Annotated in this window: 49 protein-coding genes and 1 pseudogene (1 of these 50 cut by a window edge); 28 read left to right on the top strand and 22 right to left on the bottom strand. The window is 71.9% G+C overall.

Annotated elements, in window-relative coordinates; genetic code table 11:
• Positions 1 to 102 precede the first annotated feature (102 nt).
• The 4 genes from ACFWRV_RS18475 to ACFWRV_RS18460 all read left to right on the top strand — a co-directional run bounded on the left by ACFWRV_RS18475 (position 103) and on the right by ACFWRV_RS18460 (position 3,163).
• Positions 103 to 870 (top strand): enoyl-CoA hydratase/isomerase family protein, encoded by a 768-nt coding sequence (locus tag ACFWRV_RS18475; protein ID WP_384335669.1) that lies wholly within the window; start codon positions 103 to 105, stop codon positions 868 to 870.
• 297 nt (positions 871 to 1,167) lie between these two features.
• Positions 1,168 to 1,683 (top strand): ATP-binding protein, encoded by a 516-nt coding sequence (locus tag ACFWRV_RS18470; RefSeq protein ID WP_384335688.1) that lies wholly within the window; start codon positions 1,168 to 1,170, stop codon positions 1,681 to 1,683.
• Positions 1,684 to 2,068: 385 nt separating this feature from the next.
• Complete coding sequence (locus ACFWRV_RS18465; RefSeq protein ID WP_384335666.1) at positions 2,069 to 2,908, top strand: polysaccharide deacetylase family protein; 840 nt, start codon at positions 2,069 to 2,071, stop codon at positions 2,906 to 2,908.
• A gap of 39 nt (positions 2,909 to 2,947) precedes the next feature.
• Positions 2,948 to 3,163, top strand: a complete 216-nt coding sequence (locus ACFWRV_RS18460) for an EF-hand domain-containing protein (protein ID WP_384335663.1) — start codon at positions 2,948 to 2,950, stop codon at positions 3,161 to 3,163.
• A 222-nt stretch (positions 3,164 to 3,385) separates the two neighbouring features.
• On the opposite strand, the gene ACFWRV_RS18455 is transcribed toward ACFWRV_RS18460, so the two are convergent.
• From ACFWRV_RS18455 to ACFWRV_RS18375, 17 genes and pseudogenes are all read right to left on the bottom strand, one after another.
• Complete coding sequence (locus ACFWRV_RS18455) at positions 3,386 to 4,861, bottom strand: carboxylesterase/lipase family protein (protein ID WP_384335660.1); 1,476 nt, start codon at positions 4,859 to 4,861, stop codon at positions 3,386 to 3,388.
• Positions 4,858 to 5,138, bottom strand: a pseudogene (locus ACFWRV_RS18450) (hypothetical protein); the annotation flags it as partial. The pseudogene ACFWRV_RS18450 and the gene ACFWRV_RS18455, both read right to left, overlap by 4 nt.
• Positions 5,139 to 5,252: 114 nt before the next feature.
• Entirely contained in the window at positions 5,253 to 6,230 is a 978-nt protein-coding gene (locus tag ACFWRV_RS18445) for a terpene synthase family protein (RefSeq protein WP_384335657.1), read from the bottom strand.
• Positions 6,231 to 6,669: 439 nt separating this feature from the next.
• Positions 6,670 to 7,998 carry a zinc ribbon domain-containing protein gene (locus tag ACFWRV_RS18440; protein ID WP_384335685.1) on the bottom strand — a complete coding sequence of 443 codons (1,329 nt, stop codon included), beginning with the start codon at positions 7,996 to 7,998 and terminating at the stop codon, positions 6,670 to 6,672.
• Between the two features lie 4 nt (positions 7,999 to 8,002).
• Positions 8,003 to 8,578, bottom strand: coding sequence for a phage tail protein I (locus ACFWRV_RS18435; RefSeq protein WP_384335654.1), 576 nt, complete (start codon positions 8,576 to 8,578; stop codon positions 8,003 to 8,005).
• Positions 8,575 to 10,536 carry a putative baseplate assembly protein gene (locus ACFWRV_RS18430; protein ID WP_384335651.1) on the bottom strand — a complete coding sequence of 654 codons (1,962 nt, stop codon included), beginning with the start codon at positions 10,534 to 10,536 and terminating at the stop codon, positions 8,575 to 8,577. The genes ACFWRV_RS18435 and ACFWRV_RS18430 overlap by 4 nt, the downstream gene beginning before the upstream one ends.
• The gene (locus ACFWRV_RS18425; RefSeq protein ID WP_384335648.1) at positions 10,536 to 10,976 is read right to left on the bottom strand and encodes a GPW/gp25 family protein; all 441 of its coding nucleotides are present in this window, start codon (positions 10,974 to 10,976) and stop codon (positions 10,536 to 10,538) included. The genes ACFWRV_RS18430 and ACFWRV_RS18425 overlap by 1 nt, the downstream gene beginning before the upstream one ends.
• Positions 10,973 to 11,290 carry a PAAR domain-containing protein gene (locus ACFWRV_RS18420; protein ID WP_384335645.1) on the bottom strand — a complete coding sequence of 106 codons (318 nt, stop codon included), beginning with the start codon at positions 11,288 to 11,290 and terminating at the stop codon, positions 10,973 to 10,975. The genes ACFWRV_RS18425 and ACFWRV_RS18420 overlap by 4 nt, the downstream gene beginning before the upstream one ends.
• Before the next feature lie 59 nt (positions 11,291 to 11,349).
• The gene (locus tag ACFWRV_RS18415; RefSeq protein WP_384335642.1) at positions 11,350 to 13,131 is read right to left on the bottom strand and encodes a VgrG-related protein; all 1,782 of its coding nucleotides are present in this window, start codon (positions 13,129 to 13,131) and stop codon (positions 11,350 to 11,352) included.
• Positions 13,128 to 13,850, bottom strand: coding sequence for a LysM peptidoglycan-binding domain-containing protein (locus ACFWRV_RS18410; protein WP_384335639.1), 723 nt, complete (start codon positions 13,848 to 13,850; stop codon positions 13,128 to 13,130). Before ACFWRV_RS18410 ends, ACFWRV_RS18415 begins: the two co-directional genes overlap by 4 nt.
• Before the next feature lie 64 nt (positions 13,851 to 13,914).
• Complete coding sequence (locus ACFWRV_RS18405) at positions 13,915 to 14,340, bottom strand: phage tail protein (protein WP_030079082.1); 426 nt, start codon at positions 14,338 to 14,340, stop codon at positions 13,915 to 13,917.
• 71 nt (positions 14,341 to 14,411) lie between these two features.
• Complete coding sequence (locus tag ACFWRV_RS18400) at positions 14,412 to 15,911, bottom strand: hypothetical protein (RefSeq protein ID WP_384335636.1); 1,500 nt, start codon at positions 15,909 to 15,911, stop codon at positions 14,412 to 14,414.
• Between the two features lie 1,753 nt (positions 15,912 to 17,664).
• A complete protein-coding gene (locus ACFWRV_RS18395; protein WP_018492281.1) occupies positions 17,665 to 17,823 on the bottom strand; it encodes a DUF6760 family protein in 159 nt (52 codons plus the stop codon).
• Positions 17,820 to 18,320, bottom strand: a complete 501-nt coding sequence (locus ACFWRV_RS18390) for a hypothetical protein (protein ID WP_384335633.1) — start codon at positions 18,318 to 18,320, stop codon at positions 17,820 to 17,822. The genes ACFWRV_RS18395 and ACFWRV_RS18390 overlap by 4 nt, the downstream gene beginning before the upstream one ends.
• Positions 18,317 to 18,757 (bottom strand): phage tail protein, encoded by a 441-nt coding sequence (locus tag ACFWRV_RS18385; protein ID WP_084749514.1) that lies wholly within the window; start codon positions 18,755 to 18,757, stop codon positions 18,317 to 18,319. The genes ACFWRV_RS18390 and ACFWRV_RS18385 overlap by 4 nt, the downstream gene beginning before the upstream one ends.
• A gap of 61 nt (positions 18,758 to 18,818) precedes the next feature.
• A complete protein-coding gene (locus tag ACFWRV_RS18380; protein WP_384335630.1) occupies positions 18,819 to 20,369 on the bottom strand; it encodes a phage tail sheath family protein in 1,551 nt (516 codons plus the stop codon).
• 719 nt (positions 20,370 to 21,088) lie between these two features.
• Complete coding sequence (locus ACFWRV_RS18375) at positions 21,089 to 22,396, bottom strand: hydrolytic protein (protein ID WP_384335682.1); 1,308 nt, start codon at positions 22,394 to 22,396, stop codon at positions 21,089 to 21,091.
• Positions 22,397 to 22,636: 240 nt separating this feature from the next.
• Between ACFWRV_RS18375 and ACFWRV_RS18370 the strand changes: the two genes are divergently transcribed.
• The 4 genes from ACFWRV_RS18370 (at position 22,637) to ACFWRV_RS18355 (ending at position 29,611) form a co-directional block, all read left to right on the top strand.
• The gene (locus ACFWRV_RS18370; protein WP_384335627.1) at positions 22,637 to 23,362 is read left to right on the top strand and encodes a response regulator transcription factor; all 726 of its coding nucleotides are present in this window, start codon (positions 22,637 to 22,639) and stop codon (positions 23,360 to 23,362) included.
• 176 nt (positions 23,363 to 23,538) lie between these two features.
• On the top strand, positions 23,539 to 26,793 hold the full coding sequence (locus tag ACFWRV_RS18365) for a hypothetical protein (protein ID WP_384335624.1): 3,255 nt from the start codon (positions 23,539 to 23,541) through the stop codon (positions 26,791 to 26,793).
• Entirely contained in the window at positions 26,790 to 27,494 is a 705-nt protein-coding gene (locus ACFWRV_RS18360) for a DUF4255 domain-containing protein (RefSeq protein ID WP_384335621.1), read from the top strand. Before ACFWRV_RS18365 ends, ACFWRV_RS18360 begins: the two co-directional genes overlap by 4 nt.
• Positions 27,491 to 29,611 (top strand): ATP-binding protein, encoded by a 2,121-nt coding sequence (locus ACFWRV_RS18355; protein ID WP_384335618.1) that lies wholly within the window; start codon positions 27,491 to 27,493, stop codon positions 29,609 to 29,611. The genes ACFWRV_RS18360 and ACFWRV_RS18355 overlap by 4 nt, the downstream gene beginning before the upstream one ends.
• A 72-nt stretch (positions 29,612 to 29,683) precedes the next feature.
• Here ACFWRV_RS18355 and ACFWRV_RS18350 read toward each other — a convergent pair whose 3' ends face one another.
• Complete coding sequence (locus ACFWRV_RS18350) at positions 29,684 to 30,940, bottom strand: arginine deiminase (RefSeq protein WP_384335615.1); 1,257 nt, start codon at positions 30,938 to 30,940, stop codon at positions 29,684 to 29,686.
• Between the two features lie 49 nt (positions 30,941 to 30,989).
• The gene (locus ACFWRV_RS18345; RefSeq protein ID WP_384335612.1) at positions 30,990 to 32,429 is read right to left on the bottom strand and encodes a basic amino acid/polyamine antiporter; all 1,440 of its coding nucleotides are present in this window, start codon (positions 32,427 to 32,429) and stop codon (positions 30,990 to 30,992) included.
• 406 nt (positions 32,430 to 32,835) lie between these two features.
• Here ACFWRV_RS18345 and ACFWRV_RS18340 point away from each other — a divergent pair, with 406 nt between their 5' ends.
• The 3 genes from ACFWRV_RS18340 to ACFWRV_RS18330 all read left to right on the top strand — a co-directional run bounded on the left by ACFWRV_RS18340 (position 32,836) and on the right by ACFWRV_RS18330 (position 34,927).
• On the top strand, positions 32,836 to 33,165 hold the full coding sequence (locus ACFWRV_RS18340) for a PadR family transcriptional regulator (RefSeq protein WP_384335609.1): 330 nt from the start codon (positions 32,836 to 32,838) through the stop codon (positions 33,163 to 33,165).
• A gap of 2 nt (positions 33,166 to 33,167) precedes the next feature.
• The gene (locus ACFWRV_RS18335) at positions 33,168 to 33,557 is read left to right on the top strand and encodes a DUF1048 domain-containing protein (RefSeq protein ID WP_384335606.1); all 390 of its coding nucleotides are present in this window, start codon (positions 33,168 to 33,170) and stop codon (positions 33,555 to 33,557) included.
• Positions 33,558 to 33,691: 134 nt separating this feature from the next.
• Positions 33,692 to 34,927, top strand: coding sequence for a serine hydrolase domain-containing protein (locus tag ACFWRV_RS18330; RefSeq protein WP_384335678.1), 1,236 nt, complete (start codon positions 33,692 to 33,694; stop codon positions 34,925 to 34,927).
• A 151-nt stretch (positions 34,928 to 35,078) separates the two neighbouring features.
• Here the strand turns inward: ACFWRV_RS18330 and ACFWRV_RS18325 are convergent, their stop codons facing one another.
• On the bottom strand, positions 35,079 to 36,515 hold the full coding sequence (locus ACFWRV_RS18325; protein ID WP_384335603.1) for a tyrosine-type recombinase/integrase: 1,437 nt from the start codon (positions 36,513 to 36,515) through the stop codon (positions 35,079 to 35,081).
• Between the two features lie 120 nt (positions 36,516 to 36,635).
• Positions 36,636 to 36,902 carry a helix-turn-helix transcriptional regulator gene (locus ACFWRV_RS18320; protein WP_384335600.1) on the bottom strand — a complete coding sequence of 89 codons (267 nt, stop codon included), beginning with the start codon at positions 36,900 to 36,902 and terminating at the stop codon, positions 36,636 to 36,638.
• Between the two features lie 275 nt (positions 36,903 to 37,177).
• Here ACFWRV_RS18320 and cutA point away from each other — a divergent pair, with 275 nt between their 5' ends.
• Positions 37,178 to 37,504, top strand: coding sequence for a divalent-cation tolerance protein CutA (gene cutA / locus ACFWRV_RS18315; RefSeq protein WP_384335597.1), 327 nt, complete (start codon positions 37,178 to 37,180; stop codon positions 37,502 to 37,504).
• A 50-nt stretch (positions 37,505 to 37,554) separates the two neighbouring features.
• On the opposite strand, the gene ACFWRV_RS18310 is transcribed toward cutA, so the two are convergent.
• Complete coding sequence (locus ACFWRV_RS18310) at positions 37,555 to 38,802, bottom strand: helix-turn-helix domain-containing protein (protein ID WP_384335594.1); 1,248 nt, start codon at positions 38,800 to 38,802, stop codon at positions 37,555 to 37,557.
• Between ACFWRV_RS18310 and ACFWRV_RS18305 the strand changes: the two genes are divergently transcribed.
• The 16 genes from ACFWRV_RS18305 to ACFWRV_RS18230 all read left to right on the top strand — a co-directional run.
• On the top strand, positions 38,801 to 39,451 hold the full coding sequence (locus tag ACFWRV_RS18305) for an ATP-binding protein (RefSeq protein ID WP_384335591.1): 651 nt from the start codon (positions 38,801 to 38,803) through the stop codon (positions 39,449 to 39,451). The genes ACFWRV_RS18310 and ACFWRV_RS18305 overlap by 2 nt on opposite strands.
• Positions 39,409 to 40,020 carry a hypothetical protein gene (locus ACFWRV_RS18300; protein ID WP_384335588.1) on the top strand — a complete coding sequence of 204 codons (612 nt, stop codon included), beginning with the start codon at positions 39,409 to 39,411 and terminating at the stop codon, positions 40,018 to 40,020. Before ACFWRV_RS18305 ends, ACFWRV_RS18300 begins: the two co-directional genes overlap by 43 nt.
• A 471-nt stretch (positions 40,021 to 40,491) precedes the next feature.
• Positions 40,492 to 41,184 carry an HAD family hydrolase gene (locus tag ACFWRV_RS18295; protein ID WP_384335585.1) on the top strand — a complete coding sequence of 231 codons (693 nt, stop codon included), beginning with the start codon at positions 40,492 to 40,494 and terminating at the stop codon, positions 41,182 to 41,184.
• Positions 41,181 to 43,028 (top strand): hypothetical protein, encoded by a 1,848-nt coding sequence (locus ACFWRV_RS18290; protein WP_384335582.1) that lies wholly within the window; start codon positions 41,181 to 41,183, stop codon positions 43,026 to 43,028. The genes ACFWRV_RS18295 and ACFWRV_RS18290 overlap by 4 nt, the downstream gene beginning before the upstream one ends.
• Positions 43,025 to 43,975, top strand: a complete 951-nt coding sequence (locus tag ACFWRV_RS18285; protein WP_384335579.1) for a thymidylate synthase — start codon at positions 43,025 to 43,027, stop codon at positions 43,973 to 43,975. The genes ACFWRV_RS18290 and ACFWRV_RS18285 overlap by 4 nt, the downstream gene beginning before the upstream one ends.
• 8 nt (positions 43,976 to 43,983) lie before the next feature.
• Positions 43,984 to 45,702, top strand: a complete 1,719-nt coding sequence (locus tag ACFWRV_RS18280) for a carbamoyltransferase (RefSeq protein WP_384335576.1) — start codon at positions 43,984 to 43,986, stop codon at positions 45,700 to 45,702.
• Positions 45,699 to 46,751: a hypothetical protein gene (locus ACFWRV_RS18275; RefSeq protein WP_384335573.1), complete on the top strand. Its 1,053-nt coding sequence runs from the start codon at positions 45,699 to 45,701 to the stop codon at positions 46,749 to 46,751. The genes ACFWRV_RS18280 and ACFWRV_RS18275 overlap by 4 nt, the downstream gene beginning before the upstream one ends.
• 96 nt (positions 46,752 to 46,847) lie before the next feature.
• Complete coding sequence (locus tag ACFWRV_RS18270; RefSeq protein ID WP_384335570.1) at positions 46,848 to 47,357, top strand: topology modulation protein; 510 nt, start codon at positions 46,848 to 46,850, stop codon at positions 47,355 to 47,357.
• 31 nt (positions 47,358 to 47,388) lie between these two features.
• On the top strand, positions 47,389 to 48,240 hold the full coding sequence (locus ACFWRV_RS18265) for a class I SAM-dependent methyltransferase (RefSeq protein WP_384335567.1): 852 nt from the start codon (positions 47,389 to 47,391) through the stop codon (positions 48,238 to 48,240).
• Complete coding sequence (locus ACFWRV_RS18260; RefSeq protein ID WP_384335564.1) at positions 48,237 to 48,995, top strand: phosphotransferase; 759 nt, start codon at positions 48,237 to 48,239, stop codon at positions 48,993 to 48,995. The genes ACFWRV_RS18265 and ACFWRV_RS18260 overlap by 4 nt, the downstream gene beginning before the upstream one ends.
• A complete protein-coding gene (locus ACFWRV_RS18255) occupies positions 48,992 to 49,648 on the top strand; it encodes a histidine phosphatase family protein (protein WP_384335561.1) in 657 nt (218 codons plus the stop codon). The genes ACFWRV_RS18260 and ACFWRV_RS18255 overlap by 4 nt, the downstream gene beginning before the upstream one ends.
• Positions 49,645 to 50,481 (top strand): aminoglycoside phosphotransferase, encoded by an 837-nt coding sequence (locus tag ACFWRV_RS18250; protein WP_384335558.1) that lies wholly within the window; start codon positions 49,645 to 49,647, stop codon positions 50,479 to 50,481. Before ACFWRV_RS18255 ends, ACFWRV_RS18250 begins: the two co-directional genes overlap by 4 nt.
• A gap of 35 nt (positions 50,482 to 50,516) precedes the next feature.
• Positions 50,517 to 51,515 carry an NAD-dependent epimerase/dehydratase family protein gene (locus ACFWRV_RS18245; protein ID WP_384335555.1) on the top strand — a complete coding sequence of 333 codons (999 nt, stop codon included), beginning with the start codon at positions 50,517 to 50,519 and terminating at the stop codon, positions 51,513 to 51,515.
• A gap of 31 nt (positions 51,516 to 51,546) precedes the next feature.
• Positions 51,547 to 52,668: an adenosylhomocysteinase gene (locus ACFWRV_RS18240; protein WP_384335552.1), complete on the top strand. Its 1,122-nt coding sequence runs from the start codon at positions 51,547 to 51,549 to the stop codon at positions 52,666 to 52,668.
• A complete protein-coding gene (locus tag ACFWRV_RS18235; RefSeq protein WP_384335549.1) occupies positions 52,665 to 53,225 on the top strand; it encodes an NUDIX hydrolase in 561 nt (186 codons plus the stop codon). The genes ACFWRV_RS18240 and ACFWRV_RS18235 overlap by 4 nt, the downstream gene beginning before the upstream one ends.
• A 32-nt stretch (positions 53,226 to 53,257) precedes the next feature.
• Positions 53,258 to 53,923: the 5' portion of a 3-deoxy-manno-octulosonate cytidylyltransferase gene (locus ACFWRV_RS18230; protein ID WP_384335546.1), read on the top strand. The gene runs 99 nt beyond the window's last position; 666 of the gene's 765 nt are visible here — the first part of the coding sequence; it begins with the start codon at positions 53,258 to 53,260; its stop codon lies off the right edge, out of view.

The raw sequence follows: 53,923 nt of genomic DNA, 5'->3' as shown, positions 1-53,923 counted from the left end.
GTTTTGTTTTATATTACACGGCTCCTGAACGCCCGGGGGGGGCCGGGTGGTGTCACCACCGGCCCCGGGCCCGCCGTCGTTAGCGGTGGTTAACCTCTAGCCATGACTGTGACTCTCGAAGTACGCGACGGCGTCGGCACCCTCCAGCTCGACCGGCCGCCCATGAACGCCCTGGACGTGGCGATCCAGGACCGGCTGCGGGAGCTGGCCGAGGAGGCGACCCGGCGGGACGACGTGCGGGCCGTGATCCTCTACGGCGGCGAGAAGGTGTTCGCGGCGGGCGCGGACATCAAGGAGATGCAGGCGATGGACCACACCGCGATGGTCCTCCGCTCCAAGGGCCTCCAGGACGCCTTCACCGCCGTTGCCCGCATCCCCAAGCCGGTCGTCGCCGCCGTCACCGGTTACGCGCTCGGCGGCGGCTGCGAGCTGGCGCTCTGCGCCGACTTCCGGATCGCCGCGGACAACGCCAAGCTCGGCCAGCCGGAGATCCTCCTCGGGCTGATCCCGGGCGCCGGCGGCACCCAGCGGCTCGCCCGGCTGATCGGCCCCTCCCGGGCCAAGGACCTCATCTTCACCGGCCGCATGGTCAGGGCGGAGGAGGCCCTGACGCTGGGCCTGGTCGACCGCGTGGTCCCGGCCGCCGAGGTCTACGAGCAGGCGCACGCCTGGGCCGCCCAGCTGGCCAAGGGACCCGCGCTGGCGCTGCGCGCGGCCAAGGAGTCGATCGACGCCGGTCTGGAGACGGACCTCGACACCGGGCTCACCATCGAGCGGAACTGGTTCTCCGGACTCTTCGCCACCGAGGACCGCGAGCGGGGCATGCGCAGCTTCGTCGAGGAGGGGCCGGGCAAGGCCACCTTCCTCTGATCCGTAGGTCGGATGACCCGTGACCCGTAGTCAGGTCGGGGCCGCCCGTAGTCGGGTCGGGCGGTCCGGCGCGGGGAGTTCATCCGTCAGGGCGGATTATCCGGGCCTTAAGGCAACCTTAAGGCCCGACGCCGTCGCCGTCCGGGCAACCCTGGTCGGGCCGGGCGTCGCCGCAGCTCAGGTGGGTCGTCCGGGGTGCTGTGATGCCAAGGGCATATGCCGAAAGCCTCCTGCGAACCCGGCTGTCCGGGGGTGCGGATTCCCGTGGAACCGCCCCGGAGGGCGATCCGTGCGGCCATGATGGTGGGCATGGCGGGCCTGGAGGGTGTGGATCAGCCGCGACCGCGCAGCAGCGCGACGGCGGCACGCAGTTCGTCGATCGTGGATGACGAACAGGCGTTCAAGGCGCTGGAGTTGTTCGGAAATCCGACCGAGGGGGAAGTCCGGCTGCCGTCCCGCCCGGAGTCGGCGGCGACCGCCCGTCGGCTCACCTCCTGCGTCGTGCTCCGCCAGTGGGCTCTCTCGCCGCAGACCGCCGAGTACGCGGTGCTCCTCGTCTCCGAGCTCGTCGGCAACGCCGTACGCCACACCGGGGCCCGGGTCTTCGGATTACGCATGGTGCGCCGCCGGGGCTGGATCCGCGTCGAGGTGCGCGACCCCTCGCGCGGACTGCCGTGCCTGATGCCGGTGCGCGAGATGGACGTCAGCGGCCGGGGGCTCTTCCTCGTCGACAAGCTCTCCGACCGCTGGGGCGTGGACCTGCTGCCGCGCGGCAAGACCACCTGGTTCGAGATGCGGATCTCCGACCGCTGACCGCTGACCACCGAGTGCCGACACGCAGAAGCCCCCGGTCGGCCGGGGTGCGGCGCTGCGGGGGCTTCTGACGGGGGCCGTGAAATGGGGGGTGTGTTCACGGCCGCTCTTGACGACCTGGCCCGGGTCAATGGGGGTCGTGGGTCCGACTATGGCAGACGGGCGACCTCGGTGCCAAAGCGGCTTTCCGGTCTATTACGGTACTAATCGGGCAATCTTTGGCTGAATCGTAGGTGTGCTCGGTCACTCGCCTGGCTTTCCATGCATCTTTATGGAGACGCCTGAATGATTCACAGATCAATCCGGTAATTGGTCAATCGTCACATTCCGCCCCTTCCGCCTCTACTGTGTCCCGGGGAATCCGTGGAACACGAGGTGGTCGGGCATGGACGGACGGGGCGCGGCGGTGCGCCGACGCCAGGCGCTGGGAGCCGGGGCCGGGCTGCTCGGGGCCGCCCTCACGGCGGGTTGCGGGCCGGGCGGCGGCGCGACCGGGGCCGCCGGGGGGCCCGGCACGAGCGAGGCCGCCAAGGGGCCCGCTCCCTCTCCCGGCCACGTGCCCCTGGCCGCCGCCCCGCGCCGCTTCCCCGGGCTGCCCCCTCTGATCGCGCACGGCCCTCGCGACCGGCCCCGCGTCGCCCTCACCTTCGACGGGCGGGGCGACCCGGACCTCGCCCGCACCGCACTCGCCCGGTGCGAACAGGCCGGGGCCCGCGTCACGGTGCTCGCGGTCGGCGCCTGGCTCGCCGAACACCCCGGCCTGGCCCGCAGGATCCTGGACGGGGGCCACGAGATCGGCAACCACACCGAGCACCACCTCGACCTCGCGGCCCTGGACGAGCGCGCGGCGTACGAGGAGATCGCCGCCTGCGCCCGGCGGCTGCGCCGGCTCACCGGGTCCATCGGCGCCTGGTTCCGCCCCTCGCCCACCGCGTACGCCTCCCCGCTCGTCCAGCGCCTCGCCCGGCGGGCCGGCTACCCCCATGTCCTCGGCTGCGACGTCCAGTCGCTCGACCACGCGGCCACCCGCGTCGCCGCCGTCACCCGGAAGGTCGCCGGGGAGCTGCGCAACGGATCGGTGGTGGAGCTGAGCCTCGGCCGCCCGGTCACCGTCGACGCGCTGCCGCTGCTCCTCGCCGAGATCGGCCGGCGTGGACTGCACGCGGTGACGGCCACGGAGCTGATGGACCGACCGGCCGCCGACGTCACCCGGACGGCCCGATAATCTGACCCCTGACATTCGGCATCACGAAGGGGCGGAACAGTGGCGGACATCGAGTCGGCGCGCACGGTATTCGACAGGTTCGACGCGAACGGCGACGGGCTCATCACGGCCAACGAGTACAAGAGCGCGATGGCCCAGCTGGGCGACCCCTTCGTCACCGAGACGGTGGCGCAGGCGATCATCAACGCCCACGACGGCAACGGCGACGGCCTGCTCACCTTCGACGAGTTCTGGGCCGCGCAGAACAAGGCCTGACCCGCCGCGCGGCGTCCGGTCCCGCGCCGTCGGGGGCCGGCCGCCGCCGGGTACGCCCGGAGGCACCCCCTTCCGGGTGCTGACGGCCCTCCCGCCCACCGTGCGCGGCTTGCGTGATGTCCGCCGGACCCCCGCCGACCCGGCCGCGCCGCGAACAGGACGGTGCGGAGCGGTCTCGGCGATCCTCACCGTGGTCCCCGACCCGCACTGGTCGCTCAGGCCCTAGTCCCTGTACGGCTTCCAGCCGCGCAACTCGTCGTCGCGCGGGGCCAGGACCAGTTCCGGTGCCCCCGGGCCGAAGACCGTCACGGGCCGCCGCGCGTCCCAGGACGGCCACCCCGGGTCCCCGCCCGTCGCGAAGTCCACCCACGCCCGGTGCATCGCGTCCGCCAGTTCCTGCGGGGCGTCCGGGCCGGTCAGCGCCTGTGTGTCGGAGTGGGCGAGCGTGTCGAAGACGAAGCCCAGCTCCAGCGCGTGACAGGCTCCGAGCCGCTGTACGGGGGTGGGCCAGCCGAACTCGTACACATACGTGGCACCGGGCGCCTCGCTCCGGGCGTCGGCCAGTCGGTTGAGCGGGACCCGCAGCAGCAGGTCCGTCGCGAGCGCGCCGAGGATCTCGCCCGGCGTGGCGTCCGGGCGGTTGGCGCGGTAGGTGCGGGCGGTGGCCCCGGGCACCCGGAACTTCAGCAGGGCCAGGCGCAGCTTCAGCCGGCTGATCCTCTCGGTCAGGCCGCCGGGCACGAACCAGAGCCGGTACTCCTCGGTGTTCGTCCCCAGCAGCAGGTCGATCCCGGCGGACGCGCCCGCATGCAGCGCCGCCACCGGGTCGTGCGGCAGTAGATCGCCGTCGACGACCAGGTGGAAGGAGTGGCGGCCGGTCAGCGGGTTCCCGCCGCTGGTGACCTCGGTCTGGGCGGTGAGCAGCGCCTCGGGGTCCACGGCGGCCAGCGCGGCGGCCGTGGCCGGGACGCCGAGCCGCTTCGCGATCAGCTCGGTCGTCCCGCGTGCCGCGTCCGGGGGCAGTGCGGCGGGCGCCCCGCTCCGGAGCACCGCCCGCCGGAACAGTCCCGCCGAACGGGGCGCGGCCAGCAGCCCGGCGATGCTGATCGCCCCCGCCGACTCCCCGGCCACCGTCACCCGGTCCGGGTCGCCGCCGAACGCCGCGATGTTGTCGCGCACCCACTCCAGGGCGGCCAGCTGGTCCAGCAGGCCCCGGTTGGCGGGCGCGTCCGGGAAGACGCCGAAGCCCTCGACGCCCAGGCGGTAGTTGACGGAGACCAGGACCACCCCGTCCCGGGCGAACGCGGACCCGTCGTACACCGGCACCGCCGACGATCCGTGCACCAGCGAGCCGCCGTGGATCCATACCAGGACGGGGAGCCCGGCCCGGTCCGGCCTCGGCGAGGGCGTCCACACATTGAGGTTGAGCCAGCCGTCGCCCGGCACGGCCGGATCCGGCAGCAGCCGGTCCAGCGGCGGGGCGTAGGGCCGCTTGGGGGCCGTGGGACCGTACGCCACGGCCTCGCGCACCCCGGTCCACGGCTCCGGCGGCTCGGGTGCGCGGAACCTTCGCGCGCCCACCGGCGCAGCCGCGTACGGGATGCTGCGGAAGACCGCGACGCCCCGCTCCACCGCACCGCGCACGGTGCCGTGGCCGGTCGCCACCTGCGGGGAAGTCCCCGCCACGATGTCGGTCATGGTGCGTGCCAACCTCTCTCGCGGTGCGGTGGTCCGGGAAGCTGTTTCCGACAGACCGGCCCGCCCGTCGTCAGGGCCGGGCGGCCCTTCGTGCCGACGACGACGATCTTGACCGAGTGCTTGGCGGCCGCGGACCACGACGTCGTCCAGATCGCTTCCCGGTACGTGGTGGTGGAGGACTTCGGGTCCACCGTGGCGGCCTTCTTGCCGTCGGCACAGACGTATGCCTGCCCCGAAGGGGCGGTCCGCGACACCCCCGGGCGGCTGACCGGCCGGTGGGGCGACCCGGGACATGCTTGCGGTGCACCGTCTGCCTGCGGCCGGGGACGTCCTGCGTCGCCCCCGCGGGGTCCGGGAGGTGATCCCCGGGCCCCGTCGGGGGCGCGCCGGCTCAGGCGGCGAAGTACTGGGACAACGAGTCCCGTTCGTCCAGCTCCACCAGGTCCGGACGGGTGTAGCGCTCGGCGCGCGCATGGTAGTCGAAGTCGCCCCGTACGAGCCCCCGGTAGTCCTGGACGCAGCGCTCCAGCGCCGTCCGGGTCGGTCCGGTGATGCCCGCCGCCTCGATTTCCTCGATCAGTTCCTTTTCCGCCCGCTGCACCCGCTCGGCTATCCGGGCCAGTTGGATACCGGCCTCGTCGACGGCTTCCTGGAGCGTGGATCCCCGGTCGCGCTGAATCAGCCGTACGGCGTTGTGCTCGTACCCGAGAGCGGCTTCCTTCTCGAAGGAGCAGATGTCGTTGCAGAGCCCCGAATGGTCGGTGACCGCGTTCCGCAGGGCGATATACGCGGGGAGGCTGCGGGCGGATTCCGGGAGATCGATTCCCGCGGTGATCTCGTGCAGGCAGAGAAACGGCTGCATGGCGACCGAATCCCGCCGGTGCTTGGCGAATTCGGCCCGGCTGGGCACCTGGCCGGCGGCCCGCTCGACGGCCTCGGCGTAGTACGTCCACAGCCAGGCGGCGGTGTCCCGCCGGAACTGCCGGTTCCACTGCGGCGACCGCCCGCGGCAGGTCCGGTCCCGCAGCCCGGCGAGCGCCCGCTCCATCGGCCCGTTCGGCGCGGCCCCGTCGAAGACGTCCACCAGGCGGGTGATCGCGTTCTCGCACATCCGCGGATCGCGTCCGGCCGGACCGTCGTCGAACTCGTCGTCCACCAGGAAGGCCCAGAAGAGCCATTGACAGAACAGGTCGAGATGTTCCTGCGTCGCCTTCGGGAAGATGAGGGATATCCACAGTTCCGGGCGGGTCCGGATCATTTTCCGCCGGGCCGGGACGGACAGGTCGAGTCCCTCGGATTCGGCCCATTCCCAGGCCGCCTCCCGGGTTTTCGCCAGGCCTGGATTGCACCCGGCACTCTGGAACGGCATATGAAACGCCGGTAACGTGATCTGGCTCATTGCTGCCCCTCGTCTGATGAATACGGGCGGACGATGTGAACGGCGTATTCCGGCTGATCGAGCAGGGGACGGGCCCGCGCCGGGAAGCGGCGGCCGAGAGCCCGGAGGCCGGGCGGCCGGGCGACCGTACGAGGTGGGAGGGCCATCGCTGTCCTCCTTCCTCCGCCGGGAGCCACGGCGTCAGGGCAGGGTCGGTGAGCCGGTGGGCGAGCGCGTCACCATGTGTAATACCCAGTCAACCCCCTGTGGGGGCACCCAGGGAAGCCATTTGTGACCGGAATTGTTTGATCGACATCAACTCTCTGACCACTACTGGGTAGTTGGTGAACCACTGAGGTTCTCCGTGGCCGCAGTGACGGGGGTGCGGCCACGGGCGTCGAGTGAAGCCGGCCGGGCGACGGCGGCCGGCTCAGGTGCGCTTGAAGAACTCGACCTCGCCGACCGCGATCGACCGCCCGCCGCCCTGCCCGACCGCCTCGCGCAGTACCAGCTCGACGGAGACGACGTCACTGATGCCCAACCGTGTCTCCTGCTTGCCGGGCTTGTCGTTGTAGGTCACGGCCTTCTTGTGGACCTTGCCGTCCTTCGTGGTGACGAGCAGGTCCGCCCGGGTGGGCCGCGCGCCCCGCCGGAACTCCTGCGGCTCCTTCGACACACCGGTGTGCACCACGACGCCGACCAGGCGGAACGGCGTCCCGAAGTCGCACGTCAGCGACGTGCCGAGCGTGGGCGCGCCCCAGTACTTGTTCGTCAGGCCGTCGATCGCCGCGCTCGCCGGATGGCCGGGGGCCGCCGCGCTGGCGGTCGCCCCGGTGGGGCTGATCTCCGCCGTTCCGCCGAGCTTGTCCCGGACGTCCTCGAAGACGTAACGGCCGAACGGGAAGAACAGGAAGCCCGCGAGAACCAGTCCGGCCAGGGCCAGCACCAGCAGCGTCCGGCGCAGCGCCCGGCCCGAACCGCCCCGCACCCGGCGGCGGAACGGCCATACCGTGCGCCACCACGGCAGGGCGGCGGCCTGTTCCCGGTCCCGCAGCGGGGCGGCGCACCGCCGGCAGAACTGCCGCCCGGGCAGGTTCGGCGTGCCGCAGGCCGGGCAGGGCGGACCGTCCGGCGTCTCGTCCGCCGCCACCGGCCGCACGACGGGCCGCCGGGCCACGGGCTTGGCGGGTCGCACCGCCCCGACCGGCTCGTCCGCCCGGTCCGCCTCGGACGCGGTCCCGGAAGCCGGTGCCGGGATGCCGGGGCGTACGGGGGCGGGGGCCGGCCGTACCGGGGGCACGGAAGGGGGCGGTGGCACGGGTGGCCGCGTCGGCGCTACGGGGGTGGGTGCGGGTTCCGCCGGGGGCGCGGGAGTCGACCGGGGCGGCTTCGGCGGCAGTTCGGGACGCGCGGGGGCCTCGGGGCGAGCGGGCGGTTCGGTCCGTTCCGGGGGCGCCGGGACGGGCGCGGGCGTCGTCGGCGGCACCGGCGCGGTCACCGGCGTGGGCGTCGTCGGAGGCGGCCCGGCCGGTTCCGGCGCGGGCTCGTTCCCAGGTCCGGGTACGGGCCCGGCCTCCGCCACCGGAGCCGCTGCCGCCGGCTCGGCCACCGGCTCCGGCTCCGGCTCGGCCTCCGGTTCCGGAGCCGGCGTTCGCGTCGGCCGCACGGGCTGGGAGGACCAGCCCAGGTAGCCGCCGCAGTTGCCGCAGAAGTCGTCGGTCTCGCCGTTGGCCGTACCGCACGCCGGGCACGAACGCATCACGTCAGCCTCCTGTCTGTTCGGGCGCTTCGGGCGGGCCCGGGAGGACCTCCACCCGGCAGGTGAGGTGGACGGGGCAGGCTGCCGTGGCGACCTCCAGGACGCGGCGGGCGTCCACCGCGTCGCCCTCGCGCACCGGCCGGACCCGGACGAGCAGTTCGCCGGTCGGCGGCGGCGGGAGGGCGGCTCCCGGCTCGGCCGACCAGGCGGCGCCCCCGCCGTCCCGGACGTCCGCGTGGACTCCGCAGCACAGCCGCAGCCGCTCGACGAGACCCCGCCGGGTGCCGCGCCACCGGTGCAGCTCGACGGCGTGCGCGACGACGGCGCGGCGCAGCTCCACCGGCCACGCCGGATCGGTCTCCACGCCCACCCAGGACGCCAGCCAGGGCAGGAAGTCGGCCGGGGCCAGTGCCGGGTCGACGTAGGCGGGCAGGTTGTCCAGCGTGGACAGGACCGGGGCCAGCACCGTGTCCAGGCCCGCCGTGAACCGTTGGGCCAGGTCGTCGTCCGCGTACAGGGCGGGCAGCAGGTCGCCGATCGGGTACCGGCTGGGCAGCCCGGGTACCGCCGCCCGCGTCATACCACCTCACCGGCCCCGCTCGCGGTGACCACCACCTGGTGCTGGTGCGAGAAGACCAGGGCCCCCGGCGCCACGTCGACCCGGTCCACCGCCGCCCCGCGCCGGCCCGTGATGGGGTCCGCCGGGAACAGCCGGACGTCCTCCACCAGACCGGCCCCCTCCACGTTCTGGAGTACGGCGAAGACCTCCCCGTACTGCACGGGCCTGCCGAACGGCCACCCCTGGCCGTCCGCCCCGCCCCGCAACGGGTCGATATGGCGGAACAGCGCCTCCAGCGCCTCGGCCCGTACCCGGTCCACGTCACCGGGCGCGGCGACCAGCCGGGCGACGACCGTCACACCCTGGTAGGCGGGCGGCTCCACCACCAACCGGGTGCCGACCAGGCGCCGTTCGTCGAGCCGCTCGGTGACGGCCGCGAGCACCGCGTCCGAGGGGATCAGCTGCTCGAACCGCACCTGCCCGTCCTCGTCGGCGACCGCGTCGGGCACCACCAGCACCCGTACCGCCCCGGCCTCGCCCGGCACCGCCGGCAGGCACCGCACCCGGCGCAGGGACGGCGCGGCCTCCCGGGCGATCAGTTCGTAGTCCTCGGCCGTGACCGCCCGCTCCTGCACCCGCAGGATGTTGGGCGCGCGCACCTTCGCGTTCTCCACGGTCTCCCCGTCGACGCCGCCCGCCGCCGCCTCGCGGTTGTTCACGCTCGCGACGTACGGCACGGAACTGCGCAGCACGGAGATCGCGCCCCGGGCCACGTTCCCGGCCGACCCGCCCCCCGTGCGGTAGCGCGGGACGCGGAGCTGGGCGCCCTTCTCGGGCACCGCCCCGTACGCGCGCATCGTGCCGTCCGGCTCCCGCACCTCCGGCGGGAACGCGAACTCCCCGGCGACGGCGTCGATCCGGACATGGCGGTCACCGGGCCGGGACGCGCCGAAGTGCTCGACCGGGGTCCAGACCTGCCAGCCCTCGTCGGTCGACACCTGCACGACCGGCGGGTCCCCGTCCAGCAGCAGCGGCGCCCGGCCCACCGAGAACCGCTGCCCGGCGACGCCCTCGGACACCCCGAGGGGCACGTCGAGGACGGTCTCCGCGTGCTCCGCCGCCGCCGTGCCGCCGACCGTGAACACCTCGGCCTCCCGGATCGTCGGCGACTCCGAGTAGAACGGCTGGCCCGGCTCCGGCGCGGTCACCCGGCAGCGAAGCCACCCCGCCCGGGTCCCCGCCACGACGGACGCGGTGTGCCCGCCCGGGACGAACACGACGACCTCGCCGGGCCTGTTGAGCCCGCCGGTGCTGTCGGTCCCGGTCGCACACGTCACCCAGCGGGCCCCGTCCCACGCCTCCCACACCAGCGGCGGCTGACGCGGGTCGACGCCCACCCCCTCCACCCGGCTGTCGAGCCGGACGGCGACGATGCACCGGGGCACGGCCGTCGGCAGCCCGAACAGCAGGGCGTCGCCGGGCTCCGGCCGGGCCTGGAAGCACGGGATGTCCTTGCCCGCGCCGAGCGGTCCGGTCCGGTCCGTCAGGTCGCCCGCCACCGGCGCGGTGACCAGACGCACCAGCGAACTCGGCACGATCGGCAGGTCCTCGGAGGTGGAGAACACCACCGGCTCCTCGGCCTCACCGCGTGCCGTGGCCACCTCCGTACCGGCGGGCAGGTGCACGGTCTCCGGCTGCGGCGCGGAGAGCCAGAAGTCGATCTCGGCCCGCGCGACCGTCGGCGGGAACAGCGTCACGCCCAGTAGGTCGAGGAAGGCCGCGTAGTTCTTGTCGGGCACCCGGTTCAGCCGGTACAGCAACTGGTCGACCATGTACGCGAACGTCTCGATCAGCGTCACCCCGGGGTCCGACACATTGTGGTCGGTCCACTCGGGGGAGCGCTGCTGGACGAACCGCTTGGCCTCGTCGACGAGTTGCTGGAAGCGGCGGTCGTCCAGGTTGGGGGAGGGCAGGGCCATCAGCGCACTCCCGCTTCCGGAGAGGTCTCCGGGGACGAACCCTCGGACGACGGGATCGTGTAGAAGGGAAAGACCAGGTTGCGCAGGTCGTTGGTGGCCCGCACGGTGTAGTGCACGTCGATGTAGAGCGTCCCCTCCTCGATCGCGTCGAACGCGATCACCACTTCCGTCACCTCGATGCGCGGCTCCCAACGCTCCAGCGAGCTGCGGACCTCCTGCGCGATCCGCCCGGCCGTCGCCCCGTCACCGGGCGCGAAGACGTACTCGTGGATGCCGCAGCCGAACTCCGGGCGCATCGGCCGCTCGCCCGGCGCGGTCCCGAGGATCAGCCCGATCGCCTCCTCGATCTCCTTGTCCCGCTCGACCAGGGCGATCCCGCCCGTCGGCCCGACCCGCAGCGGGAATCCCCAGCCGCGCCCGATGAATCCGCCGCCGCTCACATCGGGCCACCGATCAGGACGTTGAACGCACCGCTGATGACGGGCGCTCCACAGGTCGTCTTGTCGCCCATCCGGGCCGCGGGCAGCCCGCCGATCAGCACCGCGCCGCCGATCGCCGCGGCCGGGTTGGGCATGATCACGTTGCCGGGCCCGAGTGCCGCGTGCGGGGGCACGACGCACCCGTGCAGGCTCCCGGTGACGGCCGCGGGCCGGCCGCCGATGAGCACGGTGGCCACGGCCACCGCGCCGGGGGGCGGGGTGCCGATGAGACCGCCGTGGGCGGTGCTGTCGCCCGTGCGGGCTGCGGGGGGCATGGCCGGGGTTCTCCTTGCTGTGGAAAGGGACTTCAGGGCTGGGGCTGTGCGTCGGGCGGTCAGTTGATCCTGATGAGCTTGGCCTTGAGGACCGCGAGCAGGCCGCCGTCGACCGTGACCCCCGTCTTGCCGTTGACGGTCACCGAGCGGCCCTTGATGGTCACGTCGCCCGTGGCGCCGGCGTCGAGCGTGATACCCGAGCCGGACAGCGTCACCGAGCTCAACTCCCGGATGCCGCCCCGGGCTTTGACCGTCAGAGTGATCTCGCCCTTCTTCTCGTCGAGTATCACGTCGAGCCGTTTGTCGCCGCTGGCGATGCGCACCCCGGACGGGCCGCGCGGGGCGTCGAGCAGCTCCAGCCGGTTCCCCGAACGGGACACCAGGGAACGGCGGTTGACCTTGCCGCTGGTGGGATCGACCAGCGGGACGTCGTGCGGTGAGGGCTTGTCGACCCCGTTGTAGAGCCCGCCGAGCACGTACGGGCTGTCCAGCAGCCCCTGCTCGAACCCGACCAGCACCTCGTCGTTGACCTCGGGGCTGAACACCCCGCCGCCGCCCTGGCCGCCCCACTGCACGGTGCGTACCCAGTCGGTGACGTACGTGTCGTCGAGCCAGGGGAACTTCAGCCGCACCCAGCCGCGTTGCCCCCGGCCCTCCTCGCGGATGTCGGTGACCACCCCGATCGCCAGGCCCGGCATGCGCGGGCCGCGCGAGGGCGCGTTCCCGCCCGCGGTCAGCCCCGACAGCGACCGGTCCGGCGACGCGCTGACGATCACCGTCGTGCGGTAGCCGATGTCCGGTTCCAGGACGTGGTGCGCGGCGGTGGCGGTGTACCGGCCGGAGAACGCGGGCCCCACGTTGCCGAGCGCCACCGGCACGCCCGCACGCAGCTTGGGGTTCCCGTACGCGACCGCCTCGACCTCCCCGAAGCCGGAACTGACGGACGCGGCGAGCGCCCCGGCCACGGCCCGGGTCTCCGCCTGGGTGCGGTACGGGGTGTCGGCGATCGTCGTCCGGGATTTCCCCCCGAACATCTTGGCCGCCGTCGACGGGCTCATCCCCGGGGTGACGGTGTCGCTGCGGACGGACTGCTGCCGGGCCACCAGCCGGGTCTTGGTGTCGACGTTCCAGCCGCGCACCTCCACGCTGTCCGCCCCGTCCGCCCCGGTCAGCACCGCGCGCAGGGCCAGCAGGTTGTTCCCGTACTCCAGGACCATCGGGTCGCGCGTGGCGGACGTCGAGGGCGAGGGGGCCGAGGAGGCCGGGTCCGGCTTGGTGAACTGCAACCGGCCCTTGTCGTCCACCCGTACGGTGGCCCCGCTCTCGGCCGCGAGGTGCTGGAGGAACTCCCAGTCCGACACGTTCGGCTGGGTCAGCTGCTTGTACGTGATCGACGCGGCCTCGACCTTCCCGCAGGGGAGCCCCGCCCCGGCGGCGACCTTGCGGACGATGTCCGCCGTCTTCATGTTCCGGTACGCCACCACCTTCCGGCCGCGCTGGAGCCGGTGCGCCTTGGAGAACGCCCGGACGACGGTGAACGACCCGGTGGTGTCGGTGTCCAGCTCGATCGCGGTGACCTCCCCGGTGAACAACCGCTCGCGGGCCGCTTCCCGCGCGGTGACCACCGAGATCTTCAGCGGGGTGCCCATGCCGATGCCGGTCTTGCTGAGGAACGTGTGATCGGGGTCCCGGTACATCAGGACGGCGGTGTCCGGCAGACCCACGTTCTCGTCGACCACACAGCTCACCAGCTGGGTCGCCCAGGCCGCGGGCAGCTCGGCGGGCGCCTCGACGATCGGGTCGGCGGCGAACGAACGGCCCGTGGCTTCCTTCCCGCTCATCGGCCCTCCTCCGCCGATCGGTCCTCCCGGCCGGGCACCAGCAGTTCCCGGCCGGGCGTCAACGTCATCGGGTCGTCGATGTCGTTGGCGCGCGCGATGGTGCGCCAGGCGGTGGCGTCGCCGTACTCCCGCCAGGCCAGCAGCGGCAGGCTGTCCCCGGCCACCACCCGATGCGTGTGCCGCGCCTCCTTCGAACCGGAGGTGGGGTTCTGGCCGGCCTGGCCGACGCTCGCCTCCTCGATCGACAGGGAGCAGGTGGCGCGCAGCGGCTTCCCGTCGACGTCGAACAGGGTGTAGGAGACCGAGAGGTTGGAGAGCACCCCGTCGAACGAGGTCGTCTTCGACGTCCCCCAGTCGAACCGCACCCAGGGGCTGGCGGGCGTCTTGCGGGCCAGGCTCTTGGGGGTGGGGACACACGCGGTCATCAGCTGCTCCACCGCCTTCTCCACGGAGTTGTCGTGGGTGGCGGTCGCGTCGAGGAAGACATCCAGCGACAGGGCCCGGGGCCCGCTGCCGACGAACTCGGGCAGCGCGGACTGCCCGGCCATCCGGGACGGCGTGCGCCGCCACTCGGTGCTCTTGCTCAGCGACAGCTGCGCGGGGTTGAACTGCAACGTGAGGCGGGCGAGCGTGCCGCCGGGCTTGGCGCCGACCGTCGACGGCGGCTCCATGATGGTCAGCTGGGCACGGGCGCGGCTCGCGCGGAGAGCGGGTGACACGGCGTTCCTCCTTCCTGTGTCCTGTCCTGTGTCCTGGTCCTGTACGGGGTCCCGCGGCGGGCGGTCAGGAGGGCTCCAGACCCTCGTGCGCGATCTCCAGCGTCTCGATCGCCGCCTGTGAGTTGGCCGGATCGAAGGACGGCCCCTGCCAGCGCACCGGCACGATGCCGTGGACCTGCCAGCTGATGATCCGGCTAAGGTCGGGGCGCAGCGCCACGATCTCGCCGTCCTTGGGCTCGACCCGCTGGATCGTCTCGTTCAGCCAGCGGGCGATCTTCATCGTGTCGGCGGTCACCGGGCGGGTCAGCGTGATGTTCGTCCAGGTGATCCGCCCCGGCAGCTGCCAGGTGAACCCGTTGTTGCCGCCCTCGGCGTACGTCTCCATCTCCACCTCGGCGCCCAGGCCCGAGCAGGTGTGGAACGCGCCCAGGTCGCTGCCGCCGATCGCGAGCTTGAAGAACACGCTCGTCGCGAAGATGTTGTCCGTCATGTGTCTCTCGTCTTCTCTGCTTCTCAGCTGTCACTCGTGGAGGCGGGGGCGTGCGCGGGCGGCCGGAGCCGTCAGCGGCGGCCGTCGTGCAGCCGTCCGCTGCGTTCCCGGCCCCGGCGCAGATCGGCGCGGATGAGCCGGCTCACCGGGTCGAGCAGCCGGCGGGCCAGCTCCTCGATCTCCCCTCCGCTCAGCCGGTTCGCCGGAGCCGCGTCGGGGGCGTCCTCGGCCCCGGGCGCCGGTCCCGTCCGCTGCACGGCGGGCTTCGCCGGGGCGGCCTGCACGGGGACCCCGGTGATCCCGGCGTTCGCCGCCGCCCGCTGGACCGCCTGCGCCCGGGTCTCCGGACGGCCCGCTCCGGTCTTCGGCGCGGACGCGCGGGCCGGCAACCGTACGGCGGGGGGCGGCGGCGGACCGCCGGACGCGGCACCCATGGCGGGGGCCGGCGGACCGGCGGTGTCAGGTCCCCCCGGCAGCGCCAGCCGCTGTACGGGTGCGGCGTCCGCCGACCGGGCGGCGGCGGGTGGATGCGGCCGGACCACGGGCACGGCGCGCGGGGCGGGGGCGATGCGGGCGGCGGTCGTGGGCCCGGGGGCCGCCGACGGTGTCTCCGGCCGGGGGGAGCGGACACGCGGGAGCGGCCCGTCCGGAACGCCCGGAGCGGTGACGACGCGCTGCACGACAGGGGCCGGGCCCGGGGCCGGGGCAGAGGCGTGAGCCGGTGCGGGGGCCCGCCCGGCGGCCGGAGGCTCGACGGGCCGCTGCCGCTGTGCGTCGGGAAGGGCGGGTGCGGGGGCGGACGTCGTTGCGCGTCCGGGCCGTCGGACGAGTCGCTGGAGGACGCCCCCGCTGGACGCTCCGGCGCCGGGTGCGGCGGCGGGCTTCGGGGCGCGGCCGGGTTCGCGCCCGGCGCTCTGACCGGTGGGCGCTGCGCCGGGGGCCGGGGCTGCGGCGGAGGAACTGCGCCGGGGGGCGGGGCGCGCGGCAGCCGCGCGCTGGACCGCCGCGCCCGCCGTCGTACCGGAGGAAGCCGACGGTCCGGCACCGGAGACCGGTCCTCCTCCTCCGGTACGTCCGGCGTCGGCGTCCGGCCGCCGTACGTCGCGCCGCCAGGTCGCCGCCACGACCGGGCGCGCGGTGCCGCCGCCGGCCGTGGCCGCCGGAGGTGCCGAGAACCCCTCGGCGGAACCGGTGTTCACCGTCAGGGCGCGGCTCGGGAGCAGGGTCCGTGAGCGCCGGCCCGCCGGCGGCGGGGCCAGAACGCCGGGGCCGGAGCCCTGGACCGCCGTGCGGGGCCGGTCGACCGGCCGGATGCGTACCGGGGCGGCGGGAGCGGCGGAGGCCGACCCCGTCCGCGTACCGGCGGCACCGCCGGGGGCTGCCGCGCGCTGGACGGGGGCGGCTCCGGGCGGGGGCGTGGCGGTGGCAGGTGCGGCAGGCGGTGCGGCAGCCGACCGTACGGGCAGGGCGGAGGGCCCGTCCCCCGGCGGCGCCGGTGCGGGGGTCGGGGTGACGGGGCCGGGGGCGGTCGCCGGTCCCTGGCCCGGGGCCCGGCCGGTGTCCGGCCGCATTCCGGCGGCGCGACGGTCGCCGAGCAGCGGCGCGTCGCCGCCGAGCCGGGCGGTCGGCGGCAGCGCGGGAAGCGGCGTCCCGATCCCGCCCCGCGCGCGGGCTCGTGCGCCGCCGGAAGCGTCGGGCCCCGGGGCCGGGGCCCGCCGTACCGGAGGGGAGGGCTCGGACGACTGCGACGGTCCGGACGGCAGGGCAGGCCGGACGAGTGGGGCCGGCGGGGACGAGGAAGGTGACGGGCCCGGCTGAGCCGGTCGGTGGGTGGCATCCGGTGACGGCTGCCGCCCCGCCGGGGGCTTCGCCGGACCGACTGAGGGAGTCGTGGGCGATGCGGGCGTTGCGGCCGCAGGGCTCGGCGGGTCCGACGCCTGGCGCTGGAGCACCGGCAGGTCCGCCGCGGGGTGCCCGGTCGAGGGGGCGGACGGGACGACGCCCGCCGGTCCTTCGGCACCGGCCGGCCTGGCTCCGGCGGGCATCTCGCGCAGGGGCTTTCCCAGGGCCGGGCGTACCACCTCGGAGGGGGACCCTCCGGGGGCTCGGTCGAGAGACGGGCCGTCACGGTCCGGCGTGACCGGGCCCGTACGGTCCGGACCGCTCCGCTCCTCGGACACGGCGCGCTGGACGGCTGCCGGTGTGGACGGTGCGGACGGTGCGGTGGAGGCGGAAGGGGCGGGCGTGGGAGGCACCAGGCCGGCGATCTGCCGCAGCGGCATCGCCGGACGCCGGGCGACGGTCAGCGGCGGGGCGATCCGCTGCGGACGCACGGCCGCCGGGCGCGGAAGCGGGCGGGCGGCGGCCGCGGCCGACTCCCCGGCCCCGAGCGTCGACCGCGGGGAAGCCGCCGAGGCGGTTCCCGAAGGCCCGGCCGAACCGGGCGAGGGTGACGGGGCCGAGGAGCCGGCCGCGGACGCCGCTCCGGACGGTGACGCGGACCGGGACGCGCCGGCCGACCCGGACGAGGATGCGGGCAGGGGCGCGTTCGCGTGCCCCGAGGAGGCCGCCGGGCCCGAGGCCTTCGCGGACGCCGACGTGCCCGACGAGGACCGGGACCCGGACGTTGAACCGCCCGGCGACGATGACCGGGACAGGGACCCGGAACCACCCGACGACGTCCGGCTCCCGCGAGAGTCCGTCGCCCCGACCGACCGCTGGACCGGTGGCGAGGCAGGGCCCGGCCGACCCGCCCCCGTACCCGCACCGCGTACGGCCTTCCGCCCCGCGGAGGCGGGCGGCAGGTCCGACCTGGGCTCGGGGGACTCGGCGGGGTCGTCGGCACCCGAGGGCCGGACGGCGCGGAGCAGCAACGGCCCGCCGGGGGAGGGCTGCGACGAGGTCCGCGCGGAGCCCGGGCGGGCGACGCCGTGGATGAGGCCGACCGGGGCCGACGGCAGGACGGCGTGGCCGAGTTCGCCGCCGAGGGCCGGGTTCTGCCAGGAGGCCAGCCGCGAGCGGAACCGCAGCCCGTCGCTCACACCGATCGACGACCGGGCGACGGTCACCGACGGCGGGGCCACCCGCCGCCACCCGCCGTCCCAGCCACCGTCGTCGCCGCCCCCGGACCCGCCGGTCGAGGGACCGGAAGCGGAAGCGTCACCGGAACCGGAAGCGGCGGGCGGGACCGGAGCGGACACGGCGGCCCCGGCAGGTGCGTCGGCATGCTCGCCCCCGCCGGCGCTCCCGCCCACGCCCTCCGGTGAGGGCGTGCCGGACCGCTGCCGGTCCGTCCGGCGCAGCCAGTCCCCGAACCCCACACGATCACCCGCCTTCGTTGACGCGGGTGTTGATCCGCGCTATCTCCCGCACCCACTGCTGACGCTCCGCGTGGGTGAGGTCGAGAATGTCCTCACGCTGCCAATGGAAGTGGTAGGCGACGTACGCGATCTCCTCCCGCAGCCGGGGAAGCGCGTACGTCACGATTCCCCCAGGCGCCCACCCGAGAGGTCCACCTCGAACGACCCGTGGCACAGCGGGCAGGTCACCGCGGCATGCGTGTGGCCCTCGCTGTTGATCCGCCGGTAGAAGTCCTGGAGGAACGCCACGTCGGTCGCGTACATCCGCTCGACGATCCCGGCGTGGACGTCGGTGAGCGGGCCGAGCTGGGTGATCACCTGGCTCAGCAGCACCACGGACAGGTACGCCGGGTTCTCCTTCACCCGCAGGTCGATCTGCGGGCGCAGTTCGTCCCGGGCCGTCGCGAGCCGCATGGTGCCGCTCCGGTGCACCTGGCCCTCGTCGTCGACGTACCCGCGCGGCAGCTCGAAGGCGAACTCCGTCTGCAGCGTGTCCCGTTCACGGGTACGGGCGGGAGCGGGAGCGGGCGCGGCGGTCTCCTCGCGCCCTGCGGGGGCCGCGGCGAGGTGGTCGAGGACTTCTTCGAGCCCGGCGCCCGGCGTAACGGTCCGGCGCCTCATTCGACCACGATCTCCTCGAAGGTGATGGTCACCGTCTCGGTCGCCGCGCTGGACTCACCGGCCTTGAGGGAGGGGCCCTCCCACTTGGAGGCCCAGCCCTGCATCAGCTGGATGCGGCGGACGGTCTCACCGGTCGAGTCCTTGATCTCGATGGTGAGGTTCTGCCGGGCGGTGTCGACGGCCCCGTTGTTCAGGGTCTCCTTGATCCAGGTGGTGAACTCGCTGCTCTGGTCGAGCCCACGGGTGATCGTCACCTCGCCCGCCTGGCGGGCGCCCGGCTGCTTGCGGATGATCTGCTTGCCCTCGGCGGTCACCTGACGGACCTCGACGACTTCTTCCTCGACGGTCAGGCCGCTGATCTCCTGGATGGACTCCACGAGATAGCCGCCGAGCTGAACGCCGAAGACGTGGGTGGAAAGAGCGTCGCCCTCTGCCATGGCTGTGTGTCACCTGTTCTTGTCGTTAGGGAAGATTGAGGGGTGCGGGAGGACCGCGCGGTCACTCGTCGACGAGGCTGGTGCTGTCCGAGAACTGCGAGAGCCGGAAGATCACGAACTCCGCGGGCTTCACCGGGGCCACCCCGATCTCGCAGACGACCTGACCGAGGTCGATCGACTCCTGCGGGTTGTTGCTCCGGTCGCACCGGACGTAGAACGCCTCCTCGGCCGTGCGGCCGAACAGCGCGCCGCGTCGCCACTCCTCGGTGAGGAACGCGGTGACGTTGCGCCGGATGCTCGACCACAGGCGGTCGTCGTTCGGCTCGAACACCACCCACTGGGTACCCAGGAGGATCGACTCCTCCAGGTAGTTGAAGAGGCGGCGCACGTTCAGGTAGCGCCAGGCCGGGTCGGAGGAGAGGGTGCGCGCGCCCCAGATACGGATGCCGCGGCCGGGGAAGGCGCGTACGCAGTTCACGCCGATCGGGTTGAGGAGGTCCTGCTCGCCCTTGCTGAGCCGGATCTCCAGGTCCACCGCACCCCGGATGACCTCGTTGGCGGGGGCCTTGTGGACGCCGCGCTCGCCGTCGCTGCGCGCCCAGACACCGGCCACGTGACCGCTCGGCGGGACCAGGGAGTTGCGGCCGCTCGCCGGGTCGAAGACCTTGACCCACGGGTAGTAGAGAGCCGCGTAACGGGAGTCGTAACCGGCGTCCTCGTTACGCCAGGTGCGTACCCGCTGGGCGTTCATGCCGGGCGGGGTGTCCAGGACGGCGACCCGGTCGCCCATCTGCTCGCAGTGCGAGATGACCGCGAGCTGCACGGTCTTGACGCCCTCGGCGTCGATGTCCCCGCGCTGGAAGGCGCTCATCAGGTCCGGGACGGCGACCATCGTGATCTCGTCGATCGCTTCGAGGCCGGCGAACCCGGTCCGCGCGGAGGCGTCGCCGACGTACTCCGAGGCGTCCAGCCGGGCCACACCGGAGCCGGGCGCGCCCGACGCCGCGGGGGCGAGGGCCACGGTCTGCTTCTCGGGGCGGCTCTGCGCCGTGCCGGGCTGCTCGGTGACCTGGACCAGCTTGGAGTCGCGAGCCTGGGTGACCAGGTAGCCCTTGACGTTCTTGCGGGTGGAGACGTCGTACGTCTCGGCCACCTTGCCGGCCTGGCGGACCAGCAGCCGGAAACGGTCCTCCGGGGGGTTCTCGCCCTCGGCGTCGGCGATCTCCACGGAGAGGTCGGCGCCCGTGCCGGGCTTGGCGGCGACCAGGAACCCGCCGAGTGCGACGGGTGCGGGGGCCTGGGCGACCGCGCCCCTGCCCGCGCCATCCGCGCCCTCCGAGCCCTGGGCGGGACCGCCGATGCGCACGATGTAGGCCGCGCCGCCGCCGTTGGCGAAGAAGCCGTAGACGGCGTGCGCCAGATAGGTGTCGGCGGTGAACGCGCCGAACGTCTGGACGTACTGGTCCCAGTTGGTCACCAGCGTCGGCTGGTGGAAGGGGCCCGTCCCGGCGAAGCCGACGAAGGCTGCGACCGCGGTGCCGACCCCTTCGATGGGCCGTGCTCCGGACTGCACCTCCTCCACGTAAACACCGGGGGTGAGGTACGACGGCATGCTCGCTCCTTCTGGACGGTCACTCGATCACCGCCCAGTCTTGACCGGCCGCCCGGGCGGGGAGTAGGCCCGGGAGTCCTCGGCACAGGGCAACGAAACTGCCCTTTCCGGGCTCCCGTACGCCGGGTGGCACTGCCCTGGGCGGTCCGCGCGGAACGTGCGCCCTATTCGTGGTCGCCGGCGCGCAATCCGCCCGCCCGCGTGAAGAGAACGAGAACACCGTGTTACGGAACAGCTCAACCCGGCAGCGGGGGCCGGGGGATTGACGGAAAGGCCGGACGGCGCGCCGGGGACCCCCTGTGTTTGGTATCTCTTTTTCCCGGTAAACCGTCGACGGTCGATAGCCGTCCGGGGGTGCAGGCGAAACGCTCCGAGGTGATGTGATTCGGCCAGAATGCGCCGAGAAGGCAGGCGCATTCGGTCGGGTTCGGACGCGGGAAACGGGCGCGAAGACGCTCCGAACGGGCACCCCTCGACCTTCACCGAACCGTCAGAACCAGTCCTGAGCTGGCCCGTTCGTGCCCGCGGCCAGCGGAAGCGGATATTCTTCCGGTGCTGTCGCCGCCGCGGGCGACCGAACTGGTCGAGACCTCTGGTGCATCCGGGAGGACGAATCCGCCATCGCCCGGCACGCCGGGTTTCCTCTCGGCAGGGTTTCTGCTGTTGTCTCGTCGAGAGGCGAAGCAGAGCGCTCGGCGTCGCTTTTTCTCTCGTGTCTTCTATCGTGCGAGATCGCTCAGTACGCCGCTGACATTCAGAACCTGATGGCACCCGGAAGCCTGTGTCCCGGTGGCCGGAGTGCCGGGCTTGGCACAGGTGACGGAAGCGGTGACGGTGGCGTTCTCCGGAACCTGAATGGGGGTGACCCAGTGATAGTCCTGGTTGCGGAAGGTTTCCAGAGCGATCGTCGTGATCTTGCGCTCTCCGAAGGAGATCGTCACGACGCCCTCGTCGCCCTGGAAGTTCGCCACCACGATGTCGGTGACGCCGAACACCTTCCCGGCCGGCACCTTGTAGGCGCCCTCCTCCGTGGCCCCCGCCCGGGTCTGCACGTCGATGGTCTCGGACGCCTGCCGGCCCGCTCCGCCGGTTCCGCCGTTGCCGCCGCCCCCGCCGCCCGGGCCGGAACCGCCGCCACCGGGTCCCGTTCCGTCCGGACCCGTTCCCTCTCCCTGACCGCCTGCCGGATTCTCCGCACCGCCGGGCGGGGTCGACCCCTGCTCCTTGCCCCGCTCGGTCTCCTCCTGCGCGGCCTTCGCCCCGGCCTGCTTGGCCGTGCTCTGCACCGCGGGCCGCACCAGGGCGAACCATGCGAGCAGCAGCGCCAGCAGCGCCGCCAGCACGATCAGCAGCCACTTGGGCAGCACGGGTATCTGGGCGAACTCCCCGGGCAGCGGCTCGGATCCACCGGATGGCACGGCCTCGGCCTCGACGGCCTTGGACTCGGCGTCCGCTTCGGCGGCCTCGGTCGCCAGCACCTCGAACGGCCAGGTGACGGGCTCGCCGAAACAGATCAGCTTCCGGGCCCGGACCTTCAGCCGGACCTCCGCCGACTCGCCCGGCTCCAGCCGCTTCCTGTCCGGTGCGAAGGCGAGGCGCAGGTCCTCCCCGTCCTGCCTGCCCGCGAGGGCCACGTCGACCGGGGTGTTCCCCCTGTTCTGCACGGCGGTACGGAACCGGGCGCCCAGCCAGCCCCGGCGGCGGCGCGGCTCCAGCTCGGTGCGCAGCTCGTGGAAGGGCTCCACGGTCACCGTGGACTCGGGAACCACGACCGACTCGGGCCGCTCCGCGGGCAGCACCCGCACGGCCAGGGGGGTTTCGCCCGCCCGGACCTCGTGGGAGCGGGGCGGGGCGAAGGTGAGGGTCACCGTCTCGGAGGTGCCCGGGTACAGCGACACACGCGCCGGCTCGACGGTGGTCCAGGCCGCGCAGTCGCCGACCACTTCGAGGGTGTAGGCCTCGACGATGTCGCCGTCGTTGCGCACGGTCAGGGTGGTCGTCGCGGTACCGCCCGGCGACACCGTCACCGTGGGGCTTTCGAGTTCGGCAGATGTGGTCACTCTGCGACGGTAGGCCGCCCGCACCGCCCGGCAGCAGAGACGCGAGGGCAACAAGCGGGCAGGGGTGGTGCCCCGCGGGCCCACCGGGACGATGTCCCCGCGCCCCCACCACGGGCCCGCGCTCCCTGCCCCGGCCGGCGATGAGGGCGATACGAGCACCAGCAGGCATATCGGGCTGAAATACCTGAGGAAGACGGGCACGGAACGATGACGACGATCACGGACACGACGACGAGCACGGCCGCACGCGGGCAGTCCCGCAGGCCGGACGCGGCGGACCGCCGCACGGCCGGCCCCGGGGGAGCGCCCGGGGGCAGGGTCTCCGTGGCGGTGTACGCGGAGGACCTGATCCTGCAGACCGGGATGATCCACCAACTGCGCGTGCGCCCCGAGATAGAACTGCTGCCGGAGGCCGAGGCGGACCGGGCGCAGGTCTCCCTGGTCGTGGTGGACACGGTGGGCGAGTCCACCGTCCAGCTCCTGCACCGCCTCCAGCGCAACACCTCCACCCGTACCGGACTGGTCGTCGGGTTCTTCGAGTCGGGCGCTCTCCAGACCATGATCGAGTGCGGGGTCGCCGCCGTCCTCCGGCGCGGCGAGGCCGACCAGGACCGGCTCGTCCACCTGGTGCGCGCGATGGCCAACGGGGAAGGCGTCCTGCCGGGCGATCTGCTCGGCAAGCTCCTCGACCACGTCAGCTCCCTCCAGCGGACGGTCCTCGACCCGCGCGGGCTCACCCTGTCCACGCTCACCGCGCGCGAGGCGGAGATGATCCGGCTGGTCTCGGAGGGCTGCGACACCGCGGAGATCGCCCGGAAGACCTCGTACTCGGAACGCACCGTCAAGAACGTGCTGCACGAGGTCGCGACCCGCCTGGAACTGCGCAACCGGGCCCACGCGGTGGGCTACGCGATGCGGCACGGGCTGATCTGAGGGACGGCCGGGCGGGACGGGGCGGCTGCGCGGCCGCCCCGGCCCGGGGCGCCGGTCACCCGCCGCAAAGGGCAGCGGTCCCTTCCCCCGCTCCGGGTACTCGCGGCCTGTCCTTCGCCCCCGCGCGGGGGCGAAGCTGGCCGGTGGAGAGTCATCGACAGACTGTGAGGTGGGCCGTGACCGGCACTGCTGGCCCGGCGAAGCATTCCCGGCTGGGCCGACTGACCGGTGCGGCGGTGCTGTTGGCGCCGCTGCTGCTGGTCGGCTCGGCCGCCGCACCGGACGGGGCGGGCGAGGCCGTCGCCGCCGTGGCGGACGCCGACCCGGCCCAGGCGGGGCGCATCGCCTTCGCCGGTACCGATCACCGCAGCCTCGGGCGGGCGAACGACCAGGACACCACCGACCCGCTGTTCGGCGACGGGCCCGCCCACTACGACCAGGACCCCTCCGCCCGCGGTGACGTCCTGGTCTTCACCAGCCTGCGCGACAGCGCCAAGCCCCAGGTGTACGTGCGCGGCGCGGACGGGTCCGTTCGCCGCCTCACCACCGACCGGGACGCGGCCCGCCCCGAACTCTCCCCGGACGGACGGACCGTCGTCTTCGACTCCGCCGAGCCCGGACCCGGTGGAACGGTCCAGCGCGACCTGTGGTCGGTCGGCGTCGACGGCTCGAACCTGCGGCGGCTCACCGACACCGCCGACAACGAGGAGTCCCCGACCTGGTCCCCGGACGGCACGCGGATCGCGTACGCCTGCGACGGCGACGCGGTGCTTGGCTGGCAGATATACGCGCGGGACGTCGCCGGCGGCCCGCAGACCCGGATCAGCGACGCACCGGCCGGTGACGCCACCGAGCCGTCCTGGAACCCTGGCGCCGACCCCGCCGACCGGAACATCGTCGCGTACACCCTCACCACCAACCCCGACCCGAACGTCGACGACGGCACCGAACTGCGTGCCACCGAGGGGCTCGGCACCGACCGGCCGCTGCTGGCCGGCGGGCACGCCGAGTGGGGCACCCGCTCGGCCTCCTGGCTGCCCGACGGCAAGAAGGTCGTCTTCCTCAGCCCCTACCACACCTGCGGCTGCGACGACTTCGACCACGTCTACCGGGTGACCGCCTTCGACGGCAACCCGCCCGAGCAACTGGTCGACGAGAACCGCGAGGTCGGGCCGCCCACCTGGTTCCCCCTGGCCGGGACCGTCGTCGTCCCCCGGATCACCCCGGACCCCGAGACCGTCAGGAAGCCGGACGAAGTTCTGTCCGCCGCATGGATGGTGACACTCCAGGACGTGCGCCAGGACGGCTCCGACCCCCGCGACCTGGGCCTCACGATCCTCAAAGAGGACCCGGCGGCCCGCACCAACGACGACGCGGCCGTGGACCCCCTGTTCAACCCGGGCGCGGGCTACGACCCGTGGACCGAGCGGCAGAGCTACACCCCCGACGGCCGCCGCATCGTCGTCACCCGCTTCGAGGACACCGACGCCGGACGGATCGAGCGGATCTGGATGACCGACGCCGACGGGAGAAACGCGGCGGTGCTGCCGCTCGCCGGACGCGGCGCGAACGACTGGGACACCGACCCCGCCTTCTCGCCCGACGGCACCAAGCTCGTGTTCACCCGCACCTCGCCCGGCGGCACCGGCGACGCGGCGGGCCCGAGCCGCATCCTCATCGCCGACGTCGCCAGCGGCGAGATCCTCGACGAGGTCCGGCCGCCCGCGGACCAGGAGACCGGCGGGGACGCCCAGCCGACCTGGTCCTCCGACGGGGCCAACCTGGCCTTCACGCGTAACCAGACCATCAACGGCAACGGCGGCAACAAGCACATCTGGGTGGCGCCGGTCGCCGACCTCGGCAGCCAGCGGGACCTGAGCGCCACCATCTGCCCCGGCGCCTGCGAGGTCATCGACGACAGCCCCGCGTTCTCCCCGGACGGCCTGAAGGTGGCCTTCAACCGCAAGGACGGCGGCGGCCGGGTCAACCAGCAGGCCGGCGTCCTCGTCAAGCCCCTGAGCGGCGGAGGCTGCCGGGTCGTGCTGCCCTCCGTCCAGAAGGACAACCCGGCCGGCTGCGACCTGCCCATCCCGGACACCTCCGCGACCGGCCCTCACCAGCCCCGCGACGTGGCCTGGACCCCCGGCGGCGACAAGCTCGTCTTCACCGCGCGCCGGGAACTCGCCCCCAACTCCATGGAACAGCTCTCCGTCCTCGACATCGCCTCCGGCGACCTGGCCCCCGTCGACAACGCGCACGCCGGACGGCAGAAGGAGCCCGCCCTCCAGCAGTCCGTCGACCTCTCGCTGACCGCGCCGCCCACCCAGCCCGCCGTGGAGGTCGGCTCCGACACCGAGGTGACCATCACCGTCACCAACCGGGGGCCCGCCCCATCGCCCGGCACCACCCTCACCGTCGATGCCCCGCCCGGCGTACGGCTGGAGGAGCTGACCACCGACGCCGGAACCTGCGCCCCCGGCACCCCCCAGTGCGCCCTCGGCATCGTGCCGCCCGGCGCCGACGTGGAGATCACCGCCCGGCTGACGGGCGTCACCACCGGCATCCAGCGCGTCAACTGGTCCGTCACCGGGGCCGTCATCGACCCCAACCCCACGGACAACGCCACCGGCACGATCGTCCCGGTCGAGGACGCCCCGCCGCCGACCCCGCCCCCGACGACGCCCCCGCCGTCCCCGACCCCTCCTCCGACGACCCCGGCGCCCACCCCGCCGCCCACGACCACCCCGCCCCCGCCGCCGGCCCCGGCGCCCCCGCCGCCCGCGCCCGAGGCCGGACCCGCCGTCACCGTGCGCGCCCAGCCCAGCCCCGGCTACGTCGGCGGCAAGGTCGTGGTGACGTACACCGTGCGCAACGGGAGGAACGCCCTGGCCACCGGGCTCCGGCTGGACCTCGGGCTGCCCCGCGGCATACCCGCCGGAGCGCTCCCGGCGGGCTGCACCGCCGGGGCCTGCACGCTTCCCGACCTCGCGCCCCGGGCGTCCACGGTCATCAGCGTCGTCCTCTCGCCCGACCGGGCGCTCCGCACGACGATCACCGCGTCGCTCACCACCACCGGCACCGACGCCGACCTCCGCGACAACGTCGACCGGATCCCGCTGCGCATCCTCCAGCCCCGCATCGTCGCGGTGCCCAAGATCGGCAAGCCCGGCTTCGTCACCTCCGTGCGCGGCAAGGACTTCCCGCCCGGCGCGCCCGTCACCCTCAGCTGGAAGCCCGGGATCACCGCCGCCGCGGCCCCGACCCGGCCGCTGGGCGACGGCACGTTCATCGCCCAGCTCCTCATCCTGGCCAAGGACCGGACCGGGCCGCGCGACATCACCGCGAAGGGCCCCGGCTTCAGCCCCGTGAAGACGGACTTCCTCGTGGTGCTCGGCACGATCACCCCGCCCGACGAGGTGATCCGCCGATGATCCACGAAGTCGACGAGGGGATCCGGCTGCTGCTCGCCGAGTCCGGCCTGGAGGACAGCGGTGTCGACCTGGTCTTCGACGCACCGACGAAGGACTGGTCCGCCCGCCGCAACGCCCCGACCATCAGCGTCTTCCTGCACGGCATCCGCGAGGACGCCGGCCGTCGGCGCACCGGCACGGCGGAGAGGCACGACGAGGAGGGCGTGGTCATCGGGTGGCGGACCCCGCCGCGCTGGTTCGAGCTGACCTATCTGGTCACCGCCTGGACCAACCGCCCGCAGGACGAACACCGCCTGCTCTCCGAGGTGTTGCGCACGCTCGTCCGCTCCGACGTGCTCCCCGCCCGGATGCACACCGGCAGCCTCGCCGAACTCGGACTGACCGTGGAGCTGGAGGCGGCGGGCCCCGGAGCCGGCGGCCCGTCCGCCTCCGACGTCTGGTCCGCCCTCGGCGGCGAGCTGAAGGCCGCCATCGACCTCCGGGTCCTCGCACCGCTGGCCGGCGAACGCACCGCCGCGGGGCCGCCGGTCACCGAGGGCCTCGTCATGAAGGCCGCACCACACCTGGACGGCGACGCCGAGGGCCCCGGCCGCAGGCTGCGCTACGACGGAGCGGCCGACCCGGGCGGGCAGGGCTTCGCCGCACCCCGGGAGCGACGACTGCCGCCCGGCCGACGCAAGCGGGGGAACGCCGCACGATGACCCTGGCACCCCAACAGACGGACAGGAACGTCTCCTTGGCCGACGTCGAGGAACTCTGGAAGCGGCTCGGCCGCGTCGAACAACGGGTCCGGGAAGCCGTCGCGGCCCGCCGGGCCGTCGACCCGGATCCCGATGACCCCTACCGGGGCCAGTACCTCACCCCCGAGGGCGCGGCCCGCGTCCTGGAGACCCGCGACGCGTTCACGCCCGTACCGGCGTACGGGGACGGGGCGCCGTCCCACAGGGAAGGGGGCAGGCTCGGCCGACTGGCCGAACGCTTCGGTCTCACCCCGCCGGACGTCGAACTCCTGCTGGTGGCCCTCGCTCCGGACATCGACACCCGGTTCGAGCGGCTGTACGGCTATCTCAACGACGACCTCACCCGCCGCCGGCCCACCATCGGTCTGGCCCTGGAACTCTGCGGGCTGCCCGCCGCCGGCTCCGGCCGCTTCCGGTTCTCCCCGGCCGCCCCACTCGTCGCGGGCGGCCTGCTGGAGATCACCGAGCGCGAACGTCCGTTGCTCTCAAGGCTGTTGAGGGTGCCGGACCGGGTCGCCGCGCATCTCCTCGGCGACGACGAGACCGACGGCCGGCTGCGCGGGATCGTCCGGGAGGCCGAGCAGGCGACGGAGCCGGACGAGCGGCCCGAGGTCCCCCGGGTCGCGGCCGTACTCGGCACCGGCAGCGGCCTGGTGCACCTGCTCGACCGGGGCGGCGACCCGCAGGGCCTCGCGGTCGACGCACTGCACGCCGCAGGACGCCGCCCGCTCGTCGTCGACATCGCCGCCCTCGCCACCGCACCCGAACCGGCCGCGCTCGTCGCGGCGTTGGCGACCGAGGCCCGCCTCGACCGGGCCGGGGTGGTCCTCGGCCCGCTCGAAACGCTCGCCCCCGAACGCCCCGAAGGGGCCCGGCTGCTAGGGTCCCTGTGCGCGGCGCTCGGCTCCACGCCCCTGATCGCGTACGGGAAGAAGAACTGGGACCCGCTGTGGACCGCGGAGAGCCCGGTGCCCGTCACCGTCCCGCCCCCCGGCCCCGACGGCATGGCGCGGCAGTGGCGGCGGGCGCTCGCCGACGCGGGCCGGTCGGTCGGCCTGTCCGCCGCGCACGCCGCCGCCGACGACGCGCTCGTCGAGGCGGCCGCCGCCTACCGGCTCGACTCCGGACAGCTGCGCCGGGCCGCGACCGTGGCGTCCCGGCTGGCCGTCCTCGGGCCCCGGCCGGTGACCCCCGAGGACCTGCGGGCGGCGGTCCGCGCGCAGAACGGCGCGGGCCTGGAGCGGCTCGCCCGCCGCATCGAGCCCGGCGTCGGCTGGGACGACCTGGTGCTGCCCCCGGCCACCCGTACGCAGCTCTCCGAACTCGCCCTGCGCGCCCGCCACCGCGAGACGGTCCTCGGCCGGTGGCGGATGCGGCCGGGCGGCGGCCGGGGGAGGGGCGTCATCGCCCTGTTCGCCGGGGAGTCCGGCACCGGCAAGACCATGTCCGCCGAGGTGGTCGCCGCCGAACTGGGCATGGAGCTCTACGTGGTGGACCTGTCCACGGTGGTCGACAAGTACATCGGGGAGACCGAGAAGAACCTGGAGCGGATCTTCGTCGAGGCGTCCGACGTCAACGGCATCCTGCTGTTCGACGAGGCCGACGCGATCTTCGGCAAGCGCTCCCAGGTCCAGGACTCGCACGACAAGCACGCCAACATGGAGTCGGCCTACCTCCTCCAGCGCATGGAGTCCTTCGACGGCATCGCCGTGCTCACCACCAACCTCCGGGCCAACCTGGATGAGGCCTTCACCCGCCGCATCGACGTGATCGCCGAGTTCCCGATGCCCGACGTCCGCCAGCGCCTGGCCCTGTGGGACCGCTGCCTGGGACCGGCGATCCCGCGCGACGCCACGCTCGACCTGGAGTTCTGCGCGGACCGCTTCGAGCTGGCCGGCGGCTCGATCCGGGCCTGCGCGGTGACCGCCGCCTACCTCGCGGCCGAATCCGGCAGCCCGCTGACGATGGACCAGCTCGTCTCGGCGGTGCTGCAGGAGTACCGGAAGCTGGGGCGGCTGGTGCTGGAGAGCGAGTTCGGGCCCTGGCTGGCGAAGGAACGGGCGCGCGCCGGACGGTGACCCGCGCGGGGGGTGAAGCGCGTCACCGCCCCCCGGACCCGTACGGGAATCCGCGCCCGTGCCCGTGAGCCGTCAGAACTCCACCGCGTCGCGGATCAGCGGGCAGGTCATGCAGTGCCCGCCGCCCCGGCCCCGGCCCAGCTCCGCGCCGACGATCGTGATCACCTCCACCCCCGCCCGCCGCAGCAGGGCGTTGGTCTGGGTGTTGCGGTCGTAGGTGAAGACCACACCGGGCTCCAGGGCCACCGCGTTGTTGCCGCTGTCCCACTGCTGGCGCTCGGAGGCGTAGATATCGCCGCCCGTCTCGATCACCCGCAGCTGGGGCAGGCCCAGGGCGCGGGCCACGACCTCGGTGAACGGCGTCGGCCCCTCGTCGGTGATCTCGATCCCGGGCGCCCGGTCCGAGGGCCGCAGCGAGAACGTGTGGACGCCGTCCATGATGCGCGGGTACAGCGTGACGATGTCCCGGTCCGCGAAGGTGAACACCGTGTCGAGGTGCATCGCCGAGCGCAGCTTCGGCATCCCGGCGACGATGACGTGCTCGGCCGCCCCCTGCGCGAACAGCGCCGCCGCGACCTGGGTGATCGCCTGGCGGGAGGTCCGTTCGCTCATGCCCATGAGGACGACGCCGTCGCCGACCGGCATGATGTCCCCGCCCTCGAACGTGGCCCGCCCCCAGTCCTTCTCCGGGTCGCCCCACCAGATCGTGGAGCCCCGGAAGTCGGGGTGGAAGGTGTAGACCGCCTTCATCAGCAGGGTCTCGTCGTGCCGGGCGGGCCAGTAGAGCGGGTTCAGCGTCACCCCGCTGTAGAGCCAGCAGGTGGTGTCCCGGGTGTAGAGGGTGTTGGGGAGCGGCGGCATCAGGTACTCCCGCCCGCCGGTGCCCTCCCGCGCCAGGCCCACGTACGCCGAACGGAACTCCTCCGGAAGGTCGGCGATGGCCAGTCCGCCGATCAGGTGGTCGGCCAGCCGGCGCGGCGTCAGGGTGTCGAGGAAGGCCCGGGTGTCGTCGACCAGGCCGAGGCCCACCTCGTTCGCGTCGATCTTCCGGTCGAGCAGCCAGGACCTGGCCTCGGGGATCTCCATGGTGGCGGCGAGCAGCGCGTGCAGCTCGACGACCTCCACGCCCCGGTCGGTGAGCTGGGCGACGAAGTCGGCGTGGTCCCGCTGGGCGTTCTCCACCCACATCACGTCGTCGAACAGCAGATCGTCGGAGTTGGTCGGGGTCAGCCGGCGGTGGGCCATCCCGGGGGCGCACACCAGGACCTTGCGCAGCCGCCCCACTTCGGAGTGGACGCCGAGGGCGGAATCGGGGGCGGTACGTGTCACGTTGGGCCTTTCACTCGGTGTGGGCGACGGGGCGACGGGGTACGGGCGCTCAGAGTTCGATCCAGCCGGCGGCGAGGGCCGCGATCCCGACCGCCGCACCGACGACCGACACCGCGCAGATCGCCGCCTCGCCGGGCGAGAAGAGCCTGCGCCCCTGCTCCCTGCGGGACTTGACGAAGAGGAAGGTCGCCGGGGCGTAGAGGATGAGGGAGACGAGGACGAACTTCGGCCCGGCCGCGTACAGCAGGAACGCGGTGTAGAGCGTCGCCACCACGGCGATCACCAGCTCGCGCCGGGTGGTGCGCCCCACCGCGCCCCAGCGCTCCGGCCGGGCCGCGGCCTTCACCGCGAAGCCGGCGGCCAGCAGGAACGGGATCAGGCTCAGCGCGCTGGTCAGATCGAGGGCGAAGGAGAACGCGTCGTCGGAGAAGAGCGTCACGACGAGCACGACCTGGCTCAGGCAGGTGGTCAGGAGCAGCGCGTTCTCGGGCACGTCCGCGGCCGTCGACCGCCCCAGGAAGCGCGGCATGTCCTTGTCCCGGGCGGCGACGAAGAGGACCTCGGCGGCCATCAGCGTCCAGGCGAGGTAGGCGCCGAGCACGGCCACGATCAGGCCGACGCTGATGAAGACCTTCCCCCACGTCCCGACGGCCGACTCCAGCACCTCGGCCATCGACGGCTGCCGCAGCTCGGCGATCTCGGCCATCGGCAGCAGCCCGTAACTGACGATCGTGACGGAGGCGAAGACGGCGAACACGCTCAGGAAGCCCAGGATCGTGGCCCGGCCGACGTCCTCGCGGCGCTGGGCGTGGCGCGAGTAGACGCTGGCCCCCTCGACCCCGAGGAAGACGAAGACGGTGGCGAGCATGGTGCCCCGGACCTGGTCGAAGAGGGTGCCGGCCTCGTCGATCCCGCTGAAGTTGTCGGCGAAGACGGACGGTTCGAAGAAGAACAGCGCGAGCACGACGAAGAAGAGGATGGGCACGATCTTCGCCACGGTGACGATCCGGTTGATCGCCGCCGCTTCCTTCACACCCCGCCGGATGAGCAGGAAGAACCCCCACAGCCCCACGGAGGAGACGACCACCGCCGTCACGGTGTCGCCGTCGCCGAGCACGGGCGCCACCGCGCCGACCGTCGACATGATGAGCACCCAGTAGGTGACGTTGCCGACGCAGGCGCTGGCCCAGTAGCCGAAGGCGGAGAAGAAGCCGAGGTATTCGCCGAAGCCCGCCTTCGCGTACGCGTAGACCCCGGCGTCCAGGTCCGGCCGGCGGACGGCGAGCGCCTGGAAGACGAAGGCGAGCATCAGCATGCCCGTCCCGGCGACCGCCCAGGCGATCAGGGCCCCCGCGACCCCGGTCTCCTGCGCGAACCGCCGCGGCAGCGAGAAGACTCCGGCCCCGACCATCGAGCCGACCACCATCGCGGTCAGGGTCAGGAGCGTCAGTTTGGCGGCCGGTCGCGGCGGGGCCTCGGGATGGCTCATGGTTTCCCTCGTCGATACGGTCATCGGCCAACCAGGGAAAGCTAGCAATACATCGGGCGTTTTGTCCCGGAATGGGAGCCGAGGGCCCCTCGGTCGCGGGGGTGGCGGTGAAGGGCCTCGGCGGCCGCGTCACGCGTCGGTTCTCACGGAGGGCGGGTGTGCGGCCGGGGGGCGGGTGCGCGACCGCGGGACGCCCGCCCGGCCTCGCGAGCGCCCCCCGGCCGACCGGAGGTCATGCCCTGGGCCTGGTTTCCGGAGAGGTGCGCGCGGAAAACCTCCCCGTGGCCGCGAGCCGGCCCGCCGCGCGTCCGTGGGCAGTCCGCTATTCCTTCTTGCTAAGTACCGGTAGTCAGCGTTACGGTGTACCAGTACTCAGCGACACCGAATACCCCGAAGGAGGTGTCCCATGGCCAAGCTGCTGACGGAGATGCTCAAGGGCACCCTGGATGGCCTCATCCTCGCGTCCCTGTCCGGCCGGCCCGCCTACGGCTACGAGATCACCGCGTCGCTGCGGGAGCAGGGGTTCCCCGACATCGCCGAAGGCACCGTCTACGCGCTGCTTCTGAGGATGGAGAAGCGCGGCCTGGTCGATGTGGAGAAGGTGCCCTCGGAGAAGGGGCCGCCGCGCAAGGTGCACTCCCTGAACGCTCAGGGGCGTGCGTATCTCGAAGAGTTCTGGAGGACATGGAGCTTCCTCTCGGAACGACTGGAACAGCTCCGCGAAGGAGGCAAGTAGCTATGTCCGGTGACGAGAAGAACGGATTCCTCATGAAGGTGATCGGGCCCAAGAAGCGCTGGCGGGCGTACAAGGGGCGGGTCAAGGACCTGCCCGAGAGCCACCGCACAGCCGTCGAGGCGATCGAGCGGTACCTGATGCACTTCGTGCCGACCGACGGCGACAGCAACGCCGCGATGTTCGAGGACTTGGCCGACTTGTTCGAGCAGGCCGCGGCAGACGGCACGCCGATCGGCGGCATCGTCGGGGAAGACCCGGTGGAGTTCGCGGACGAGTTCGCCCGGAACTACTCGGAGGGTGGTTACGTCCCCGCCCGCGCCCGCAAGCAGCTGACCGAGGACATCGAACGCGCGGCCGGCATCAGCGCCGGGACCGAAGACGCGACGGCCTGATCACCACGCAGCGCCCACTCGGGCGCCGATCGCCCCACCTCATTGCCTGTCGCAGCGCGGCCGCGCGGTCCTACCCGGCGGCCGCCCATCGGCGGCACCGTCGAGATCAACCACTGCGTGCAAGGAGACTCATGATGGGAAACGACAACAACGGCTTCTCCGCGGCAGGACTGCGCCGCCTGCGCGAGGTACTGGAAGCGCACGTGGAGTCCAAGAAGATTCCCGGACTCGTCGCCCTGGTCGGCCGGGGCGAGGAAACCCATGTCGAAGCGATCGGCACGATGCGCCATGACGGCGGCTCACCGATGCGCCGGGACACCATCTTCCGCATGGCCTCGACGACCAAGCCGGTCGCGGTCGCCGCGACGATGGTCCTGTTGGACGAGTGCCGGCTGCGGCTTGACGACCCGATAGACGCGTGGCTGCCGGAACTGGCCGCACGGCACGTACTCAAGCGGCCCGACAGCCCGCTGGACGACACCGTTCCGGCGCGGCGTCCGATCACCGTACGGGACCTGCTCACCTCCACCTGTGGGCTCGGGCTGGACACGACGGCCCTGGGCTCGCCGATGATGGCCGCCTACTTCGAGCGGAAGGTCTACGGCGAGAACGGATGGCTGCTCCCGGCGGTGGAACCGGACGAGTGGATGCGCCGCCTGGGCACTCTGCCACTGATGCACCAGCCCGGCGAGCGGTGGATGTACAACGTCAGCGACGACGTGCTCGGGGTCCTGGTGGCCAGGGTCACCGGCCAGCCCTTCGAGACGTTCCTGCGCGAGCGCATCTTCGAGCCGCTGGGGATGCGGGACACCGGGTTCCACGTGCCCGCCGACAAGATCCACCGGTTGCCTCCTCTGTATGCCCCCGTCCCGGAGACCGGCGAGTTCACCGTGGAGGACCCGGCTGAAGGCGGACACCACAGCACCCCTCCGGCGTTCGCTTCCAGCGGTGGCGGACTCGATTCAACCGCTGACGATTACCACGCCTACTTCCGGATGCTGCTCAACCACGGGACACACGACGGCCGGCGCATCCTGTCCCGGCCCGCCGTCGAGCTGATGACCACCAACCGCCTCACCCCCGAGCAACTGTCCGCCCGAGAGGCCTGGGCGCGGAACGCCGTTCATCTGGCACACGGCACGGGACAGCACGGCGGCTGGGGCTTCGGCATGGCCGTACGCACCTATCGCGGCGACTACGCGCCCATCGGCCAGTTCGGCTGGGACGGCGGAGCGGGCACCACCACCTATGCCGACCCGCACCACCAGCTGGTCGGCATCCTCCTCACCCAGACCGGCATGTCCACCCCGGACTCCGCACGGGCCATGCACGACTTCTGGACCACCCTCTACCAGGCAATCGACCACTGATCCGCCCGCCGGCCGAGGGCGGTCCGCAACCGACCGTCCGCTCCCGTGCGGTCCATGAGCAGGGCCGCACAGCACCTCACTCCTGACCGGCGCCGTCTTCGTCCTCGGAGGCGGCGCCGGCCTACGAACGCGCCGGTCAGGGCCTACCGGATCAGCACTCGATGATGTTCACCGCGAGCCCGCCCCGCGCCGTCTCCTTGTACTTCACGGACATGTCCGTGCCTTGTTGCACTATGCCCTTGACCTGCATGTTCGGAGGTAGATGAGCTGCCCTGCATGCCAGCAGGGACTTTTCAGGGACTTTCGGCCGGGAGGGGTCCCGCAGCCAGGTATCCATCGCGGCGATCCCTCGCTGCCCCGCACCGGGCATGAAGTGAGCGTAGTGGTCGAGGGTGACCTTTGGTGTCGAGTGCCCGAGCCACTTGGACAGGCTGACGACCGACTCACCGGCCTCCAGCTGCACGCTCGCGTAGGTGTGGCGGAGGACGTGGAACATGTCCTCGCGGGGGGCGGCGTAGAGCAGGACCCGGCGAACCCGGTTGCCGTCGTGCCGTACCTTCTCGCCCACGGGCTTGATCAGGCCGGCGGCGGCGAGTGCACGCTTCCAGCTGCGGTCGTTCCAGGTGCGGTAGTAGATGCGGTTGCCGTGCGACGAGGTGAGGATCAGCTCGACCGTGATCGGCTTCCGCTGGCGCTCCTCGAGCGCGGTGGTCGGGGCCTCCGGGTTCCGCCAGGGCAACGTGCAGGAAGTCGACGGGAACCGGCGGAAGTGAGCTCGGGCCCGGAGGGCGAGGTTGGCCGGCAGGGGGACCTCGCGGGTCTTGCGCCCCTTTGGGAGGGAGAAATAGGGGCGACCTTTCATGTCCCACCTGAGCTGGCGGCGGATGCGGACGACTCCAGCCGCGAAGTCGAAGTCCTCTTCGGCGAGACCGAATGCTTCGCCTTGGCGCAGCCCGAGGCCGATGCCGAGATCGACAGCGATCTGGTAGCGATCCTGCAACTCCGCGCGGACGGCGTCGACGACATCACGTGACCACGCCTTGGCCTTGCTGTCGATCGCTCGTGGGGGCTTGACGCTGTTCTTCGCCTTCATCGGGTTGCGCAGCAGACGCTGGTCGTCGACGGCACTGCCGAGGATCGAGGACAGATGTCCCCAGATCACCTCGGCCGTCGACTCCTCGACCCTCGTGAGCAGTGCTGCCTTGAAGGTCCGTAGAGCGGACGCGTCGATCTCACGCAGGGCATAGTCGCCCACCAACGGGATGATGTGGTTCCAGATGCGACTGCGCATCGGGTCAGCCGTCGAGGGTTCGTCGGAGCGGCCAGCCCACCAGGAGTCGGCGATGTAATCGGCGAGAAGGATCTCCCCCTTGCGGGGATCGACGAACTCACCACGGCTGGAGTCCGTCCTGGCGCTGGCGAGCCACCGCTTCGCGTCCTCGCTCGTGTGGAACGACCGGTCCTGGATGCCAGGAATCCCCTTCACCCGGTAGCGCTTCCCGGTGCCGTAGATCGCGGTTCGCTCCCGCTTCCCGGTCAGCTTGTCGGGGCGTTTCTTCAGCCATCGGTCTTCTATGTAACCCGCCATGACGGGGCCCTCCAGTGGTGCGTGATCATGAGCTGGTCGGTGCTAACGCGATCTGCGGCACGATCCAATCCCTGTGCGGAGAACTTCTTCTCGGGGAGACCGGACGCGTAAGCCACCGCGTTACGTCATGGCCTTCGAGCGCCGTTGCGGCTTCCGGTTCAGCGGGTCGAGGGCGCGGTTGCAGCGGGAGTCCGCTCGCTCCTGATCGCAGACCCACTCGTCGAGCGCCGTGATCCGGTACATCACGCGCCGTCCCATGCGGAAGCTGGGAGGGCCCTGTCGGCGGTGTCGCCAGACGTACAACGTGTTGGGTGAGATACCGAGGTAGTCGGCAGCCCTGGGGAGGGTCAAGAAAGCGGTCTGGGATGTTGCGCGCGGCTCAGGCATGGTTCGACTCCTGTCGTGTGGGGCGATGACAGGAAGAGATTCCAGAGAAAGGGCGAGTTGGACGAACCGGATTCTTGCGGTACAGAGGAGGGTGCTGAAATGGATCTTGTGATGCCATAGCAGCTAACGTTGGTTGCCCGCTGCGCTAAGGCCGAGGCATGAGGTGTGTAAACGAGAGCAGGGCTCCGAACACTGCGCGCCGCCTCCGCCCCTCTCGCTGGCCTGCGTCGAACACATGGATAGGGTCGCGGTACCCGAGCTGGAGAGGTAGCCGCATGGACCCTGAGATCGTGATCGCGCAGACGACGAGCGACGACGAGGAGCAGGCGAAGACCCTCGCCCGAGGCGCTGTTGAGAGCAAACTGGCGGCGGGCGTTCACATCGATGCGCCCATCACGGCCTTCTACTGGTGGCAGGGGAAGGTCGAAGCGGCGCAGGAGTGGCGGATCTCCTACATGACGTCGTCGGATCGCCTCCCCGCGCTGGAGGCTTGGCTGCACGAGAGGCACCCGTACGACGTCCCCCAGTGGGTCACGCTGCCTGTGGCCGGAGGGTCGGAGGCGTACTTGGCCTGGGTCGTCGACGAGACGCGCCCGCAGTAGGGGTGCCACGACAGCACCTCGCTCTCACTGAGCCTGTGCGCTTGGACGCTTCACAGCGCCGCGAACGTCAGCAGGTGGCGGGCCAGGTCATGCTCGGTGTCGGGGAGCCCGGCAGCGATGGCCTGCGCCCGCTGACGGCCCATGGTGTTGGGCTTCGACTCCGCGGCTGCTGCGAACTGGTGCGCGACGTAGGCCCCGCGGTCTACGTCGCCGCCGCGCAGAAGTGCGGACGCCAGGTCCCCCAGGACGACCACACCGGACTCGGATAGTTCACCACCGAGGCGCTCGACTGCGGAGTCGGCTGTGGCCGTCAGCTCCTGACGCCTGAGTTCGCCGTAGACCGAGAGGGTCAAGGAGTCCATCCGGTACGGCGTCACGAAGCGGACCCACGCCTGCTCGCTCGTATGGTCGGCGAAGTCGTAGGCGAACCTGGCCTGTTCCAGCGCGCGAAGGGCGCCAGCGTCATCGCCTGACTGAGCGGCCTCCTCCGCGTACCGGCCCAGGGCCCACGCTGCGGCGGTTGCATTGCCACGTCCGCGTACGTCCTGAGCTGCCTGCGAAAGCATCTCCAGCGCCTTCGCACGGCTGGGGGCACCGTAGCTCGCGTAGCCCAGAGCGAGGGCGCGCAGAGGGGGGTGCCCAGCCTTCTTCGCGCACTCCGAGGTCACTCCGTAATAGGAGGCGGCCTTGTCGTGCTCGCCCAGGTCCCAGGCAACCCATCCGGCAAGAGCTGCGGTCTCTCCCGCCGCGATGGTCAGCGCTCGCTCGTGGGTTCCGGCGCGGGGAAGGGCTGCGGTGATCGCGTCCAAGTGCGCCTCGACCCGGGACTGCAGGCTGAGCGCGCTCTCGTTCAGCTCGTCCACATGCAACCCGGCCGCATGATCAATAAGCACCCCCGCTGACGCAGGGTCGATCTTGGAACCCTTGCTTAGTGCATAGGCCAGCCGGCCCCACGGCTCGGCAGCCGTAGCCGCACCGATGATTGCGCCTCCCAGCAGCGTTCGGCGTTTCACGTCGTCCAGGTCCTCCGCCTCGGCCTTGTTCTTCTCCCGCCGCCTGGCACGAGCGGCTTTCGCCTCGCGCTGCAGCGGCTCCAGCGGGACGCCGCAGGCCAAAGCGATGTTTCCCAGGGTGTGGTCCGTCGGAACGTTGGCACCGTTCTCGTACCGATTGACCTCTCGGCGGGTCATCGTTGCCCGGCCGGAAGCGGCGTTGATCGCACCGGCCTGCTCGTCCTGCGTCCGATTCGCCCTACGCCGCAGGTGACGGAGCAGCTCGGCAAATGGATCCACTGCCATGAGTCTGACCCCTATCCGTGGGAGAAAGCCAATACTCCCCTCAACTCCCCCCTGTTTTCCCCCCTTGACAGAGATTTCCCCCCTCCGGTTTCCCCTGTTCCGGATCGCGCAGCCACGGTGCGATGTGCGCATGACCACGCACCGGACAGCAACGCCACCCCGACCTGGGGGCGACGACGGTGGCGCCCACGATGTCGGCGCCGCGACCGCTCGGTGCCCGCTGACCTCTCACGTCTTCGAGATGGCCATGGAGCCGAAGGATGTGCACGTCGCTAAAGCACGACGAACCACGGCCACCGTGCTGAAGCAGTGGTCGTTGCCGGAGGCGCCGGCAGAGGACGCCCGGCTCGTCGTCTCGGAGTTGGTGTCCAACGCGATCATCCATGGTTCCGGGGATGTCCGACTGCGACTGCGACACGACGACCACGAGCTTCTAATCCGAGTCACCGACGACAGCACCGCACCGGCCAGGCGACGACGTGCAAGTGCCGCTGGCCTCGGTGGTCGAGGGCTGCACCTCGTCGCCTGCCTGTCGCTTCGGTGGGGCGTCGCGGACGGCGGCCGAACTACGTACGCGGTTATCCCCACCCTCACGGAGGCACCCCCATGTTGCCGCACGATGCAGTCAAGTATGGACCCGACGTGTTGAGCCTCGTTGCCTTCGACCGGGGGCGGGAGAAGCACGCCGGCGGTGGGTCGCCGATTGCTGGCAATGACCAACCGAGAGGGCCCCGCACCTCTCCCCGGATGAAGCGCCAGTCCCGAGCTGGCCAACTCCGAGGCCTCCGACAGCATTTCTACCGACAGGTCGTTGACACGCAGGACGATCAGCCGCTGCGCGTGCTGGCGTACAGCTTGGTACCGAGTCCGAGGGCCCGACCTGACGAGGACTGGGGGACGCTGCAGGCTGAGGCCGACCAACTCGGTTACGCGATCGCCGCCCGGCTCCACGATGTGGCCGTCGTCCCGGTGAGCACGACGTACTTCCCGGCATCCAGTGCGCGCCAGGGCGTCTACACGCCGCCTTGGGATCGACCTGGTTGGCGGGAAGCCGAGCGGCAGCTCCGAGAGGGCTTGGCCGACGGCGTGATCGTCCTCGACCGGCACAACATCAGCTCCGATGACGACGAGTACCACGCCGTGATCAAACATCTGGGCGAGCACTGCCGGGCGTTTCTCCACCTCGTGATCTCCGAGGAGCCCGTCGCGCCGACTTGAAGGTATCCACTGCGCTGGATGGACAGGAAGGGTTGGGGCTGGCGGCAGATCAGCGCCCAGATCGCCCTGATCGCCACCGTAAGCGTCGCGCTCGCCTTCACCTTCACATACACCTGACCGAGGGCTGACCATGACTTTCGAGGGACACACCGATCGTGCGCCGCGCCTCCTGCCGCACCGCGAGCTGGGCGAAGCGCTCCTCGCCATCCGGTAGGCCGCCCCGTCGGCGCCCAGCGAAGAGGGCATCGACCTCTTCGCCGTGCCCGCCGGTGAGGTTCAGGGGCGTGGCTTCAGCCTCTCGCGCTTTCACCGGCTCTCGCGCCTACCGGCCGCGCCGGATGGATCGGTCTCGCCTTCGACTGACGGTCCGGCGGACGCGGCCTGGCTGGCCCCCGGACCAGTACCCCGAGTTGCAACTCGAACCGGCCTCGGCCCTCTGAGACACGACGACACCCTGACGAGAGGATGATCATGACCGTTCCTACTCACGAATCGCCACCGGCTCCGGCCGCACCCAACGACCACAGGTCGCGCGCTCTTCTTCTCGATCTCGACGGCGTCCTGCTCGACACGCGTCCGGTGATGCGGAAGGCGTGGCAGAGGGTCCAAGAGATCCATGGCGTCGCGCTCCCCTTCCGCGACTACGAGCGCCATCTGGGCCGCGAGTTCGGCGACATCATGCAGCGGCTGGGCGTGACCGACACCGAAGCGATCCGCCGGACGTACGAGGCGGAGTCCGTGGCCACCGCGCACCTCGCGGAGGAGTTCGCCGGCATCGTCGAGACGCTCCACGCCTTCGTGGCCGCCGACTGGCGGCTGGGCGTCGTGACGTCCAAGCACGTCGACCGGGCGGCCCCGCTCCTCGCGCGCCTCGGTTGTCCCTTCGCGACCATCCGCACGCCCGCCGGAGCGGGCCGGACGAAGCCGGCCCCGGACCCGCTCCTCCTGGCGCTGGTCGACCTGGGAGTCGACCCCGCCTCCGCCGTCTACGTGGGTGACATGGCGGTCGACCAGGAGTCGGCCGCACGCGCCTGCGTCCCCTATGTACACGCTGCATGGGGCTACGGGCAGCCGACGACTCCCGACCCCGAGACGGCCGCGTCGCCCAAGGAACTGCTGAGCCTCCTCCCCGCCAAGCGGCTCGTCGAGGGGAGCGCGGCGTGAGTCCCCGCACGACTGGCGGCCTCGGCCTGGTCCGCTCCTCCAACACCGGGAAGCCGACGTGGGCTCTCGTCGGAACCGGTGCCCTGGCGCACGCGCAAACCGACCACGTCCACACCACGGACCTGGAAGCGACGACCGTCGACAAGCAGTTACTGCGCTCCGGCGTCGAAGACGTCATGGCCGCCCTCGACCATTACAGCGCCACACTGGCCTCCACCCCGGGCGGAGCCGGCTGGCTCCACGTCCAGCACGTCCCCGTGCGACGCTTCGTCGCCGAGATCGTGCGCAAGCTCCTGGCCCTGAACGCCTGGGCACCGTTCGCCTCGACCCCAGGGCCCCTGACCCTGGCCCCGTACGAAGGACTCGTGGGACTGCGGTCGAGCAGCTCGCGTGAGTACCTGGCCTACACCGTGACGTGGTCCGGCGTCGCGTACGTGCTCGGTGCTGCGGCACCGCACAACCCGACCCGCTCCGCCCAGCTCCGCAACCGCGCCCGTACGAGTACGGCGAACACGGAGCCGAGTCCGCTCCCCTCGGATCTCGAACGGCAGGACGTTCTGGCGCTGTCGTGGACCTCCCGCCACGCGGCCACGCTGACCCCGGTTCTTGCCGAACTGGCACGCGGCGGGCAGAGGAGTCTCCTGCTCGATCTCGCCACTGATGCCGCCGAGCGGTGCAGCGCGGGATCGGTCACGGGTATCGAGCTGCGCTCGGCTCCGAGCGACCTCTTCACCCTCTCCGGCACCGCCGAGGGCCTCCACCGTCCCGACGACGAGCACGTCGTCCAGGTGGGAGGCCACGATGTCCAACTTGCCCGGCTCATAAGGCTCTTGTCTGTGCTCTTGGAGACCAGCGGGGGCTGCACCCAGCCGTCATGGCGGACGGTGGTGCGGGCGGAGAGCTGGCTCGACGACATGCTGGCGACCACCCGGCCGCACACCGTCCTGCTGAGCAACGACACCAGCCCGCTGGGCGTGCTGACCGCGCACGCCGCCGAGCGGCACGGGGCGAACTCGGTTCACGTCCAGCACGGGGCGTGGACGGCGGAATCGGTCGCCTGGCCTGCCCTGCACAGCCGCGACATCGTCGTCATGGGCGAGCGGGACCTCGCTCTGGGCCAGAGGTGGGCGCGCCACCCCGAGGCCGAGGTGCACGTCCTAGGGCAGCCCCGCTTCGACGTCCTCGCCGGCCTGAGCCGCCAGGCACAGCGCCGATACCTGGAGAAGCTGCTCGCTCCGGGGGGCCGACGTGCGCCGACCCGGATCGCGGTGTGGGCCTGCCAGCCCTTCAACCCCGATCACCTCAAGTCCCACGCGGACCTCCTCCTGGACGGGCTCGCCGAGGCGGACGGCGACTGGGGGCTCGTCATCGCTCCACACCCGGCGCAGGGAGCCGACGCCTTCACCGCTCTGGTGAAGCGGGCCGGCGGGACGCCCCTCGCGGTGGCCGACCCCCGGGTCGGAGCACGAGGCTGCCTCGCCGGCGCTGACGTCCTGGCGAGCGCGTACTCGACGTGCGGGATCGAAGCCGCGCTGCTCGGCATCCCCGTCCTCGAAATCGGCCCTCCGGGCGAACGCACCCTGGGCCTGACCGGTCACGGACTGGCGACCCGATGCGAGGCCGCCGGCGAGGTCGCCGAAGCACTCTCCGGCGTACGCGCGGGCCCTGCGCCGATCCCGCGGGCGGCCCTGGACGCGGTCTGCCGGTGGCGCGGCGACAGCGCCACTCGGATCGCCCGGCTCATCACCGACCGCGCCACCTCCGGCCCGAGGGCCGACGACTCCACCCACCACCACCCGGGCGCCGCTGCGTCGCCCCAGGACGAAGGAGCATCCGTCCGATGACATCCCTCACAGCCGACAGCATCGCCGAGCTGTTCTCCGGCGCCGTCACGCTGGCCAAGTCCGGCGAGAAGATCAGCCCCCGGGGCATGGCCACCCACGAAGTCCGCGATGTGCACCTGCTGCTCACCCAGCCGCGTGCCCGCCTGCTCTACGCCCCGCTCGCCCGCATCATGAATCCGGCCTTCGCCGTGGCCGAGACGGTCTGGCACCTGTCCGGCTCCGACGCTCCGTGGATCTTCGACTACAACAACCGGCTGCGGCAGTTCGCCGACGAAGGCGTCCTCCTGGGGGCGTACGGCCCCAGGATGCGGAACTGGGCCGGCAAGGTCGACCAACTCGCCCGCGTCGTCGAGATCCTCCAAGCCGACCCCGACTCCCGCCGAGCCCTGATCCAGCTCTACGACCCGGCCCAGGACGCCGCAGGGCACAAGGACGTGCCGTGCACCCTTGGGTTCCGGTTCCACCTGCGCGCCGGCCGCCTGCACATGGCGACCATGATGCGCGGCCAGGACGTATGGATCGGCATGCCGTACGACGTGTTCTTCTACACCGTGTTGCACGAGCTGGTCGCCGGATGGCTCGATGCGGAACTCGGCGAGTTTCACCTGCACATCGGCTCGCTGCACATCTACGACGAGCACATCGAGCAGGCCGACATGCTCACCTCGCTCCCGGCGAGCGAGATCATGCCCGACCTGCGAACACCCTGGAACGGCTTCGGCGGCCTGCTCGACCAGGTCGAGGCCCGTGACGTGACCGGCCACCCCGGCTGGGACGCGATGGCCGAGACGCTGCGCAGCTACCGGCTGTGGAAGGACGGCAAGCGAGAGCAGGCGTGGCGGGCGGCCGACACGATCGACGGGCCCCTCGGCCAAGCCCTCACCGCCTGGTACGGAGAGCTGGAGCGGCGCTCGACCAATCGCGCCGCGACGGCCGGGGCAAGGTGACCGCCGCCATGAAGCGCACCCCCTCCGTGATCCTCGGCCTGTGCTCGTACACCCACGACTCGTCGGCCGCCCTTCTCGTGGACGGTGAACTCGTCGGCTTCGTCGAGGAGGAACGCCTCTCCGAGCAGAAGCACACCAAGCTCTACCCGGCCCGCGCCGTGGGATGGCTCCTCGACCAGGCCAAGTTGAGCGCCACCGACGTGGACGCCGTCGCCTACAACTTCCAGCCCGCCCGCTACCTCACCGAGTCGCCCGCCGCCTTGCGCATGGCGCTCTCGCCGACCACGCGCGACCGGAGCCTGGCCCGCGCCCTCGGGTTCGCCAAGGTCGCCCTGCGGACCCGGCGGCGGCTGCGCGTCCTCGGCAGCCAGTTCCCCTCGGCCCGCGTCACACCGGTCCTGCACCACCGCGCCCACCAGCTCACGGCCTTCGCCGCCTCCGGCTGGGAGGAAGCCGCCGTACTCGTGGTCGACAGCCTCGGCGAGCGGCAGACCACCACCATCGCTCGCGGCCACGGCATCCAGCGCCCCCGCGTCCAGACCCTGGAAGCGATCAACGACCCAGCCTCCCTCGGCTACGTGTACGGCGCCGTCACCGAGCACCTGGGCTGGCGGCGGGGCGACGAGGAGGGCACCGTCATGGCGCTGGCCGCCCTCGGTGACCCCGTCCGCTTCCGCCACCTGTTCAGCACGGCCGTCCGCACGACGGCCACGGGCTTCCGCATCCACCCTGGCTACTTCCCGGCGCGAACCCTCACCTCGGGATACCCGAGGACATCCCTGTGGTTCGTCGCCGAGACCTGCCCTGAGCGGCACCCGAGCGAACCGCTCACCGACGTCCACCGAGACCTGGCGGCTGCCCTCCAGGAGCGGACCGAGCAGGTGATGGTCCACCTGGCCCGCCGCGCCAGAGTGCTCACCGGCTCCCGGCGCCTGTGCGTGGGCGGCGGCGTCGCCACGAACTGCGTCAGCATCGGGAAGATCATCGAGGCTGACATCTTCGACGAGGTGTTCATCCCGCCGGCGCCCGGAGACGCCGGAACCGCCATCGGGGCCGCCCTCGCCGTGCATGTCGATGGGCGCAGCCCTCGCCCGGTCGCCGGCATCGCCCGCCACTGTTACCTCGGCCCCTCCTACGAGGACCAGCCCCTCGACCTGGCCCCCTGGCCCGGCCTCCGCCAGAAGACCTTCGGCATCGAGACCGCCGAGTTCCTCGCCGACCAGCTCGCCCACGGCGTGATCGCCGGACTGTTCCAGGGAGGGGTCGAAGCCGGGCCGCGCGCCCTGGGCAACCGCTCGATCCTCGCCTCCCCGCTGGAGCCCGGGGTCGTCGAGCGGCTGAACGCCACCGTGAAGTTCCGCGAGCCGTTCCGGCCCTTCGCCCCCATGGTCCCCGCCGAGCGCGCCGCCGAGTTCTTCGCCCTCGGCCAGCCGGCGCCCTACATGTCCATGGCCTCCGGGGTGACGGACCTGACGCGCGAGCGGGTGCCGGCCATCGTGCACGCCAACGGCACCTCCCGACTGCAGACCGTCACCCAGTCGCAGAACCCGTTCATGCATGCGGTGCTGACCGCCTTCGGCCGCCGGACCGGCGTACCCGTGCTGATCAACACCTCCCTCAACGTCAAGGGCAAGCCGATCTGCGGGACGCCCGAGATGGCCCTGGACTGCCTGGCCAACTCCGGCCTCGACGCCCTGCTCCTCGAAGGCCGGTGGATCACCAAATGAAGATCGGGTACAGCTTCTGGGGCTTCCTCGGCAACGGCGTCACCGACACCCCCGACGGAGGCCGCAGCCACCGCCGTCCCTTCATCGATGCCCTCCTTGCCCGCGGTCACGAGATCGTCTTCCTCCAGCCCGACCGCGACCGCCTCGAAGCCGGTGACGACCTCGGCGGCCCGTACACCTTCGACGACGGCTTGCCCGGCATCGACGCCCTGTTCCTGGAGTGGCGCTGGGCCATCCCCGGCCGCAACACCACCGTGTGCGGCAGCGAGGGGCACACCTGCGACCTCCACCGGCAGGCACAGCTCATCAACCACTACACGGTCCGGTCCCAGACGCCCACCGTCATCTGGGACAAGGACCGCACCCTGCGCGCCGAGAGCGTGTGGCGCCGTACGGCCCAAACCCGCGTCTGCGAGGCGGCGCTCGCCCCGACGCTCGGCGCGCACTCGCTGCTCTTCCCCGTCGCCGAGGACCTCCTCGCCCAGGCTGATCCCCTCACCCTGGCGGCGCGGCCCCGGGATCTCGCGCTCGGCTACGTGGGCAACCAGTACGACCGCGATGAGCCCTTCGACCGTTTCTTCGCCCCGGCAGCCGCCCGCGTCGAGCACCTGGTCGCCGGGAAGTGGGCGAAAACCGGCCGCTGGCCGCACGTCCGCTTCGCGGGCCGGATCCCGTTCGAGGACGCCGCCGGCGTCTACGGCCGGTCCCTGGCCACGGTGCTCATGCTGCCCGAGCGGTACGCCGCCGTCGGGCAGATGACCCAGCGCATCTTCGAGGCCGTGCTCGCCGGCTGCCTGCCGCTGGCCCCGGCGGACATCCGCTTCGCCGACCGGTTCGTCCCGAAGGAACTGCTCGTGCGCTCCGGCAACGACGTCCTCGAACGCCTCTCCTACCTGAGCGAGATCGTCGGCACCGAGCAGCACGCCGCCCTGATCGCTGCATGTGTGGACCGCCTGAGCCTGTTCGGCCTGTGCAGGCAGGTCAACACCCTGGAGTCCGTCCTGCACGGCCTCCTCCAGACCACGGCGACCGAGCGGGGAGCTGCCTGATGCAGACCGCTCGATCGACCACGGCGCGCGGGTCCTCCGGGCGCGTCCCGGAGGATGGGTCCGCCGGACACCCGAACCTCTCTACGCTGGAGCACCATGAAGAAGGTCGCCATCGTCGGCTGCGGAGGCAGCGGCAAATCCCACGTGGCCCGCGAACTGGGCAGGATCCTCGACGCCCCGGTGACGCACCTGGACGCCGCGTTCTACGACGACGAGTGGAACGCGTTGCCCATGGACAAGTTCACCGACGTCCAGCGCGAGCTGGTCGCGCAGTCGCGGTGGGTGATCGACGGCAACTACAACTCGACGCTGCAGGTACGGCTCGAAGCCTGCGACACGGTGGTCCTGATGGACGTGTCGACCGTGGCGGCGCTGTACGGGATCTTCTCCCGGCAGATCCGGCACGGGGCCGGGCACAAGGGCAACGGGGTGCACAACCGCATCCACTGGGGCGTGATCAAGTACGTCGCCACGTACCGGCGCAAGATGCGGCCCCGCGTGATGGCGAAGATCGAGGAGTTCGGCTCCGGTGCCGATGTGGTGCTGCTGGCCAGTCGGCGTCAGACGCGCCGCTGGCTGCGGAAGGTAGCCGCCGAGCAGTCCTGACCGGTCCGCGCCCCCGGTCAGGGGGTGCGGCATGAACGAGCCCAACCCGTTCCTGGACCCGGCCCGGCAGCGGGAGCTGTACGGGCACGCCTCGCGGCTGGCCGGGCGGACCAGCGCCCTGATGAACGCCAAGACCGCCGGACACCCGGTGCCCGAGACGATCGTCAGCCTGGTGCAGACCCACCACGCCCGGCCCGACCGGCTGGGCGTGGTGCTCGACATCGGCTGCGGTCGCGGCACGAGCAGCCTCGTCATCGCCGAGCAGCTCCGGCCCAAGCGCATCGTCGGCCTTGACGCCGCCCCCTCCCTGCTCGCCCAGGCCCGCGAGCGCGCCAGGGACCTGCCCGACAGCACGGTGGAGTTCGTCGAAGCCGACTTCCACGACCTCCCCCTGCCCGACGGGTCGAGCGACATCATCGTCGCGGCGTTCTGCCTCTACCACTCGCCGCACCCCGAGGACGTCGTCGGACAGATCGCCAGGGTCCTCGCGCCCGGAGGTCTGGCCGTGCTCGTCACCAAGGGCCTCGACAGCTACCGAGAGATGGACCAGCTGGTCGCCTCCGCCGGCCTCGATGCGCGTGCCGCCCGGCACGAGAGCCTCTACACCGCAGCCCACAGCGGCAACCTCGCCGACGTGGCCGCCTCCTCGCTCGACGTGATCGCCGTCCTGGACGAGGAGCACGTCTTCACCTTCGACGGCCACGACCACACGGCGCAGTACCTGGCCACCAACCCCAAGTACGACTTGGCGCCCGGCCTGTACGGCAACCCCGGTGCCCTGGCCGCGGCCCTGCACGAGTTCCTTCCCGACCGGCCGCTGACCACCCGGTCCCTGATCACCTTCGTCGTCGGACAGCCGAAGGAAGAAGGAGAGCCGGCATGAGCCCCGCCCCGTTCACCAAGCACTACGTGGAACCCGAGCGCGCGGCGGGGGCGGTGCGCCACTACCGGTGGCTCACCGCGCACGCCAAGCCGCTGCGGCAGCCGGCTCTCCACACTGCCGGACCACAGTCCCTGACGTTCGAACGGATCGAGGGACGGCCCGTACGTCCCGAGGACCTATCGCGCGTGGCGGAACTGCTCGGCCACGCCCACGGTGCCGCCTGGGCCAGCGACCTGCACTCCGTGTCGCTGGACACCCCGCACCACTTCGAGGACGGCACGCAGTTCGACGACTACCTCGGGCCCCGGAGGATCGCTCTGCGGCGACGCCACGAGCAGGGCTACCTGCCGAACAAGACGGCGCTGCACGCGATGCTCGGCCTGCTGGAAGCGACCGCCGAGGGACCCTGCGCCTTCTACAAGGACAGCAACCCGCGGAACTTCATCATCACCGCGCAAGACATCGTCGCCGTCGACACCGACGACCTGTCCCTCGCCCCGCTGGGCTACGACCTCGCCAAGCTCGTCGCGACGCTCCACCTGACCTACGGGCCGCTCACGGACCAAGCCGTTACCACCGCCCTACTCGCGTACAACGCGGCAGCCCGACGCTACGACGCCCGGCTGGGCACGACGGACCGGGGCCGGCTCGACAGCTTCCTGGGCCTGCACGCGGTGCTCACCGCACCGTACGTCGGCCGCAACGGCTACCACTACAGCCTGCCCCTCCGCTTCACGCACCGAGGAGCCTCATGATCACCACCGAACTCGTCTTCGTCCGGCACGGCCAGGCCCGGTGCAACGCCGACGGCCTCGTCGGGGGCCCGCGCACCTGCACCGGCCTGACCAACCTCGGGTACGCCCAAGCCGAACAGGCCGCACGCCGCCTGGCCACCGAGCACCTGAAGAAGCCCTTCGACGTCATCTACACCGGCCCGCGGATCCGCCTCGTCCAGACCGGCGAGATCATCGCCCAGACGCTCCAGATCCCCGTACATCACGACGACCGACTCGACGGACCGGTCCACGGCGACGCCGACGGCAGGCCCTGGGACGCGGTGAAGACGGCCGCCGACGGCGGGCCGCACGCCCACCCCGACACGCCCTGGGCCAACGGCTCCGACACCTGGAACGGGTACCTGGAGCGCGCCGGCAGGAACCTGAGCCAGCTCATCAAGGAGAACCACGGCAAGCGCGTCGTCTTCGCCGCCCACGGGGAGACGGTGATCACCGCACACACCCTGCTGTTCGGCATCCCGATCGGCTCGCCGTCCGGATTCACCCACAACCACGCCTCCATCACCCGCTGGCAGCACCACCGCAACCGCCTGGGCCAGACCCGCTGGATGCTCGACCGGCACAACGACACCGAGCACCTCAGTCTCCTCACGCCGGAGCCGACTCCGTGATCGTGACCGCGGACGACCCGCGGATACGACTGGCGCACCACCTCCTCGGCGCAGTCGACATCGCAGCGGACCCCGCGCTCCCGCCCCGCGTGGTGCGCTTGGCGGTCGGGGACGGGCGTCAGTTCATCGCGAAGCAGCACGCGGAGCGAGACCGGTACGCCGGAGAACTCCACGCCTATGAGACGTGGGTCCGCCATCTGACCGGTCACGTGCCGGAGTTGGTCGGCCGGGATGACGCCACCCGCACCCTGCTGCTCACCGCACTCGCAGGCGACTGCGCGGACACCGTCGCTCCCGGCTCGCCCGAGGAGGAACTGGCCCACCACGAGGCCGGGCACGTGCTGGGCAAGCTGCACCGGGCCACGGCCATGCCCCAGGGCGGAGCCGTCGGCGCCTCGCTCGCCGAGCGGTTCCAGCGGTGGATCGACCGGGCCGTCCGAGCCGACCTGCTCGACGCGGCCGAGGAGAACCTGCTGACGCATCACGCGGCGATCTTGGGCGCCAGCTACATGGACAGCGCGATCTGCCACCTCGACTACCAGCCGCGCAACTGGCTGCTCGGCGACATCTTCGGCATCTACGACTTCGAGCACATGCGACGCGACGCCCGGGTCCGCGACTTCGCCCGGCTCGAATTCCGACGCTGGCAGGCCGCACCCCACCTCCGCACCGCCTTCTTCCACGGCTACGGGCGCCCGCCGAACGACACCGAGCGACGCCTCCTGGAGTCCTTCGGCGCTATCGAGGCGGCCACGGCCTTGGTCAAGGGCCACAAAGAGAACGACGCCGCCCTCAGCGCGCACGGCAGAACCGTCCTCTCCCGGCTCACCTGACCTACCCCTTCGACGACACCTCTCTGGAGATCCCCGTGCCACAGCACGAGCAGCCCCCGACCAATGCTGCCCCCCGACGGGCCGTGGTGACCGGCTCCGCCGGATTCATCGGCTCCCACCTCGCCCACGCCCTCGTCCAGGCCGGCACCACCGTGATCGGCGTGGACCGCCGAGATCCGTCCACCGACCCGACGGCCGCCGCCAACCTCGTCGCGCTGCGAGGACGCCCGGGATACCACCACGTCACGGCCGACCTCCTCCATTGCGCCATCGACCCCCTTCTGATCGACGCCGACGCGGTCTTCCACCTCGCCGGCATCCCCGGCGTGCGGCCCTCCTGGGGACCGCAGTTCGGCGACTACCTCGCGTCCAACGTGCTGGCCACCCACCGTGTCCTCGAAGCCTCCACCCGGATCGGCGTCCCCCGACTGGTCGTCGCCTCCTCCTCCAGCGTCTACGGTCCGACCGACGGCGACGCGAGCCGCGAGACCGACCGCCCCAATCCCGCCTCCCCGTACGCCGTGACCAAGCTGGCCGAGGAGCAGCTCTGCCTCGCCTATGCCGCGCGCCCCGGTGGCCTCACCGTCGTCGCCCTGCGGTACTTCACCGTCTACGGCCCCCGTCAGCGCGCCGACATGTTCACCCATCGCGCCCTGTACGCCGCCCTGACCGGACAGCCCCTGCGCCTGTACGGAGACGGTCACCAGCGCCGCGACTTCACCTACATCGACGACGCGGTCGCCGCCACGATCGCCGCCGGCGTCGTCCCGAACCCTCACGGCCCCATCAACGTCGGCGGCGGCTCGAACGCATCGCTGCTGGACGTGATCGACATCGCCAACAGCCTCACCGGCCGCGAGATCCAGCTCCACCAGGACCACGTGCGCAACGGGGACGTCCTGCTCACGCGCGCAGACCCCGGCCGCGCGGGAGAGGTCCTCGGCTGGCAGCCGCGCGTCGACCTCCACAGCGGACTGCGCGCCCACATGCAGGCTCTGGCCGCCCCGGTTCCGGACTACAGCCGGGCCGCGTAGCCATACGCCTCGGAACCCGAGAGGAATGCTCATGGAAACTCCCGAGCGAGCACGGCTGGACGCCTTCTTCCGGAGAATCACCGCGCAGTTCCCCGCCGGGCAGGCGATCACGACGCTGGTCATCACCCACCTGCTCCCGGAACGCCCCGCGTTCTTACGCGCTATGACCGCGGTGTCCACGATCGGTGCCGTCCTACCCAAGCCCCGGTCGATCCACCAGCCGACCCTCGACACCGTCCGCCACACCCTGCCGGTCCACGACCTGACCCGGGAGCGGTTCACCGACGAGACCCAGGCCCTGCACTATCTGGAGGACACGGCCGGCGGCCAAGACGTCGTTCTGGTCGACATCGGCGGGTACTTCGCGCTCAGCCTCGACACCCTCGTGAACAAGTTCTCCGGCCGCATCCTCGGCGTCGTCGAGGACACCGAGAACGGGCACCAGCGGTACGCAGGACTCGGCTCGCTGCCGTGCCCGGTCGTATCCGTGGCCCGCTCCCCGCTCAAGGACTGCGAGGACCACCTCGTCGGCCGGTCCATCGTGTTCTCCACCGACGCCCTCGTCCGCGCCCGCGGGGACATCCTCACGAGCCGCAGCGCCTGCGTCATCGGCTTCGGCAAGATCGGCCGCTCGATTGCGCAGACCCTGCGCGCCCAGGACCTGCGCGTCACCGTGTACGACAACGACGCGGTCAAGCGGGTACAAGCCCACGCTCTCGGCTTCCGCACCAGTTCGTCCACCACGGAGGCCGTCCACGACGCGGAACTCGTCCTCTGCGCCACTGGCAATCTCGCCCTACGGCACGAGGATTTCGCCGCCCTGCGCAACGGCGCGTACCTCGGATCGGTGACCTCTTCCGAGGACGAACTCGAACTCAGCAGCCTTGATGACCTCTACGAACGCCAGCCCGTCGAAACCCAGTTGACTCGATACGAGGTCACTGGCCACTACTTCTACGTCCTCGCCGACGGGGGTGCCGTCAACTTCGTGCACGGCGCCGTCGTCGGCACCTACATCCACCTCGTCCAGGCCGAGATACTCGCCGCCACCGCCGCACTCAGCCACGCGCGATTCCAGCCCGGACTGCACGAGATGCCGGCGGCCGACCGCGACACCATCGCCAGAACCTGGCTCCGCCACTTCGAAAGGTGACCTCGTTGCCTCCCTCCACCGAACACATCCGCACCGTCACGGAGGCGTACCTCGCCCGCCACCCGGACGAGCGCGCCTCCCTGACCATGCTGTTCGCCGCGCTCGCCGGCGCGGACGATCCCACCAGCCGCAAGACGTTCCCCGCCCACGTGACCTGCAGCGCCATCCTCATCAACGATGAACAGCACGTGCTCCACATCCTGCACAAGGCATCCCGGAAACTGCTGGCGCCCGGCGGGCACAACGAACCGTCCGACCAGCACCTGCGCGACGCCGCCCTGCGCGAACTGCACGAGGAGGTCGGCATCCCGCCCAGCGCCGTCGTCCCCCTCGCCAACCACGAGGTCATCCCCCTCGACATCGACGTGCACGCGATCGACGCGAACCCGTTGAAGAACGAGCCGGCCCACCACCACGTGGACTTCCGCTGGGCCTTCCACCTCGGGGCCGATCACGCGGTGACGCTGCAGGAGGAGGAGGTCGACGGCTACCTGTGGCGGCCGTTCGCGACCACCGCCTCACCCACCGTCCGCGCCAAGCTCGCCCAGCTCACCTGAAGCCCCCCGAATCCGAATACCAGGAGGACGCCGTGGCCGCCACCACAGCCCGACCGACGGACGCCGAACGGCGTCGGCACATCGCCGTCATACCCTGCCGATGGGGTGCCTCCCGCTTCCCCGGCAAACCACTGGCCCTCCTCGGCGGCAAGCCGCTGCTCTGGCACGTCCACCAGCGCTGCCTGGAGGCCAAACGCCTCGACGGAGCCATCGTCGCGACAGACGACGAACGCATCGAAGCAGCGTGCCGCGAACTCGGCATCGACAGCATCCGTACCGGGGAGCACCTCACCGGAACCGACCGCGTCGCGGAGGTCGCCGAACGCCTGCCGGCCGACGGGTACATCAACGTCCAGGGCGACGAGCCGTTCATCTCGCCGACCGCCATCAACGACGTCTCCGAGGCCCTGGAATTCACTCCGCCTGGCACCTTCGCCGTGAACGCCTACACCGAGCTGGTCGACGTCGGCGCCGTCCTGGACCACAACGTCGTCAAGGTCGTGGTCACGGCCCGCAGCGAGGCCCTCATGTTCTCGCGCCAGCCCATCCCGTACCCCAGGGGCGACCGGCCGAAGTACCTGCGCCAACTGGGCCTCTACGGTTTCACCGGCGAGGCTCTCCAGCACTTCCGGCGGCTCCAGCAGGGGCCCTTGGAGCGTGCCGAGGGAGTGGAGATGCTGCGCTTCGTCGAACACGGC

It is taken from the genome of Streptomyces sp. NPDC058576 (assembly GCF_042718715.1).
Classification (GTDB): domain Bacteria; phylum Actinomycetota; class Actinomycetes; order Streptomycetales; family Streptomycetaceae; genus Streptomyces.
Note: the sequence above shows the minus strand (reverse complement) of the source record. Positions and strands in the feature narration are given on the sequence as shown.

Coding starts and splice junctions, on each gene's coding strand:
- ACFWRV_RS18320 (WP_384335600.1), bottom strand. CDS start 36,902: ATGCCTGAGCCGCGCGCAACATCCCAGACCGCTTTCTTGACCCTCCCC.
- ACFWRV_RS18390 (WP_384335633.1), bottom strand. CDS start 18,320: ATGAGGCGCCGGACCGTTACGCCGGGCGCCGGGCTCGAAGAAGTCCTC.
- ACFWRV_RS18440 (WP_384335685.1), bottom strand. CDS start 7,998: ATGCGTTCGTGCCCGGCGTGCGGTACGGCCAACGGCGAGACCGACGAC.
- ACFWRV_RS18335 (WP_384335606.1), top strand. CDS start 33,168: ATGTCCGGTGACGAGAAGAACGGATTCCTCATGAAGGTGATCGGGCCC.
- ACFWRV_RS18405 (WP_030079082.1), bottom strand. CDS start 14,340: ATGACGGACAACATCTTCGCGACGAGCGTGTTCTTCAAGCTCGCGATC.
- ACFWRV_RS18295 (WP_384335585.1), top strand. CDS start 40,492: ATGACCGTTCCTACTCACGAATCGCCACCGGCTCCGGCCGCACCCAAC.
- ACFWRV_RS18300 (WP_384335588.1), top strand. CDS start 39,409: ATGTTGCCGCACGATGCAGTCAAGTATGGACCCGACGTGTTGAGCCTC.
- ACFWRV_RS18280 (WP_384335576.1), top strand. CDS start 43,984: ATGAAGCGCACCCCCTCCGTGATCCTCGGCCTGTGCTCGTACACCCAC.
- ACFWRV_RS18455 (WP_384335660.1), bottom strand. CDS start 4,861: ATGACCGACATCGTGGCGGGGACTTCCCCGCAGGTGGCGACCGGCCAC.
- ACFWRV_RS18380 (WP_384335630.1), bottom strand. CDS start 20,369: ATGCCGTCGTACCTCACCCCCGGTGTTTACGTGGAGGAGGTGCAGTCC.
- ACFWRV_RS18475 (WP_384335669.1), top strand. CDS start 103: ATGACTGTGACTCTCGAAGTACGCGACGGCGTCGGCACCCTCCAGCTC.
- ACFWRV_RS18355 (WP_384335618.1), top strand. CDS start 27,491: ATGACCCTGGCACCCCAACAGACGGACAGGAACGTCTCCTTGGCCGAC.
- ACFWRV_RS18465 (WP_384335666.1), top strand. CDS start 2,069: ATGGACGGACGGGGCGCGGCGGTGCGCCGACGCCAGGCGCTGGGAGCC.
- ACFWRV_RS18330 (WP_384335678.1), top strand. CDS start 33,692: ATGGGAAACGACAACAACGGCTTCTCCGCGGCAGGACTGCGCCGCCTG.
- ACFWRV_RS18430 (WP_384335651.1), bottom strand. CDS start 10,536: ATGGCCCTGCCCTCCCCCAACCTGGACGACCGCCGCTTCCAGCAACTC.
- cutA (WP_384335597.1), top strand. CDS start 37,178: ATGGACCCTGAGATCGTGATCGCGCAGACGACGAGCGACGACGAGGAG.
- ACFWRV_RS18470 (WP_384335688.1), top strand. CDS start 1,168: ATGATGGTGGGCATGGCGGGCCTGGAGGGTGTGGATCAGCCGCGACCG.
- ACFWRV_RS18445 (WP_384335657.1), bottom strand. CDS start 6,230: ATGCCGTTCCAGAGTGCCGGGTGCAATCCAGGCCTGGCGAAAACCCGG.
- ACFWRV_RS18310 (WP_384335594.1), bottom strand. CDS start 38,802: ATGGCAGTGGATCCATTTGCCGAGCTGCTCCGTCACCTGCGGCGTAGG.
- ACFWRV_RS18370 (WP_384335627.1), top strand. CDS start 22,637: ATGACGACGATCACGGACACGACGACGAGCACGGCCGCACGCGGGCAG.
- ACFWRV_RS18285 (WP_384335579.1), top strand. CDS start 43,025: ATGACATCCCTCACAGCCGACAGCATCGCCGAGCTGTTCTCCGGCGCC.
- ACFWRV_RS18360 (WP_384335621.1), top strand. CDS start 26,790: ATGATCCACGAAGTCGACGAGGGGATCCGGCTGCTGCTCGCCGAGTCC.
- ACFWRV_RS18345 (WP_384335612.1), bottom strand. CDS start 32,429: ATGAGCCATCCCGAGGCCCCGCCGCGACCGGCCGCCAAACTGACGCTC.
- ACFWRV_RS18340 (WP_384335609.1), top strand. CDS start 32,836: ATGGCCAAGCTGCTGACGGAGATGCTCAAGGGCACCCTGGATGGCCTC.
- ACFWRV_RS18260 (WP_384335564.1), top strand. CDS start 48,237: ATGAGCCCCGCCCCGTTCACCAAGCACTACGTGGAACCCGAGCGCGCG.
- ACFWRV_RS18275 (WP_384335573.1), top strand. CDS start 45,699: ATGAAGATCGGGTACAGCTTCTGGGGCTTCCTCGGCAACGGCGTCACC.
- ACFWRV_RS18435 (WP_384335654.1), bottom strand. CDS start 8,578: ATGACGCGGGCGGCGGTACCCGGGCTGCCCAGCCGGTACCCGATCGGC.
- ACFWRV_RS18255 (WP_384335561.1), top strand. CDS start 48,992: ATGATCACCACCGAACTCGTCTTCGTCCGGCACGGCCAGGCCCGGTGC.
- ACFWRV_RS18325 (WP_384335603.1), bottom strand. CDS start 36,515: ATGGCGGGTTACATAGAAGACCGATGGCTGAAGAAACGCCCCGACAAG.
- ACFWRV_RS18420 (WP_384335645.1), bottom strand. CDS start 11,290: ATGCCCCCCGCAGCCCGCACGGGCGACAGCACCGCCCACGGCGGTCTC.
- ACFWRV_RS18415 (WP_384335642.1), bottom strand. CDS start 13,131: ATGAGCGGGAAGGAAGCCACGGGCCGTTCGTTCGCCGCCGACCCGATC.
- ACFWRV_RS18305 (WP_384335591.1), top strand. CDS start 38,801: ATGAGTCTGACCCCTATCCGTGGGAGAAAGCCAATACTCCCCTCAACT.
- ACFWRV_RS18385 (WP_084749514.1), bottom strand. CDS start 18,757: ATGGCAGAGGGCGACGCTCTTTCCACCCACGTCTTCGGCGTTCAGCTC.
- ACFWRV_RS18265 (WP_384335567.1), top strand. CDS start 47,389: ATGAACGAGCCCAACCCGTTCCTGGACCCGGCCCGGCAGCGGGAGCTG.
- ACFWRV_RS18240 (WP_384335552.1), top strand. CDS start 51,547: ATGGAAACTCCCGAGCGAGCACGGCTGGACGCCTTCTTCCGGAGAATC.
- ACFWRV_RS18400 (WP_384335636.1), bottom strand. CDS start 15,911: ATGCGGCCGGACACCGGCCGGGCCCCGGGCCAGGGACCGGCGACCGCC.
- ACFWRV_RS18270 (WP_384335570.1), top strand. CDS start 46,848: ATGAAGAAGGTCGCCATCGTCGGCTGCGGAGGCAGCGGCAAATCCCAC.